The organism is Aureimonas pseudogalii (assembly GCF_014196835.1).
GTDB lineage: Bacteria > Pseudomonadota > Alphaproteobacteria > Rhizobiales > Rhizobiaceae > Aureimonas > Aureimonas pseudogalii.
On the sequence record NZ_JACIEK010000001.1, the window covers coordinates 560,021 to 617,691 of the forward strand.

Sequence of the window (57,671 nt, forward strand, 5' to 3'; positions counted from 1 at the left end):
TCCTCCTCGTGCGCCGCACCGCGCTCGGCCTTCTCATCGAGGCCACCGGCATCAACCGGCGCGCCTCGGCGCTGGCGGGCATCGATGCCAAGGCCATGCTGATCGCCGCCTACGTGACCTCGGGCCTCTGCGCCTCGGTGGCGGGCGTCATCGCGGCCGCCGACATCCGCGGCGCCGACGCCAACAATGCCGGCCTCTGGCTGGAGCTCGACGCCATCCTCGCCGTCGTCATCGGCGGCACCTCGCTGATGGGCGGGCGCTTCTCGATCCTCCTGTCGCTCGTCGGCGCCCTCATCATCCAGGCGATGAACACCGGGATTCTCCTCTCGGGCTTCCCGCCGGAAATGAACCTCATCCTCAAGGCCGTGTTGATCGCGGCGATCCTCGTGCTGCAGTCGCCGGCCTTCGCCCAGCTCGCGAGCGCCTTCCGCTCCGCCCCGCCGCCGCCGGGCCGGCCCGCGCCGCCGCTCGTTCCCACCGCCCGCGGCGAGGTTTCCGGCCGATGAACGCCCGCTTCCTGCCGCTTGCCGTCACCGTCGGCGTCTTCGCGCTCGCCTTCGCGCTGTCCTCGATCCAGTTCCCGGCGATCCTCACCACCCGCGTCGCCGCCAATCTCCTCACCGACAACGCCTTTCTCGGCGTCATCGCGGTCGGCATGACCTTCGTGATCCTGTCCGGCGGCATCGATCTCTCCGTCGGCTCCGTCGTCGCCTTCACCGGCGTCTTCCTCGCCGTCACCATCCGCGACGGCGCGCACCCCTATCTGATGATCCCGGCGATCCTCGCCATCGCGGCCGTCTTCGGCGCCGGCATGGGCGCGATGATCCACTATCTGCAGACCCCGCCCTTCATCGTCACGCTCGCCGGCATGTTCCTGGCACGCGGCGGCTGCTACCTGCTCACCACCGAATCCGTGCCGATCGACCATCCCGCCTTCGACGCCCTCAAGCAGCTCTACTGGGTGATCCCCTCCGGCGGGCGCCTCACCTTCGTGGCCATGGTGATGCTCGCCGTCTTCGCCCTCGGCATGATCGTCGCCCACAAGACGCGGTTCGGCACCTATGTCTACGCGCTCGGCGGCGACCGCACCTCGGCCGAGCTGATGGGCGTGCCCGTCGCCCGCGTCACGATCGGCATCTACGCCCTGTCGAGCCTGCTGGCCGGCGTCGCGGGCGTCGTCTTCGCCCTCTACACCTCGTCGGGCTATTCGCTCGCCACCGTCGGCGTCGAGCTCGACGCCATCGCCGCCGTGGTCATCGGCGGCACCCTCCTCACCGGCGGCGTCGGCTTCGTCGCGGGCACATTCGTCGGCGTCCTCATCTCCGGCCTCATCCAGACCTACATCGTCTTCGACGGCACCCTCTCCTCCTGGTGGACGAAGATCGCCATCGGCCTCCTCCTCTTCGCCTTCATCACCCTGCAGCGCGGCCTGACCAAACGCACCAGCCTCGCCGCCTCGGCCTGAGGCCGTTCTTGCGCGTCACCGCCTTGGCGCGTGCCGTGCGATGGGCACTGAAGGCTCGGCACGGCGGTCGAATCCACGAGTCGGCTACTGGTCCGGCAATATCGGAGCGAGATCGAACGGCTGGGGAAATTCGCGGGTTCGATCCCCGAAGGGGTGATCTCGGAGGCGTTCCAGGATCTCCTGAAGTCCTGGTCGCGCCAGAACGGCCTGCATTTCATCAGCCAGTACGAATTCGCCCCGCCGCAGAAGAATCACATCCGTTCGGACGGCACGATCCTGCACGATCTGCGCGTGCCGCTGGCAAATGGCAGACCAAGGACAGGGGCGACGATCTCGACGTCGAGATCAAGAAGAAGCTGGCCAAGGCCACCCGCAGGACGACATCGTCTTCGAGAACTCGGTGACGGCCGTTCTCATCCAGAACCGCAGCGTCCGGCGTCGTCGCGCCGCGCGCTGGCGCATCCCGGTCTTGCGCATCCGCCGGACTGGCTCGTGCGAACCCACGATGCAGGTGGCGCCCGCGAGAGGCGCGGCTTCGCCGTAGCGCCCGATCCCGAGGCCTTCATGATCCGGCGGACCGGCACCGCGTATCGGACAGCCGATGGATGGCCGCTCAGTCAGGCCGTTCGTCCTCAGCCGAGCGCCTGCGTCGCGACCGCGTAGGTTCGCGGGATCCCCGGTTTCGGCGCGCCGATCCCGTTGCCGCCGAGCGCCATGGTGGTGACCGTGTCGTAGACCGAGAGACCGCATTCGGCGAGGAAGGCGAAGAAGGCGCCGTCGCGCTCGCGCGTGTCGAGGCGCAGGAACCGGCCGGCCTTGTCGACGGCATGCGGCCGCACGACGGCGATCGCATCCGCGTCGGTTGACGCGACGACCGGACCGATCACGTGGCCTCGTCCGAACCGTCGGCAGAGCGCGAAGGCCTCGATCCGTCCGTCCCGGACGAGGGCGACGCCCTTGGACACGTCCAGGAGCTTGGCCAGAAGCGCCGCGCGGCCGGCGCCGAACGCCTGCGCGTCGAGGTCGGCGAGCGCCGGGAAATCGCTCGCCTCGATGCTCCGCAGCGCAGCGCCCGGCGGCAGGGGCCCGTCCGGCGGGCGCTGCGCCACGGCATGGCACTGATAGAGGGTCGCCTCGGGCTGGAATCCGAGGGACAGGTAGAGCCGGCGCGCGGCGCTCGTCGCGTTCAGGCCGAAGACGCGGGGGCCGGCGTCCTGCATCACATGGTCCATCATCCAGCGGGCGGTGCCGAAGGTCTGCAGGCGCGGCGAGGTGATGACCATGCCGATCGTGGCGAAGTCGCGCTCGTAGGGGAACCACATGGCCGAGCCGACGGGCCGGCCGATCTCGTCCTGCAGGACGATGCCGCGCCCGACCTTCAACAGGAACTGCCAGTCCTCCGCCCGGTGCGGCCAGCGAACGCCGATCGAATGGGCGTGAAGCACCTCGATCGGCACCTCGGCGATATCGGTCGCGGTCAGCTCGAAACTGTCAAGATGAAGGATGGTCGGCTTCGTCACGATCTCCCCTTCCATGGGGCTCTTCCTTGCCGCAGGGCAGCGCGCCTCCAACGCAGCCGGCGATAGAGTGCCGCATCGCACGCCATAGAGTCTGCTCAAGATGGCGGTCTTTCGAAACTTTCCACCGCCGCTCGCCCAGACTTCGGCAATCGCGAACGCCGTGCACCGCTAGTCTGTGGCGCAGGGGCGACACTGCGCCGCCGACCGTGGCCGGCCAGCGCGACGATGGGGAGCGCCATGACACCGGAAGAGATCCTCGCCCGCCTCGTCGGGTTTCCCTCGGTGGTCGGGCGTGCGAACGGCGAGATCGTCGCCTTCGTGCGCGACGTCTGCGAGGTGGCGGGCGCGAGCGTCGCCGTGTTGCCGGGGCCGGAAGGCGACCGCGCCAATCTCTTCGCCACGATCGGCCCGCGCGACGTGCCGGGCGTCGTGCTGTCCGGTCACATGGACGTCGTGCCCGCCGGGGAACCCGGCTGGTCCAGCGATCCCTTCACGCTCCGGCGGGAGGGCGAGCGGCTCTACGGGCGCGGCACCAGCGACATGAAGGGCTTTCTCGCCGCCGTTCTGGCGGCCCTTCCCCGGCTCGCCGCGGTGAAGCTGGCCAAGCCGATCCATCTCGCCTTCTCCTATGACGAGGAAGCGGGTTGTCGAGGTGCGCCCCATCTCATCGCCGCGCTGCCCAGCCTCTGTGCCACGCCCGAAGCCTGCATCGTCGGCGAGCCGAGCGGGCTCCGGGCGATCCGCGCCCACAAGGGCAAGGCCGCGGCGCGGATCGGGATTGGCGGGCGTTCGGGTCATTCCTCCCGGCCCGATCTCGGCCTCAACGCCATCCATGCCATGGCCGAGGTGCTGACGGCGGCGCAGGAGCAGGCGGACCTCCTGTCGAAGGGCCCCTTCGATCCACGGTTCGCGCCGCCCTACTCCTCCCTTCAGGTTGGAACGCTCCGGGGCGGTCAGGCCCTCAACATCATTCCCGACGCCTGCACGGCCGAGATCGAGGCTCGCGCCGTCGCGGGCGTCGATCCGCTCGGTCTTCTCCAGCCCGTGCGCGCCGCGGCCATGGCGCTGGTCGAACGCGGCTTCTCGGTGGATTGGGACGTGCTCAGCCACTACCCTGCTCTGTCGCTCGACGAGGACGCACCGCTCGCCCGCCTGCTGGAAGACCTCACGGGCAAGGTTCCGCTCGCCGCCGTCAGCTACGGCACGGAGGCCGGGCTCTATCAGGCGGCGGGCATTGCCTCGATCATCTGTGGGCCGGGCGACATCGCACGGGCGCACAAGGCCGACGAATATATCGAGGCGGGAGAACTCGCGGCGGCCGTCGCCCTCGTCGAGGCGTTCGGCGAACGGCTCTGCGCATGACCTTTCTCTTCAACTCCGACGCCGCGCGCGGCGCGATCTTCGCCGACGAGTTCGCCGTCGCGCTGCCGGATCTTCCCTTCGCGCAAGGGGCAGCCGGCGTCGATCCGGAGACGGTGCGCTACCTCATCACCTGGAAGGCGCCGGAGGACATCGCGCGCTACCGGAACCTCGAAATCCTCTTCTCCATCGGGGCCGGCATCGAACAGTTCAGCGGTGCGCTCCTGCCACCCGGCGTGAAGCTCGTGCGCATGGTCGAGGACGGGATCGTGCGCATGATGCAGGAATATGCGACGCTCGGCGTGCTCGCCCTCCACCGGGATCTGCCGGCCTATCTTCGCCAGCAGAACCGCGCCGAATGGGCGGCCCGTCCCGCCCGTCAGGCGGGAGAGCGCCGCGTCGGCCTGCTCGGTCTCGGCCAGCTCGGGCTGGCCGTCATCGAGCGGCTGAAGCCCTTCGGCTTTCCGCTGGCCGGCTGGAGCCGGACGCCGCGCGAGATCGCGGGTGTCGAATGCTTCGCCGGTCCGGCCGGCCTGCCCGGCTTCCTCGCGCGGACCGACATTCTCGTCTGCCTTCTGCCGTTGACGCCGGAAACGCGCGGCATTCTGGGCGCCGACCTCTTCGCCGCGCTGCCCGAGGGCGCAGGCCTCGTCCATGCCGGGCGTGGCGGCCATCTCGACACCCCGGCGCTTCTCGCCGCGCTCAACGGGGGACGGCTTTCCGCCGCCATGCTCGACGTCACCGACCCCGAGCCGCTGCCGGCCGGGCATCCGCTCTGGCGCCATCCCTGCGTGATCCTGACGCCGCATGTGGCGAGCGTCACGCAGCCCGTCACGGCGGCCCGGGCCGTCATCGACAACATCCGCCGCCACGAGGCCGGGCTCGACCCGATCGGCCTCGTCGATCCCGTCCGCTTCTATTGAAGCCGAGCCTTCGAAGGATCCGTTCCATGTCGCTTCTCCTCACCATCGATACCGATCCGACGACCGCGCCTCGGGAATCGAAGGCCATGCCGGAACGGCTGATCTCCGGCGATCCCAGCTTCAGGACCTGGGCGCAGGACGTCTCGCAGGGCGAGCGCACGCACACCGGCGTCTGGCAGGCGACGCCGGGCGAGACGCGCTCGATCAAGGGCGAGAGCTTCGAATATTGCCACATCCTGGAGGGCGTCATCGAGCTCGTCGAGGACGGCCACGAGCCCCGCCGCTTCCAGGCGGGCGATATGTTCGTGATGAAGCCCGGCTTCACCGGCATCTGGCGCACGATCGAGACGGTCAAGAAGATCTACGTCACCGTCTACTGAGCGGCCGGACGCGACACAATCCACCGCGCGACTTCAGGCAAACGAGGCGAAACCCTCGTGTCCCCTCGCCGAAGAGCGGAAGCTGCGCCGGGGCGGGCGCTATCCTCGATGCCGAACCCGTCCGCAGGATCGTCCATGACACTCTCCTTCGACCCCGACAGCATCGCTCTGCCGCATGGCCATTTCATCGGCGGGCGGCTCGTGCCGGCCGAGGGCGTCATTCCCATGCACCGCCCCTCGGACGGCGTCGCCTATGCCGCCTGCCCCGTCGCGGACGGCGCGCTGGTGGACGAGGCGGTGGCGGCCGGCGAGAAGGCGCTTCGCGACAGCGGCTGGGACGAGGTTCGTCCGCGCGAGCGCACGCGCGCGCTCCAGCGCTGGGCCGATCTGATCGAGGTGAACGCCGAGCCGCTCGCGCAGCTGGAAGCGCTGTCCTCCACGCGGCCGGTCGGCCAACTCGTCGCCGGCGACATCGCGGTGACGGCCGAGCAGATCCGCTTCTTCGCCGAATTCGCCGACAAGGAATGCGACGCGCTGGTGCCGACCGACGAGAACAGCCTCGGCATGGTCATGAGCGAACCCTACGGCGTCGTCGGCGCAATCACGCCCTGGAACTTCCCGCTGTCCATGGCGGGCTGGAAGCTCGGGCCGGCGCTCGCCGCCGGCAATGCCGTGGTGCTGAAGCCCTCGGAAATGACGCCCTTCTCGACGCTGCGGCTGGCCGAGCTGTCGGTGGAGGCGGGCCTTCCCCCCGGCCTCGTCAACATCGTCCTCGGCGACGGACCGACCACGGGCAGCGCCATCACCGGCCATGCCGGCATCGGCAAGGTCAGTTTCACCGGCTCTACGGCGGCAGGCTCGGCGATCATGGCGAACGTCGCGCGCACCGGCGTCAAGCCGATGACGCTGGAGCTCGGCGGCAAGAGCCCGCAGGTCGTCTTCGCCGATGCCGACCTCGCCAAGGCCGCTCAGGCGGTGGCGGGGGGCGTCCTCTCCAACGCCGGACAGGCCTGCGTCGCCGGCACGCGGCTGATCGTGGAGGAGAGCGTCGCCGAGGCGCTGGTCGCCGAGATCCGGCGGCATATGGCGGCGATCCGGCCGGGTCCGACCTGGGACGCGCGCACGCAGTATTCGCCGATCATCTCGGAGCGGCAGATCGCACGGATCGAAGCCCTCGTGGACGCCTCCGTCGCGGCCGGCGCCCAGTCCCTCTGCGGCGGAACGCGCCTCGAGCGCGAAGGCTACTTCTACGCCCCGACGCTGCTCGGCGGGCTGGAGGCGACATCGCCCGCGCTGACCGAGGAGATCTTCGGCCCGGTCCTGACGCTCCAGACCTTCCGCACCGAGGAGGAGGCGTTGGCGCTGGCCGATCATCCGACCTACGGCCTCGCCGCCGGTCTCTTCACCCGCGACCTCTCGCGCGCCCTGCGCCTCACGCGAAAGCTGCAGGCCGGCACGGTCTGGGTCAACCGCTTCGGCCGCTCGCGGGATCACATCCTGCCGACGGGCGGCTACAAGCAGAGCGGCATCGGCAAGGATCTCGGCCGCGAGGCCTATCATGCCAACCGGCGCTCCAAGAGCGTCCTGATCGGCCTGTGAGGAGCACCCCATGAAGACCCACCGCATCGCGCGCATTCCCGGCGACGGCATCGGCACGGCGGTGCTGGATGCCGCCTCGGCCGTTCTCGACAAGGCCGCCGCGTCGTCCGGCTTCGCGCTGGAAAGCCAGACCTTTCCCTGGTCCTGCGCCTTCTACAAGGAGACCGGCGCGATGATGCCGGCCGACGGCATCGAGACGTTGCGCGGCTTCGACGCGATCCTGCTCGGCGCGGTCGGCTGGCCCGCCGAGGTGCCCGACTCCGTCTCGCTCCACGGCCTCCTCCTGCCCATCCGCAAGGCCTTCGTGCAATACGCGAACGTGCGGCCGCATCGCCTCCTTCCCGGCGTCGAAGGCCCTTTGCGCGAGGGCGGCTTCGACCTTCTCTGCATCCGCGAGAACACCGAAGGCGAATATTCGGGCGCCGGCGGGCGCGTCCACCAGGGAACGGCGGACGAGGTGGCGGTCGAGACCTCGATCTTCACGCGCACCGGCGTCGAGCGCATCCTGCGCTTCGCCTTCGAGCGGGCCACGGAGCGGCGCGGCAAGCTCGCCTCCGTCACCAAGTCCAACGCGCAGAAGCACTCGATGGTGTTCTGGGACGAGATCACCGCCCAGCTTTCGGGCGAGTACCCGGCCGTTGAGGTCACGAGCTACCACATCGACGCCATGGCCGCGCGCATGGTCATGGCGCCGCAGACGCTGGACGTGGTCGTCGCCTCCAACCTCTTCGGCGACATCCTCACCGATCTCGGCGCGGCCATCCAGGGCGGCCTCGGTTTCGCGGCTTCCGCCAACATCGACCCGACGCGCAAGAGCCCCTCGATGTTCGAGCCCGTCCACGGCTCGGCGCCCGACATCGCGCATCTCGGCATCGCCAATCCGATGGCGACCATCTGGTCGGGCGCGATGATGCTGGAGCATCTCGGCGAACGAGACGCCGCCGCGCGCGTCATGACGGCGCTCGAAGCCACGACCGCACGCGGCATCGGCACCGTGCCCGGCCGTGACCGGACGGACGCCATCACGGCTGCGGTGCTCGAAGCGCTGGACTGACCTTTCAGGAGAGAACCACCATGGACGGACTCGGCCGCAAGGACCTCTTCCGCCAAGCCCAACTCATCGGCGGCGACTGGAGCGCAGCCTCGGACGGCGCGACGATCGAGGTCGCGGACCCCGCGACGGGCCGTGCCATCGGCACCGTGCCGGATGCGGGCGCGGCCGACACGCGCCGCGCGATCGAGGCCGCGGACGCCGCCTTCCGGCCCTGGCGGGCCCGCACCCATGCCGAGCGCGCGGGCCTGCTGGAGCGCTGGCACGACCTGATGCTGGAGCATCTGGAGGATCTCGCGCTGATCCTCACCACCGAGCAGGGCAAGCCGCTCTCCGAGGCGCGCGGCGAGATCCGCTACGGCGCGGCCTTCGTGAAGTGGTTCGCGCAAGACGCGCGGCGCATCGGCGGCGCGACCATCCCCTCGCCGACCGCCGACCGGCGCATCCTCGTCCTGAAGGAGCCGGTGGGCGTCTGCGCCATCATAACGCCGTGGAACTTTCCGACCGCGATGATCACCCGCAAGGTCGCGCCCGCGCTCGCGGCCGGCTGCACCGTCGTCATCAAGCCGTCCGACTTCACGCCCTATTCCGCGCTCGCGCTCGGCGTGCTGGCGGAGCGCGCGGGGCTTCCGGCCGGCGTCGTCAACATCGTCACCGGCATGCCCGCCGCCATCGGGGCGGAGCTGACGGCCAGCCCGACCGTGCGCAAGCTGTCCTTCACCGGCTCGACCAAGGTCGGCGCGCTGCTCATGCGCCAGTCGGCGGACACGATCAAGCGGCTCAGCCTGGAGCTCGGCGGCAACGCGGCCTTCATCGTCTTCGACGACGCCGATCTCGACCTCGCGGTGGAGGGCGCCATCGTCTCGAAGTTCCGTAACGGCGGCCAGACCTGCGTCTGCGCCAATCGCATCCTCGTGCAGTCCGGCATCTACGACGCCTTCGCCGAGAAGCTGTCCGCGCGCGTGTCGGCCATGAAGGTCGGCCCCGGCACGGTGGAGGGCGTCGATATCGGGCCGATGATCAACCCGGCCGCGCTGCAGAAGATCGAGCGCCACGTCGCGGACGCCCTCGCCAAGGGCGCGCGCGTCCTGTCGCAGCGCCCGGCCGGCATGCCGGAGGGCGGGCAGTATGTCGCGCCGATCGTTCTGGGCGGTGCGACGGCCGAGATGGACCTGGCCGACGAGGAAACGTTCGGGCCGGTCGCCCCGCTCTTCCGCTTCGAGACCGAGGCCGAGGCCATCGCGCTCGCCAACGGCACGCCCTTCGGCCTCGCCGCCTATTTCTACACCGAGAGCCTCAAGCGCTCCTGGCGCGTGGCGGAGGCGCTGGAGGTCGGCATGGTGGGCTTGAACACCGGCGCGATCTCCAACCGAGGTCGCACCCTTCGGCGGCGTCAAGCAGTCCGGCCTCGGGCGCGAGGGCGCGGAATGCGGCATCGAGGAGTATCTGGAAACCAAGAGCTTCCACATCGGCGGGCTCGGCTGACCGCAACGAAAAAAGGACGGCGCGCCCTTCGGCGCCCGCCCCTCTCGACATGGGTCTTCCCCGCCTTACTGAAACCGGTCCAGCATCTTGTAGTAGAAGCCCACCATCGGCAGGAACCAGGGCTTGCCGCCATGGCCGGGGATCGCGGGCCATTCGAGGCCGGAGACGGGGTTGCGGTCGGCGCGGCCGAGCATCACGTCGGCCATGACCTCGCCCATATGGACCGACATCTGCGTGCCGTGCCCCGAATAGCCCATGGCGAAGAAGACGCCGTCCGCCTCGCCCGCGCGGGGAAAGCGGTCCTTGGTCATGTCGACCATGCCGCCCCAGCAATAGTCGATCGCCGCGCCCGCCAGATGCGGGAACATCTCGGCGAGGCGGCTGTTCAGGATCGCGCCGCTCGTTTCGTCGGCTTTGGGATCGGATCGCGCGGAGAAGCGCGCTCGGCCGCCGAAGATCAGGCGATCGTCCGGCGCGAGGCGGAAATAGTTGCCGAGGTTGAGCGAGGTCACGTAGGTCCTGTTCCCCGGAACGGTCGCGGCGATCTCCGGCTTCGTCAGGGGCCGGGTCGCCAGGATGTAGCTGCCGACCGGCACGATGCGGCGCCGAAAATGATCGAAGGGGCCTTGCGTATAGGCGCCCGTCGCCACCAGAACCGCATCCGCCGTGACCCTGCCCTTCGGCGTCGCGAGGTCGTGCCGCCCGTTCGTGCGCGAGCGCGCCGTGACGGGCGCGTTCTCGAAGATCGCCGCGCCATGGCGGCTTGCGGCATCGGCGAGGCCCGCGACGAAGCGGCCCATATGCATCATGGCGCTCTTCCTCGAGAGCATGGCGCCGTGAAAATCGGACGAGCCGATCTCGCCGGAAAGTTCGCCCGCCGTCAGCAGCGCCGTGTCGGGATCGACCTCGGCATGAAGCGCGTCGAAGTTGCGGGCGAGCGCCTCGAAATGCCCCGGCTTGGAGGCGAGCTTCAGCTTGCCCGATCGGCGAAAGGCGCAGTCGATCCCTTCCTCCGCGGTGATGCGCTCCACCGTGTCCACCGCCGCATCGAAGGCGCGATAGAGCATCTTGGCACGCTCGGGGCCGAGATCGACCTTGGCGGCGAGATAGGAATGGGCGAGGCCGTTGTTGACCTGCCCGCCGTTGCGCCCGGACGCGCCCGCGCCGATCGTCTTCGCCTCGAACACGACGACGCGCGAGCCTTCCATCGCCAGTCGGCGCGCGGCGGCAAGCCCGGTGAAGCCGCCGCCGACGACGGCGACGTCGTAGTGGCCCTCCGCCGGTCCTGTCGCAGCGCCCGCGAAAGGCGTCGCGGTCTCGTGCCAGTAGGATGCAAGGCGCACGGGACGGTCCCTCAGAGCCCGACGACGCCGGGCAGACCGGAAATGTCGGGGATCTCGACATAGCCGTAGGAGGGGTTCGCCGGCTCGTGGCCGCGATTGACCCAGACCTTGTTCGTGATGCGCAGGTCGTGCGCCGACATGAGGTCGTAGCGGAAGGACGAGGAGCAGTGGAGAATGTCCTCCGGCCCGCAGCCCAGCATGTCGAACATGTATTCGAAGGCCTGGAAGCGCGGCTTGTAAGCGTTGGCCTGCTCGGCCGTGTAGACGGCGTGGAAGGGCGCGCCGAGCTTCTCCACGTTGGCGTGGATCTGGCTGTCCATGGCGTTCGAGAGGATCACCAGCGGGATCTCCTTGGCGACCTTGGCGAGCCCGGCCGGCACGTCGGGATGCGGTCCCCAGGTCGGCACGCTCTCGTAGATCGCGCGGGCGTCCTCCGGCCGAAAGGCGAGGCCGTGGCGCTTGCAGGTGCGCTCGACCGCGTTGTGGACCACCTCGGCATAGGGCTTCCAGGCGCCGAGGATCTCGTCGAGGCGGAAGGCCGCGAAGCTCCGGATGACGTCCAGCGTCGTCGGCTCGTCGAGACCGGCACAGAACGTCATGCGCGCGCCCTCGGCCATCTGGAAATGGGTGAGCGTGCCGTAGCAGTCGAAGGTGATGAACTTCGGACGAAAGTGGGTCATGGCTCTCTCGCGGCGCTGCCCCTCGTCGCCGGGGCTTGGATGATGCGTCGAGCTTAAGGCCGCGCGATCAGCGCCAATCACCGCAATCGGGGCTGCCGAAGCAGATTGTTGTGTATCGCGGGATGCCCGCCGCAGAGTTTGCGGCGGTGGGCGGTGGGCGGTGGGCGGTGGGCCCGATGCAGGACGGTGAGCGTCCCGTGGCAACCCTCATCCCCACCCCGGCATAAGATGCGGTGCGTCGCGACCGGTACAGCGCAAGATTGCGCGCCTGCCAGAAGCTCGGCGGTTTCCGCTCGGTGCGCCGGGCTAGTCTTTCCTCGACCGAACCAACAGCGAGGACCGGGCGCATGCAGGCGACCGAGATCGAACTCATCGACTTCCAGGACGAGCATCTCGATGCGGCCGTGGACCTGTCGCGGGCCGAAGGCTGGCCGCATCGGCGGGAGGACTGGGCGCTCGTCCTGTCCTTGAGCCGGGGCATCGTCGCGCGCGTCGGCGAGCGCATCGTCGGCACCGCGCTCGCCACGCCCTTCGGGGACACGGGCGCGGCGGTGAACATGGTGATCGTCGACAAGGCGATGCGCGGCCGGGGTCTCGGCCGGCGGCTGATGAACGGTGCGATCACGGCGGCAGGCACGCGCCCCTGCCGGCTGACCGCGACGCAGGACGGACGCCCGCTCTACGAAAAGCTCGGCTTCGCCGCGATCGGCGAGATCGGCCAGCATCAGGGCATCGTCATCGCGCCCGCCGCCGATCCCTCCGCGGACATCGCCTTCGCCGGCGCCGACATGGAGGACACTCTCGCCACGCTCGATGCCGAGGCGACGGGGCTCGATCGCCGCGCGCTCTTCTCCCACCTCGCGCGCGACGGCCGCTTCGCCGTCCTGAGGCGCGAGGGGCGCATCGAGGGCTTCGCCGCGCTGCGCCCCTTCGGCCGCGGCGAGGTCGCGGGGCCGGTCGTCGCGCGATCGGCCGCGGATGCCAAAGCGCTGCTCGGCTTCCTCTTCGCCGAGCGCGCGGGCGCGTTTCTCCGGGTGGACACGCCCGTGGAACGAGGCCTTGCGCCTTTCCTCGCCGAACATGGCCTTCCCCCCGTCGGCGGCGGCATCGTCATGCAACGCGGCGGCACGGCCTCGCCCGGGCTGCGCGACGTCCGGACCTTCGCCCTTGCCAGCCAAGCCCTCGGTTGATTTCGGAGTCCATGATGCTGAACAATTCTCTCGTGGCGCTCGACCGCGCCCATCTCGTCCATCCCGTCGCCTCCTATCGCCAGCACGAGAGGAACGGCGTGCGCGTCATCACCTCCGCCAAGGGCGCGACCGTCTTCGACGCGGCCGGGCGTCCGCTGATCGACGGCTTCGCCGGCCTCTGGTGCGTCAATGCCGGCTACGGGCACGAGAGCATCGTCGAGGCCGCCGCCAGGCAGATGCGCGAGCTGCCCTATGCCACCGCCTATTTCGGCCTCGGCTCGGAGTCCGCCATCCGGCTGGCCGCCGAGCTCGCCGAGCGCGCGCCGGGCGATCTCAACCACGTCTACTTCACGCTCGGCGGCTCCGACGCGGTGGACACGACGGTTCGCCTCATCCGCTACTATCAGACGGTGCGCGGCAAGCCGGAGAAGGACCAGTTCATCTCGATCGAGCAGGGCTATCACGGCTCCTCGACGGTCGGCGCCGGCCTCACCGCGATCCCGATCTTCCATGCCCATTTCGGCGCGCCCTTCGACTGGCAGCACAAGATCCCCTCCGCCTATCCCTATCGCAACCCGGTCGGCACCGACGACGCCGCGATCATCGCGGCGTCGCTGCAGGCGCTGAAGGCCAAGGTCGAGGCGGTCGGCGGGCCCGAGCGCGTGGCGGCCTTCTATGCCGAGCCGATCCAGGGGTCCGGCGGCGTCATCGTGCCGCCGAGAGGCTGGATGAAGGCGATGCGCGATCTCTGCGCCGCGCTCGACATTCTCTTCGTCGCCGACGAGGTCATCACCGGCTTCGGCCGCACCGGACCGCTCTTCGCCTCGACCGAGGACGACATCGTGCCGGACCTCATGACGGTCGCCAAGGGCCTGACCTCCGGCTACGTGCCGATGGGTGCGGTGTTTCTCTCCGACAAGGTCTACGACACGATCGCGGACGGGGCCGGAAACGCGGCCGTCGGCCACGGCACGACCTATTCCGCCCACCCCGTCAGCGCGGCCGTCGGCCTCGAAGTGCTGCGGCTCTACGAGGACGGGCTTCTCGACAACGGCCGTCGCGCGGGCGCGCGGTTGATGAAGGGCTTGAACGGTCTTGGCGACCATCCCCTCGTCGGCGAGGTTCGCGGGCGCGGCATGCTGGCCGCCGTCGAGCTCGTGACCGACAAGGCGGCGAAGACACCGCTCCCTGCGGCCGCCGACACCGCGCGCCGCATCTTCGACCGCGCCTGGAACCAAGGCCTCGTGATCCGCGCCTTCGGCAACGGCATCCTCGGCTATGCCCCGCCGCTCTGCTGCACGGACGAGGAGATCGACGCGATCGTCGAGCGCACGCGCCTCGTGCTCGACGAGACCCTGGACGACCCGGACGTGCGCGCCGCCATGGCGTGACGCCACGATCAGGCTGGCTTGACAAGTCTGCTCAAGACTTCGGCAGGTGTCGCCCTGCCCTCGCAATTCGCAATTTTCTGCTGCGGGATGCCCGTTCTTCCAACTTTCAGGCGGCGGCAGTCTGCCACACTCCTTGTCAAACGAGGCGTCTGCACGGGACGGCGCCTCGGAAAACGCCACCGGTCCGGTTCTCCGCAAGGCGCGGGCCGAACCGTCGCATCACCAACGTCAACGCAAGGGGAACGAGATGACCGACGGCCGCTTCACCAACTGGACCCGGGGCGACGACGCCATGGTCGAGAACGCCATCAAGCGCGGCGCCAACCGCCGCGAACTCCTGCAGATGATGATGCTCGGCGGCATCGGCATCGCGGCCGGCGGTCTGATCCTCGGGCGCGCCGAGACCGCGCTCGCGGCGACCCCCGTTTCGGGCGGCTCGATCAAGGCGGCCGGCTTCTCGGCCTCCACGGCCGACACGCTCGATCCGGCCAAAGCCTCGCTTTCCACCGACTACGTGCGCTGTTGCGCCTTCTACAACCGCCTGACCTTCCTCGCCGACGGCGACGTCCTGCAGATGGAACTGGCCGAAAGCATCGAGAGCGCCGACGCCAAGGTCTGGACCGTCAAGCTGCGCAAGGGCGTCACCTTCCACAACGGCAAGACGCTGGAGGCCGCCGACGTCGTCTACTCGCTGAACCGCCATCTCGACCCGGCCGTCGGCTCCAAGGTGAACACGATCGCCAAGCAGATGACCGGCATCAAGGCGGTGGATTCCGGCACGGTCGAGATCACGCTCGCCGCGCCGAACGCCGACCTTCCCACCATCCTCGCCATGAACCATTTCATGATCATCGCGGACGGCACGACCGATTTCGCCAAGGCCAACGGCACCGGCGCCTTCGTCTGCGAGGTCTTCGAGCCGGGCGTGCGCTCGGTCGCGGTCAGGAACGCCAACTACTGGAAGGAGACCGGCCCCTATCTCGACAGCTTCGAGTATTTCGCGATTCCCGACGACACAGCCCGTGTCAACGCGCTGCTCTCGGGCGACATCCAGTTCGCCGCCTCGATCAATCCGCGCTCGATGCGTCTCGTCGAAAGCCAGTCGGGCGTCGCCCTGTCGAAGACGACCTCGGGCAACTACACCAACTTGAACATGCGCCTCGACATGAGCCCCGGCGAGAAGGCGGGCTTCATCGAGGGCATGAAGTATCTCGTCAATCGCGAGCAGATCCAGAGGTCGGTCATGCGCGGCCTCGCCGAAATCGGCAACGACCAGCCGATCTCGCCGGCCTCGGCCTTCTACAATCCCGAGGTCAAGGCGAAGGCCTTCGATCCCGAGCGCGCCAAGTCGCTCTTCGAGAAGGCCGGCCTTCTTGGATCGTCCATCCCGATCGTCGCCTCGGAAGCCGCCAATTCCTCGATCGACATGGCGATGATCGTCCAGGCCGCCGGTGCCGAGGTCGGCATGAAGCTCGACGTCCAGCGCGTGCCCTCCGACGGCTACTGGTCGAACTACTGGCTGAAGGCGCCGGTCCACTTCGGCAACATCAACCCCCGCCCGACGCCGGACATCCTCTTCTCGCTCCTCTACGCGTCCGACGCGCCGTGGAACGAGAGCAAGTACGCCTCGCCGAAGTTCGACAAGATGCTGCTCGAAGCGCGCGGCTCGCTCGACCAGGCCAAGCGCAAACAGATGTACGGCGAGATGCAGGGCATGATCGCCAACGAGGCCGGCACGATCATCCCGGCCTTCCTGTCCAACGTCGACGCGCTGTCTGCCAAGCTGAAGGGCCTGCAGCCGAACCCGCTCGGCGGCCAGATGGGCTACGCCTTTGCCGAACACGTCTGGCTCGAAGCCTGAGCCGAGACCGAGATCCATGGCGGCCGGGGGCAAGATCCTCCCCCGGCCGTCCGATCGAGGATGCAGCGATCAGCGATTGTAACGAAGGAGCCCGAGCATGACGTCCAGACTTCTGCCGCTCATGCTCGGCCGGCTCGGCATCGCGCTGGTCACGCTTCTCGTGGTCGCCTTCACCATCTTCTTCGCCACCGAACTCCTGCCCGGAGACGTCGCGGAGATCCTGCTCGGGCAGTCCGCGACGCCGGAAGCCGTCGCGGGCCTTCGCACCGCCATGCATCTCGAGGATCCCGCCATCCTGCGCTTCGGGCGCTGGCTGCTCGGGCTTCTGTCCGGCGATCTCGGCATGTCCTATTCCTCGAACATGCCCGTCGCCCAGCTCATCGGCGGTCGCCTCGCCAACACGTTGAAGCTCGCCGCCGTCACCAGCCTCGTGTCCGTTCCCATCGCGCTCGCGCTCGGCATCACGACGGCGGTTCTCAAGGGCTCGCTCTACGACCGGATCGTGACGACGCTCGTCGTCGGACTGATCTCGATCCCGGAATTCATGGTGGCGACCTCCGCCGTCCTCGTCTTCGCGGTCTACCTGAAATGGCTGCCGGCGCTCGCCTTCGCCAACGAGGTCCGCTCCTTCGGCGAGTTGCTGCGGGTCTTCGCCATGCCCGTGATCACGCTCGCCTTCGTCATCTCGGCCCAGATGATCCGCATGACGCGCGCCGCCGTCATCGAGACGCTGAAGGCGCCCTACGTGGAGATGGCGCTGCTGAAGGGCGCCTCCCGCTCGCGCATGGTGCTGCGCCATGCCCTGCCGAACGCGCTCGGGCCCGTCGTCAACGCGGTGGCGCTGTCGCTGTCCTATCTTCTCGGCGGCGTCATCATCGTCGAGACGATCTTCAACTATCCCGGCATCGCCAAGCTGATGGTGGACGCGGTGGCCACGCGCGACCTGCCGCTGATCCAGACCTGCGCGATGATCTTCTGCCTCGGCTATCTCACGCTCATCACGACGGCCGATCTCGTCGCCATCGCCGCCAACCCGAGGCTCCGCCGATGACCGTCGTCACCGCCGCCCCGCAGCGCCGCAAAGGCCCCGGCCACCATTTCCCGGTCGTCGGCATGATCGGCCTCGCCGTCATCCTCGTCTGGGCGCTCGTCGCCATCCTCGCGCCCCTCCTCGTGCCCTATCCCGCAGGCGAGATCGTCGATTTCGACTATTTCGGCCCGATGAGCGAGGCCTTCCGGCTCGGCACCGACTATCTTGGCCGCGACATGCTCTCGCGCATCCTGATGGGGGCGCGCTACACGGTCGGCATCTCGCTCGCCGCCGTCGCCCTCGCCTGCTTCACCGGCGTCGCGCTCGGCATGGCGGCGGCGGTCACGGGCGGATGGTTCGACACCTGTCTCAGCCGTTTTCTCGATGCGCTGAACTCGATCCCGAGCAAGCTCTTCGGCCTCGTTGTGGTGTCCGGCATCGGTTCCTCGATTCCCGTCCTCGTCGGAACGCTCGCCGTCATCTACACGCCCGGCGCCTACCGCTTCGCGCGGGCGCTGGCGGTCAACGTCAACGCGATGGACTTCGTCACCGTCGCCAAGGCGCGGGGCGAGCGCACGCTCTACCTCATCGGCGCGGAGATCCTGCCCAACATCGTCGGCCCGGTTCTCGCCGATCTCGGCCTGCGCTTCGTCTTCGTCGTGCTGCTCCTGTCGGGCCTCTCGTTTCTGGGCCTCGGCGTGCAGCCGCCCTATGCGGACTGGGGCGCGCTGGTACGCGAGAACATCGGCGGCCTGCCCTTCGGCGCACCGGCCGTGATCGTCCCGTCGCTCGCGATCGCGAGCCTCACGATCAGCGTCAACCTTCTGATCGACAACCTTCCCCGCAAGATCCGCGATCGGAGCGCATGATGGCGAACCTCGTCGAGATCCGCGGCCTCACCGTCGAAGCCAAGACCGACAGCGGCCGAACCGTGGAGATCATCCGCGGCATCGACCTCGACGTCGCCGACGGCGAGATCGTCGCTCTGATCGGCGAGAGCGGATCGGGCAAGACGACGATCGCGCTGACGCTGATGGGCTATGCGCGTCCCGGCTGCCGCATCTCCGGCGGTGCCGTCAGCGTCGGCGGAACCGACATGGCCGCGATCTGCGAGCGCGCCCGGGCGCGGATGCGGGGGCGCGATGTCGCCTACATCCCCCAAAGCGCCGCGGCGGCCTTCAATCCGGCCCGCACCGTCATGGACCAGGTGGTCGAGGTCGCACGCATCCACGATCTCATGCCGGATGCGCAGGCCCGCCGGAAGGCGGTGGATCTCTTTCGCGCCCTCGCCCTGCCGAACCCCGAGACGATCGGCGCGCGCTACCCGCACGAAGTATCCGGCGGCCAGCTGCAGCGGCTCGCGGCCGCCATGGCGCTGATCGGCGATCCCAGGCTCGTCATCTTCGACGAACCGACGACGGCGCTCGACGTGACGACGCAGATCGAGGTGCTGCGGGTCTTCAAGTCCGTGATGAAGGCCAAGGGCATGGCCGGCGTCTATGTCAGCCACGACCTCGCCGTGGTCGCGCAGATCGCCGACCGCATCGTCGTGCTGCGCGACGGCATGGTGCAGGAAAGCGGCACGACGACGGGGATCATCGAGGCGCCGGCCCATGCTTATACGCGCGAGCTTCTGGCGGCGTTCGAGCACGCGCCGCGCACGGAGCGGGCTGTCGAACCGCTGGGCGATCAGACGGACATTCTCGACGTCCGCAATCTCTCCGCAGGCTTCGGCCCGATCCAGCCGAACGGACAGCCTCGGATCGTGGCGTTGCGCTCGGTGAACATGACCATCGCGCGCGGCACGAATTTCGGCATCGTCGGCGAATCGGGCTGCGGCAAGTCCACGCTCGCCCGCGTCATCGCCGGCATCATCCCGCCCTTTGCCGGCAGCGTTGTCATGAACGGACGCCCGCTCGGCCGCGACCTTGCCGCCCGCTCGCGCGAGGACATGCGCCGGCTCCAGATCGTGTTCCAGCTGGCCGACACCGCGCTGAACCCGGCCAAGTCGATCGGCGACATTCTCGGCCGGCCGCTGGCCTTCTACCACGGCCTGCGCGGCCGGGCGCGCGAAGCGCGGCTCGACGAGCTTCTCGACATGGTGCGCCTGCCCCGCGCCTTGAAACACCGGCTGCCGGCCGAACTCTCCGGCGGCCAGAAGCAGCGGGTCAACCTTGCGCGCGCCTTGGCTGCCGAGCCCGATCTCATCATCTGCGACGAGATCACTTCGGCGCTCGACACCGTGGTCGCCGCCGCGATCATGGAGCTCCTCAAGCAGCTGCAGCGCGATCTCGGCCTGTCCTACATCTTCATCAGCCACGATCTGTCGATGGTGCGCTCGATCTGCGACCGGATCGCGGTGATGTATGCCGGCGAGAAGATCGAGGAGCTGGGGCCGGACGCCTTCGGTGCGCGCGAGGGCCATCCGTACTCGCGCCTCCTGCACCAATCGACGCCTAGGCTCGACCCGACCTGGCTCGACCGCCTCCATCTCGACCCCGAAGCCGCGAGCTTCCTCGGCAAGACGAAGTCCTGACCCGAACGGCGCCGCCCCCTCCCCTGCGGGGAAGTCACATCGGGAACAGGCTCGTCAAAGGCATGTACGTCTTGGCGATCGGGGTCTTGAGGACGACGAAGCTGAAATACTTGTCGATCCCGATCTCCATGTCGATCAGGCGCTCCATCGTCTCCTGATATTCGGTGATGCCGCTCGCCACGAACTTGATGAGATAGTCGTAGCCGCCGGAGACGAGGTGGCACTCCATCACCGAATCCTCCTTCTGCGCGACGGCGAGGAAGCGGGCGAAGTCGATCTGCCGATGGTTCTTGAGGGTGACCTCGGTGAAGACCGTGAAGGTCTGTCCGAGCTTGGCGACGTTGATCTGCGCGGAATAGCCGGCGATGAACCCGGCCTCCTGCAGCTTCTTCACGCGCATCAGGCAGGGGCTCGGCGAGAGGCTGACCAGATCGGCCAGCTCCACGTTGGTGATGCGGCCGTTCTTCTGCAGTTCGTAGAGGATCTTCACGTCGATGCGGTCGAGCTTCATCGGGGACCTCGTCGAACACGGGCCGATCCCGTTCGGCCGATATCTTATGCCGAATTCCAGCTCTTCGCAAAGTTCCGGGACGGCCTGACCTGCAACGACCGCAAGAGAGGAAACGACGCGGATCGGATGCGGATCGATCGTCGGTCCGGCAGATTATGCCGTCGCCGCGTGCATTGCAGCAGGTGCCTCTCCGCCGAGATCCCTAGAATGGACGCGTCAGCCGGAGAACGCCATGCCTGCGCCCCTTCTCGCCATCCAGACCGCCTCCGCATTGCCGGACGCCTCGGACGTCGTCGTCATCGGCGGCGGGATCGTCGGCGTGTCCACCGCCTATTATCTCGCGCGTCGGGGCATCTCGGTCACGCTTCTGGAAAAGGGCCGCATCGGCGCCGAACAGTCCAGCCGCAACTGGGGCTGGTGCCGCCAGCAGAACCGCGACGCGCGCGAACTCCCGCTCGCCACGCGCAGCCTCGATCTCTGGGACAGGCTGTCGGAGGAGATCGGCGAAGACGCGGGCTTTCGCCGTTGCGGCCTGCTCTATCTCAGCCAGAACGAGGCGGAGATCGCGGCCTGGGCGAAGTGGCGTGATTTCGCCCGCGGCGTCGGCGTCGAGACCCATATGCTGAATGCGCAAGAAGCCGCTCGGCGCGGGGCGGCGACCGGCCGCGACTGGAAGGGCGGCGTCTTCTCGCCCCATGACGGCGTCGCCGATCCCTCGCGCGCCGCCCCCGTCATCGCGCTCGGCCTCGTGAAGGCCGGGGGAACCGTTCTGCAAGACTGCGCCGCGCGCGGGCTGGAGACGAGCGGCGGCCGCGTGTCCGGCGTCGTCACCGAACGCGGGACGATCCGCACTCAGGCCGTCGTCATGGCGGGCGGCGCCTGGGCCTCCTCCTTCTGCCGCCAGCTCGGCATCCGCTTTCCGCAATCGGCGGTGCGTTCCTCCATCCTCAGCGTTTCGCCGGGCATCGACGGCCTTCCCGACGCGCTGCACACCGCGGACATCTCGGTGACGCGGCGTGGGGCGAACGGCGGGCACACGCTGGCGATCAGTGGCCGGGCAAGCGTCGATCCGAGCCCGCAGAAGATCCTCTTCTCCCGCGAGTTCGTGCCGATGTTCGCGCGCCGCTGGCGCTCGCTTCGGCCGGGCGGCGCGGCGGCCTGGCGCGCCGGTTTCGAGACGACGGCGCGTTGGCGCCTGGACGCGCAGACGCCGATGGAGCGCTGCCGCATCCTCGACCCTCGACCCGACGCGCGTCTGGTGGCGGAGACGCACCGGCGCGCGCAAGCGCTTCTTCCCGCCCTTCGCGGGACGCGGATCGAGGCGAGTTGGGCGGGTTTCATCGACTCCACACCCGACGGCGTGCCCGCGATCGGCGCGATCGAAGCACTGCCCGGCTTCGTTCTCGCCGCCGGCTTCAGCGGCCACGGCTTCGGCATCGGCACGGGCGCAGGCCATCTCGCCGCCGATCTCGTGACGGGCGACACGCCGATCGTCGATCCCCGCCCCTACGACCCCGCGCGACTGACGGCCGCCGCCTGGGGCCAGGTCTCCGAGTTCTGAGCGAGCTGAAGAGCATGCGGGGCCGGGTCTAGAAAGAGACTTTCGCGATCCCGTCCGGCCCAAGGGGCCCATTCCACCGCTTCCAGATCGCCAAGGCTCACTGCGATCGCGATTTTGTGGCGGAACGCCCCTTCAAGGCGGGCATCGAAGATGCCGATCGTGGTGGTCCCTCGCCGCGGGACCGAAGGAACCGTTCCACGGAAAAGATCATCACCATCTGTCTGAACCGGGCCAGATCGGTTCTCCGGGTTCACGCCATCATGCAAGACGGCCACGTCATCGTCCGAAGGGCGCTGCGGCTATCGCAGGTGCTGGACTTCTTTCGCGGGCTCCGTTGCCTGTGTGGGACGGCCCGGTTTGCGAGGCGATCGCCCCGTCAATCGCCGTCAATCGCCGTCGGACGGTGCCGTCATCTGTCCGGCCTGTGAGCGCGGTCCTGGACCGCTGGCCAGGATGAGATCCACCATGTCGATCGCCTGAATCAAAGTCACGCGCTCATCGGCGCATCGCAACGGACGGTCTGATCGACATCGAGGTGTCGCCCCTCCGCCTCGTCGCGCAGGATGGCGATCGGCTTGTCGATGCTGGCCATGCCCGTCGCGGCGGTGATGCCGGGCTCGGCCCTGCGCGCGCGCATCGCGTTCGATGTCCGGGTTCGCTGACGCACGAACAGCTCTCGGATCTTCAGAACCATGCAGGCGGCCTGCTTGTTCGGCGTCTTGATCGGCAAGAAGCGCATGGTAGGGCGCGTCACCGCCTCGCAGATCGCCTCTGCATCGGCTGCGTCGGCCTTGTCGCGCTTCCCATAGGCTTGACGTAGGCCGCCGGCATCATCCGCACCGTAGGACCGAACTGGCCGATCGCGTTGGCCCCGTGATGGGCACTGGCAGAGCCCTCGAGTCCGACGAGACAGGGCGGGAGAGCGCGAAAGAAGTCCAGCACCTGAGACCGCCGCAGCGTCTTCCAAACACCGACGCGGCCCTCCTGCGTGATGGCGTGAACCTGGAAGACCGACCTGGCAAGGTCCAGACCGATGGTGGTGATCGTCTCCATGGAGCGGGTTCTTCTGTCTCGCGGCGAGAGGATCGCCGAGATAGGCACCTTCGATGCCGCCTCGAAGGGCCGTTCCACACCATCGAAGTTTCATGCCAACGCGAGCTGATCAGGACCGATGCGCCCGATCGCGCATACCGATCAAGATGATTTTCCAAGGCGGCTCGACGAGCTTGTTCCAGGCCTCGCAGCAGTGGGCGACGATGTCGTCGTCGTCGGTGAAGACGCGGTGGGAGAGCCAGTTGTCGCGCAGGAACTGCCAGACGCTCTCGACCGGGTTCGGTTCGGGCGCTCGCGGCGGCAGGAAGAGAGGGTGACGTTGGCGGGCACGACGAGCTTCGGCGTCATGTGCCAGCCGACGCGATCGAGGATCAGAACGGCATGGCCGCCGGGATCGGCAGCGAACGATCTCCGCCAAGGTGCTGGTTCATGGATGCGGTGCCGCAGCAGCGCAGAACAAGGCCGGCACCCTTGCTCTTCATGGGGCAGACGGCGCCAGAGACATACGCCCACATGATGCGCGGGTCGTGCGGGGCCGAGGGCTTCGTGCCGCGCCGTGCCCAGCGGCGGGTGATCTTGCTTTCCGGCCCAAGCGGGCCTCGTCAACCCGCCACAGCTCGATCCCGGTGCCGTGCGGGCGCTTGGCCCGGGTGGCCGCCAACTCGGCTGGGAAGTCGTTTCGAAAGCCGAGGAACACCGTCAGCCAGCCTCGCCCGCCGCGGCGGGCGGCATGCCGATCCTGCGGCGCAGCGCCGCGAGAAAGCCGGTGAGCAGCCGTTGCGCGTCGGCCGGGCCGAACCGATCCGTTCGCAGATACCAGTGCAGCTCGCGCCGCTCGCCCGATTGCAGGACCATCAGGAGGACGTGTTCTTCGCGATGCGCCTCGGCGTGTCGGGGTCCGTGACGGAAGGATACGTCGCCCTCGCCGCCCTTGTCGCTCTTCTCGCCGACCTGCCGATGGTTGAAGATGTAGCGGAAGGGCGAAGCAGCGGCCGGATGGGCCGCCTCCAGCATCTCCTGCAGGAGGACATGCGGCACCGGCTCCTGGTCGAGGGCCTCGAGAAGCGTCGCGCCGACGCCATCGAGGGCATCGCCCGCTGCCGGCTCGCGAAGGCGCAGCGGCAGCAGCCGCGCGAAGGTGCCGATCATGCTCTGCGTTCCCGCAAGATGTCGCGACGTCGTCGCCGACGCCACCCAGACGTCGTCGGTCCCGTCCAGCTCGCGCAGGAACGCGGCGAACTCGGCAAGCAGCACCACGTGCGGCGTCGTGCGCCGCGCGGCGGCGAAGGCGTCGAGCGCCCGGCCGGTCCCGGCCCCGATCTCCTGCTCGTAGAGGCGGGCGGGGCCGATGCCCTCGCGCCCGTCCGCCCAGGCCCCGGGCGGGCCGCCGGCGAGGCGCTCGTGCCACCACGCGAGCGCCGAGCCGAAGCGGGCCCCGCGCAGAAGCCGATCCTGCGCGGCCGCGTAATCGGCATAGTCGAGCGCCGGCCGCGGCGGTTCGGACGCCGCGCCGCCTCGTTCGGCCGCGTAGAGCGCGCGCAGCTCCGCGTCGATCAGGTGCAGCGTCTCGCCATCGGCGACGAGGCTGCAGAAGCACAGGAGGAGGACACCGCGCCCGCCGCGGCTGATCAGTTCGGCCCTCCAGAGCGGTCCGGTCACGGCATCGAAGGGTTGGGCGAGCATCGTCTCGTATCGCCGGCGCACCCAGCCCTCGGCGCCCGTCACGGCCGCCATGAGCGGCAGCGTCGTGAGTTCCAGCGGCGCGGGCGCATCGGGGTCGAGCCGCTGCACGAGGCGTCCGTTCTCCTCCCGGATCGTCATGTGCAGAACGTCGTGCCGGCGGGCGAGCGCCGCCACGGCCCGACGGACGGCATCGACGTCCACGTCGTCGAAGACGATCGGCGGCGCGGCGATCGTCCAGGCCACGCGCCCGCCGTACCGCGTCTGCTGGCGCAAAATGAAGGCCTGTTCGAGAGACACCGGCACCGGCGCGTTGCGATCTGTGGGCATGAGCGCCGGCTCGTCCGCCCCCGCGCCGTCCCTCAGGCGCCGGGCGAGCAGCCTGGCGAGCACGGCGTCGCGAAGCTCGCGCGGCAGATCGCTCCACGCCGTGGGGAGGGATCCTGCCGTCATCGCCTCGTCTCCCCGGAGAGCTCTCGCCGAGCCTCTTCGATCAGCCGCTCCAGTTCCGCCGGGGACACCGAGGCGAGGAGGTCCTCCTCGAGCCGCGCGGCGACGGTGCGCAGGCTGGAGGCGTCGTAGAACCGTCGCAGGCGGAGCTTGATGCCCGTCAACAGCGCGATGTCCGCCACCGCGCGCGCCGCGGCCAGCGAATGGCCGCCGAGCGCGAAGAAGTCCTCGGTGGCGGGCACGGAAGACTCGGGCCGGTCGAGCACCGCCGCCCAGACCGGCAGGAGCAGGCCTTCGAGATAGCCGGCGGGCCGCGCATCGGCGTCGGCGTCGCGATCCGCGAGGCGCGTCCTCTCGGGATCGGGCAAGGCGTGTCGGTCGATCTTGCCGTTGGGCAGGAGCGGCAGCGCGCCCAGCCTCGTCCAGTGCTGCGGCACCATGTGCCCCGCGAGCGTGGCGCGCAGGCCCTCGACCAGCGCCGACGGCTCGGCCGGGCCGCACCAATAGGCCGCGAGCGCCAGCCCGCCGCCGGGCGCCGGCACGGGCCGCACGGCCGCGTCGCCCGCCCCCGGCTGGCTGCGCAGCACCGCCTCGACCTCGCCGATCTCGACCCGCATGCCGCGGATCTTGATCTGCCCGTCCTGCCGGCCGAGGAATTCGATCTCGCCCGAGCCGTTCCAGCGCGCCCAGTCCTTCGTGCGGAACATCCGCCCCGCGCCGAACGGGTTCGCCAGGAAGGCCTCCGCGTCGAGGCCCGGCCGGGCGTGATAGCCGTCCGCGAGATTGTCGCCGGTGACGTAGAGTTCGCCCGGCAGCCCTTGCGGCACCAGCCGTCGGCGGCGGTCGAGCACGTAGGTGCCGGAGCGGTCGATCGGCTGGCCGATGGGCACCGGCGCGCGCGCGTCCTCGACCGCCATGCCGGCGGTGTCGAAGGCGGTGACGTCGCCGGCGACCTCCGAAGAGCCGTAGAAGTTGACGAGCCGGGCACCGGGCAGCTCGGCCCGGAACCGCGCCACCAGCTCGGCCGTGCAAGCCTCGCCGCTGACGATCCAGGTGCGCAGGGCGCCGAGCCGGCGCGCCGCGCCGCCGGGCAGGTCGAGGATGGCGCGCAGCAGCGACGGCACCAGCACGATCCAGGTCACGCGGCGCATCGCGAGAGTGTCGATGAGGCGTCCGGTGTCGGCGACGTCGTCGTTCGCCACCACCACGGCCGGCACGCCGGCGAGTAGCGGCCCGAAGATCTCGGCGACCGAGTCGACGAAGGGCAGTGCCGTCTTGAAGACGGCCACCTCGTCGGCGCCGTAGGGCAGCGCGCGCCAGCTCCATTCGAGGCGGTTGAGAAGCCCGCGATGCAGCGCCCGAACGCCCTTCGGACGGCCGGTCGAGCCGGAGGTGTAGATGAGATAGGCGAGATCGTCCGGCGTGAGCGCCGAGGTCACGCGTTCCGCCGGGCCACCCGCGGCCAGCACCGCACCGGCGTCGAGCACGGCGCAGACCGGCGCGGCGGCGAGCGCGCCGCCGTCGGTGAGGACGAGCACGGCGCCGCTATCCTCGATCATGAAGGCGAGCCGGTCGGCCGGGTAGGCGGGATCGAGCGGCAGCCAGGCCGCGCCCGCCTTGACGACTGCCAGGAGCGAGGCGACGGTCAGGGGCGAGCGCTCCATGTGCACCGCGACGACCGCCCCGCGGCCGATGCCACGCGCCCGCAGCGCCGCGGCAAGGACGTTCGCGTCGGCTTCGATCTCGGCATAGGTCGCGACCCCGTCGCCGTGGATCAGCGCCGGGGCGCCGGGCGCGGCGTCGGCGCGGGCCTCGAACAGCGCCAGCACGGAGCCGGCCGCCGATGCCGGCCGGTCCGGCCCGAGGCTGGCGGCGAGGATCGCGGCCTCCGCCTCCGGTCGCAGAATGTCGACCTCGCCGAGCGTGCGTGCGGCGCCGAGCTCCTCGACGAGCGTCGCGAAATGGTCGGCGAGCGCCGCGATCTCGCCCGCCGCGAAGCGCCCGGCATCGTAGACGAATTCGACGGCGAGACCCTCGCCCTCCGGCACGACGAAGAGCGTGAGCGCGTAGCTCGTGGTCTGGTGTCCGTCGATCCCGCGGATGAGGTCCACGAGCCCCGCCCCTTCCGGGACCGACGCGCCGGGAGCGACAAGCCGCGCCGCGAGCCCGCCGTCGAGCGGGAAGTTCTGGAAGACCAGCAGGCTGTCGCAGAGCCGCTCGCCGGCGGGAAGGCCGCTGAGGGCCTGGATGTCGGCGAAGGTCAGGTGGTTGAAGCGGTCGTTGCCCGCATGGGTCTCCTGCACCGCGCCGAGGTATGACGGGACGCCCTCGGCGTCGACGGTCCGCACGCGAAGCGGCAGCACGTTGACGAAGGGGCCGACCGCGTCCTCGATGCCGGGCAGGTCGGCGGGGCGGCCCGAGACGGTGACGCCGAAGACCTGGTCCTCGCCCTGGTTGTAGCGCGCGAGGAGGAGAGCCCAGGCGCCCTGAATGGCGGTGCCGAGGGTGATCCCCTCGCTCCGGGCGCGGTGTGCCAGCGGCGCGAGCGCGGCCGGGTCGAGCGTCACGCGGTGGCTGGCGAAGACGCCGATCTCGGCGGCGGTGCCGCGACCGATCACGAGGTCGGTGCCCGCCGTCAGCCCGGCGAAGCCGTCCCGCCAGTGCGCCCGCGCCGCCTCGCGGTCCTGCGCGGCGATCCAGCCGACATGCGTCGCGAAGTCGGGCGCCGGGGCGAGCGCGGCGACGGGCAGGCCGACGAGGCCGTCATAGAGCACGGCGAGATCGCGCAGCAACAGCGGCAGCGACCAGCCGTCGACCACCGCGTGATGGACGGCGAGGAGCAGCGCGCTGCCGCCGTCCGGCGCCAGCGCCAGCGTCGCGCGCATGGCGGGCGCACCCGACAGGTCGATGGGCCTTGCCCGGTCGGCCGCCACGAGAGCGGCGAGCGCCGCGTCGTGGTCGTCCGCCGAACGGCCGCGCCAGTCGAGGCGTTCGAGCGGCAACCGTACGTGGCGGTGGACGATCTGGAGCGGCCGGTCGGATAGCGACCAGTCGAAGCTGGTGCGCAGGATCGCGTGGCGCGCGACGAGCGCGCCCAGCGCCCCCTGCAGCGCCTCGACGTCGAGGCCGGCACCCAGCCTCAGGGTCGTGTGGATGCCGTAGACCGCGCTGTCGGGGTCGGCGAGGGCGTGGAAGACCATGCCGGTCTGGCCGGGCGTCGCGGCATGGACCGTCTCGAAATCGGGATGACCGGCGGCGAGCGCATCCAGCCCACCGGGGCGGAAGGTCGCCAGCGGAAAATCGCCATCCAGCCAGACGGCCGGGTCGGGCCGTGCGGCGAGCGCGGCGAGCGCGCGCAGGGCGTCCGCCAGCGCATCGGGCAGCACGGAGAGCGCCGCCGGCACCTCGTTGCAGCCATGCAGGCCGAGCCGCAGCGATCCCCCGGCGAGGGCGAGTTCCAGATGCGGCGGGGCCTCGAAGGCCAGAGGCAGCACCGGCGTCTCGACCGCGCAGACGGCGAAGGCCGCATCGCCCCCGACGAGCCGCACCGTGAGACCGAACGTCTCGGCCGCAGCCCTCGCAGGCGCTCCGAGGGCCGTCTTGGCGGCGCGAAGGTCTGCCGCGAGGTCGCCGGTCGAGGTCGGCAACGCCACCAGGCGCTCGCGCGCCGTGGCGAGACCCGCCGTGCCGGACGGGCGATCCGCGACGACCAACCCGACCGGGCCGGGCAGGCCGGACACGGATGCCATGAGTGCGGCGGCGATGAGCGCGTCGGCACCGCTGCGCAGATGACGCGCCGCCAAAGCCGGAAGCTCGGCGAGGTCGAGGTCGAGGTCGAGATTTGGCGACAGGCGTCTCGACGCCGAGGCGTCGAGCGCGGCCTCGATCGGGACCGGCGGCAGAAGGGCGAGCCGGGGCGCGGTGCCGGCGGGCGGGCGGCTGGCGATCAACGCGACGAGATCCGACAGGACGATCCGCCAGCCCGCGGCGTCGAGCAGCAGCGGATGGGCGCGCAGCACGATCGCCGCGACGCCGCCCCCCGCGTCGTCGAACGCCACCGCGAGCGCCGCCGGCGCCTCGATGTCGGCGCTCTCGCCGAAGGCCAGCACCGGGCCCGTCGCCCGGCTTTCGATCCGACCGCGCAGGATGTCGTGCCGGGCAGCGAGCGCGGCGAGGACGCGGCGCGCCTCTCCGTCCGCGATCGGGGTGTCGAGGGTGAGACGCACCGAGCGCCAGGCCTCCACCGGCAGCATCGGGAAGCCCGCGCCGAGAGTGACGTCACGGAGCGCGGGAGCGGCGGCGTCCGCGCGCACGGCGAGATCGGCGAGCGTCGCGGTCTCGAAGAGATCGCGCACGCCGACCGCGAGGCCCGCGGCGGCGGCGCGCGTCGCGACCCGGATCGCCGAGATCGAGTCGCCGCCGAGGTGGAAGTAGTTGTGGGTGCGGCCGATGTCCTGCGGCCGGCGCGCCAGCACCTCGGCCCAGATTGCGGCGAGCGCGGTTTCCGTGGCGGTCTGTGGCGGCACCACGGGTCCGGCCGTGGACGCACTCTCGTCGTCCGGCGTCGGCAGGGCGCGCAGGTCGACCTTGCCGTTCGGCAGAAGCGGGATGTCGGCGAGCGCCACCAGCGCGGCCGGCACCATGTGGCGCGGCAGGATCGCTTCGAGGGTAAGGCGCAGATCGGCAGGATCGAGGCCACCGGTGTAGTAGGCGACGAGCCGCGCCCGGCCGTCGGTGCCCGGACGGTTGAGGACGACGGCGGCGGCGACCGCGTCGACGCCGCGCAGCGCCGCCTCGACCTCGGCGAGATCGACCCGCATGCCGCGGATCTTCACCTGTCCGTCCTGTCGTCCGAGGAAGGTGATCGTGCCGTCGGGCTCGCGCCGGCCCCAGTCGCGGCTGCGGAACAACTGGCCCTCGCCGAAGGGATTGGGCACGAAGGCCTCTGCGGAAAGGCCGGGCTGGCCGTGATAGCCCGCGGCGAGATGGGCACCGCCGATCCAGAGTTCGCCCGGCATGCCGTCCGGCACGGCACGGCGCGCGGCGTCGAGGAGGTAGACCGACGAATTGTCGAGCGGGCGGCCGAGCGAGGCCGGCCGCATGGCGCCCGGCGCCATCTCGGCGGTGTCGAACCAGGTGACGTCGCCGGCGACCTCCGAGGAGCCGTAGAGGTTGACGAGCCGTCCGGCCGGCACCGCGCGGCGGAAGTCGGCGACGAGGTCGGCGGACAGCGCCTCGCCCGACGAGATCCAGTGCATGAGCTTCGGCAGCCGGCTCCCGAGGTCGGGATGGAGGTCGAGCAGGGCGCGCAGCAACGTCGGCACGAGCACGAGACGCGAGACGCCGTGTGCGGCGAGGCGGTCGGCGAGGCCCGGCACGTCGCGGGCGTCGGCATCGCCCAGCACCAGCGAGGGCACGCCCGCGAGGAGCGGCCCGAAGATCTCCCACACGCAGTCGACGAAGGAGAGCGCCGTCTTCTGCACCGCGACCTCGCCCGCCGCGAAGGGCATCTCGCGCCACATCCAGCCGAAGCGGTTGAGCGCGCCGCGATGCAGCGCCCGCACGCCCTTCGGCTGGCCGGTCGAGCCGGACGTGTAGATGAGGTAGGCGAGGCTGTCGGGGGCGAGCACGGCCGCGCCGGGGGTCTCGCCGCGGCCGGCCTCCGGCGTCTCCAGAGCGGCCGCGAGCGCGAGGCGGCGAGGCGCCGCTGCGTCGAGACCGGGCGGCAGGTCGCCCGCATGGAGGAGGATCGCGGCGCCGGAATCCTCCAGGACGTGGGCGAGGCGCGCGGCGGGGTAGCTCGGGTCGAGCGCAAGGAACGCGGCGCCCGCCTTCATGATGGCGAGAAGCGCAGCCGTGGCGTCGAGCGAGCGCTCGGTGAGGAGCGCCACCACGTCGCCGGGAACGACGCCAGCGTCGGCGAGCGCGAAGGCGATGCGGCGCGCGCGCCGGTCGAGCTCGGCATAGGAGAGGCGGTCGCGTCCGTCGAACAGCGCGACCCCGTCCGGCGTGCGCGCCGCCTGCCGCTCGAAGAGCGCGATCAGCGAGGGCGCGTCGGGCAGCGGCGCCAGCGGGCCGGCGGAGCGGGCGAGAACGCCGGCCTCCTCGTCGGCGTCCATCAGACGGAGATCGCCGAGCGTCGCCGCCTCGGCCATGCCGAGAAGCAGGCGGGCGAACCGCTCCGTCAGCACCGCCATCTCGGGCGCGTCGAAGCGGCCGGCATCGTACTGGACGCGCAGCGCGAGCCCGCCCGCCTCGCCTTCCGCGAACAGCGTGACGGGGGCGCTGGTCTTCTGGAGGCCGGTCATGCCGGCGACGAGGCCGCCGAGCCCTTCCGCGCCTCTGCCGGACGCCGCCGCGCCGAGCGGCGTGTTCTGAACGATCACCAGCGTCTCGGCGAGCCGCTGACCGGCGGGAACGCCGGAGAAGCGCTGGATGTCGGCGAGACCGAGATGGCCCAACGCGTCGTTGGCGGCCTGCCGCTCCTGCAGCGCGCGCAGCCAGGACCACAGCGCCTCGCCGTCGTCCGCGTCGGCGCGCAGCGGCAGCGCGTTGAGGAACATGCCGACGATGTCCTCGGCGCCGGGAAGATCGTGCGGCCGGCCGGAGACGGTGACGTTGGCGAGCACCTCGCGCGAACCCGAATAGCGCGACAGGAGCAGCGCCCAGGCGCCCATCACGAGGGTCGCGAGCGTCACCCGCTCGGCCCGCGCCGCCGCGGCCAGCGGGGCGAAGGCGTCCGGGTCGATCCGGCGCGCCGCGAGGCCGACCGCGCCGGTCTCGGCCGCCGCGTCCCGGCCGATGCCGAGTTCGGTCGGCGCGTCGAAGCCGGAGAGCTCCAGCGACCAATAGGCTTCGGCCGCCGCGCGGTTGCGGGTGGAGAGCCAGCGAACGTAACGCTCGAAGCCGGGCGCGGGGTCGAGGTCGAGGGGGTGTCCCGCCATGCGAGCCCCATAGAAGGCGACGAGGTCGTCGTAGAGGAGCCCCATGCTCCAGCCGTCGACGATCGCGTGGTGCTTCAGCCAGACGAGCGTATGGCCGCCGCGCCGGCGCGCCAGCGTCAGCCGCATCAGCGGCGCGTGGGCGAGATCGAGCGGGCGCGCGAGGTCGGCCGCCGCCAGATCGTCGAGCGCCCCGGCCTCGTCGGCGGCGTCGGTGAGGTCGACCTCGCTCCAGGGCAGCGCCACCGAGCGATGCACGAGTTGCAGCGGATGGGCCCGGTCCTCCCAGAGGAAGCCCGTGCGCAGCACCGGATGGCGGGCGGTGAGATCGCCGATCGCCGCCTTCAGCGCCGCGACGTCGAGGCCTTGCGTGAAATCGATGCGGGTCTGCAGCAGGAAGGCGCCGCTCTCGGGGGCGAGCAGCGAATGGAACAGCATGCCCTCCTGCCCGAACGTGGCGTCGTGCACCGCCTCGACGCCGGGCCGCTCCGCCAGCAGGCGGTCGCGCTCCTCGGACGTCATCCCGGCCGGCAGAGCGGCCTCGGCGGACGGATCGTCGGCGTCGGTTTCGTCGGCGCTGGCCGCTGCCGCGGCCAGCGCCGCGAGCGTCTGGTGGCGGAAGACCGCGCGCACGTCGAAGCGCAGGCCGGCCCGCCGGGCGCGGGCGGCGAGTTGCAGGCTGAGGATGGAATCCCCGCCGAGCTCGAAGAAATTGTCGTGCCGCCCGACGCTCTCGCGCGCCAGCATCTCGCGCCAGATGGCGGCAAGCACGGCCTCGGCGCCCTCGCGCGGCGCCTCGAAGGCGAGGGACGCCGCCGGCCCCTCCGGCACGGGCGGCAGCGCCCGGCGGTCGATCTTGCCGTTCGGCAGCAGCGGAAAGGCGGGAAGATGCATCATCGCCGCCGGCACCATGTGCTCGGGCAGGACCGTTTCGAGATGCGCCCTCAGCGAGGCGATCAGGACATCCGCCTCGACTCCGCCGAACTCGCCAGTCGCCGGCACGACATGGGCGACGAGGCGCGAGCGCCGGTCCGCCGTCTTCTGTGCCGAGACGAGCGCGGCTGCGACGCCGCGATGGGCGAGCAGCGCGGCCTCGATCTCGGCAGGCTCGATGCGAAAGCCGCGGATCTTGATCTGCGCGTCGCGCCGCCCGTGGAACTCGAACGTGCCGCGCGGCGTGGCGCGGCCGTAGTCGCCGGTTCGGTAGACGCGGCCGAGGCCCGCCCGCTCCACGAAGGCGCCGGCGGTGCGCTCGTCGTCGTCGAGATAGCCGATCGCGACCCCCGGCCCGCCGATGGCGATCTCGCCGATCGTGCCGGGCGCGGCGGGAGCGCCGAACAGGTCGAGAATGTGGACGGCGACGTTCGGCAGGGGCCGGCCGATCTCGGGCGAGACGTCGCCCATTGCGGCCATGGCGCGGCTGTCGCTGAGATAGGCCGTGGCGGTGATCGAGGCCTCGGTCGGGCCGTAGGAGGAGAGGAACGTCACCTCGCGGTCGCAGAGCGCGGCCCAGCGGCGCATCGTGCGCCCCGACAGGGCCTCGCCGCCGGTGAGGAAGATCCGGATGGTGGGCGCCATGCGCAGGCCCTCCTCTGTCATCGTGTCCACCCACTGGCGCCAGAGCGCCGCCGGCAGGTCGAGCATGGTGAGGCCGTGGCGCTCGGCGAGGTCCATGAAGTCGCGCGCGCCGAGGCCGTTCGGCCGGTGGTGAAGGACCGAGCGCCCGCCCGCCAGCAGCGGCACGAAGATCTGCAGCGCCGAGGCGTCGAAGTTGAGCGGCGCGAACTGCAGGAGGCTGTCGCCCGGACCGACGCCGAGCCGCCGGCCCATGCCGAGCGCCATGTTGGCGACGCCGCGATGGGGCACCACGACACCCTTCGGCGTGCCCGTCGTTCCCGAGGTGAAGATGACGTAGAGCGGCAGCCCGGCGTCGTGCGCGGGGCGGACGAGGCCCCGGCCGGCCGGAAGCGGGTTCTCCAGCAGGTGATACGGCACGCCGGGCCGGCCGTCGGCGTCCGCGAAGAGCGCCAGCAGCGGCGCCTCGGTCAGGAGGAAGCAGGCGCGCGACGCGGCGAGCAGGCCGCGCTGGCGCTCGGTCGGCGCCGCCGGGTCGAGCGGCACGTAGGCCGCGCCCGCCTTCATCGCTCCGTAGATCGCGACGAGCAGCGCCGGCGAGCGCTCGGCGGCGATCGCCACCCGGTCGCCGTGGCCGACGCCGCGATCCTGGAGGAAGGCCGCCATGGCGGCCGACGCGGCCTCGAACTCGGCCCAGGTCAGTTGCGTGGCCCGCCCGTCCGCGGCCTCATGCACCACGGCGACGGCGTGCGGACGATCCTGCGCATGGGCGTCAAGGATCGCGTCGAGGCGCAGGTCCGCGATGTCCGGCATCGCCGCCGCGGCGACGACGACCGGCCCGTCGTGGAAGGCGAGCGCGCCCACGGCCGCTTCGGGAGCGTCGAGAGCCGAGGCGAGAAGCCGGCAAAACCGGATGGCCAGGTCCTCGATCGTCGCGGGCTCGAAGAGCTCGGTGCGATATTCCAGCATCGCCTCGATGCCGTCCCGGGTCTGCGTCATGTCGAGCACGAGGTCGAACTGCGTCGCGCCCTTGTCGAGCCGCACCGCGCGGATCGCGAGGCCGGCGACCTCCTGCGGGGGCGCGGGCGTGTTCTGCCAGACGAAGAGCGTCTGGAAGATCGGCGAATGGCCCTCGCTGCGCTCCGTGACGAGATCCTCGACGATCGCCTCGAAGGGCAGCGCCGCATGCGCCATGGCGTCGAGGAGTTCGCCCTGCGCGCGACGGCAGAGCGCGTCGAAGCCGGGCTCGTCGGCGACGTCGAAGCGCAGCGCCAGCGTGTCGGCGAAGAAGCCGACGACCTCTTCCGAGCCCGGCAGCGTGCGGTTGGCGGTGACGGTGCCGATGGCGAAGGCACCCTGCCCGCTCAGGCGCGCCAGCAGCAGGCCCCAGGCCGAGAAGAGCACGGCGAAGGGCGTGACGCCGAGGCGCCGGGCGGTCTCTCCCAGGCGCCCGGCCTCCTCGCGTGGCAGGGCGAAGCGATGGACGCGCCCCTCGCCGTTCGGAACGTCGGGCCGCGGATGGTCGGCGGGAAGCTCCAGCACCTCGGGAAGATCGCCGAGCCGTCCGTGCCAGAAGGCGCGCAGCGGCTCGGCGTCGAGCGCCAGCCGCGCGCCGGCCGAGGCCGCCGCGAAATCGGCGTAGTCGAGCGCGGGAAGCCCGAGACCGCGCAACGGGCCGCTGTCGGCCGCCGCGCCATAGGCGAGCGCGAAGTCGCGGCCGAGGATCGCCATCGACCAGCCGTCGGTGACGATGTGATGGGCGGCGAGAACGAGCACGTGCGCCGTCGCCGAGCGCCGGAACAGCGCGGCGCGCACGAGCGGTCCGGCCTCGAGATCGAAGGGCGCGGAGGCGGCGGCCAGCGCCGCGCGCTCCACGGCGGCGGCGGCGTCGTCCCGGTCGGACAGATCGACGATCTCGAAGGGCAGCACCCCCGCCTCGTCGATCACCGCCAGGGGCTCGCCGTCCCGGTCCACGAAGCGGCAGCGCAGGCTCTCGTGCCGGGCAGCGAGCGCGCCCAGCGCGGCGCGCACGCGCTCGGGATCGAGCGGGCCGGAGAGTTCGATCCGCGAGGGCAGATTGTAGGTGCCGCGCGCGGGATCGAGCTGATGCAGGAACCAGAGCCGGCGCTGCGAGGGCGACAGCGGCAGCGGTTGCCCCCGTACCTGCCGCGCGATCGCGACCGGCGCCGGCGCCGCGTCGTCGGGAGCGGAACCGAGAAGGCGCGCGAGATCGCCGAGCCGCGAGGCGCGGAAGAGGTCGCGTGCCGACAGCGCGGCCGAGCCCGCCGCGCCGAGCCGCGTCAGGACGCGCATCGCGAGGAGCGAGTCGCCGCCCACGGCGAAGAAGTCGCTGCCCGGCGACAGCGCGGCGGGATCGACACCCAGCACCTCGGCCCAGATCGCGGCGACGACGCGCTCGCTTGCGTTCAGCGGCGCGCCCTCGCCGCCCGCCGCGCCCCCGTTCACCCCGCTTGCGAGTTCGCCCGGCCAGTCCACCGCCGGCAGCGCCCGGCGATCCACCTTGCCGTTGGCATTCAGCGGCAGGCGCGCGAGAGGCAGGATCGCTTGCGGCACCATGTAGTCCGGCAGCCGGCGCAGGAGCTCGGCCCGAAGCGCCGCGCGGTCGAACGAGGTGCCAAGGCGCGGCACCACGTAGGACGCGAGGCGGGTCGTCCCGCCGACGTCGTGCGGGACGACGACCGCGCCCGCGACGGCGGGCAGCCGCTCCAGCGCCTTCTCGATCTCGCCGATCTCGACGCGGAAGCCCCGCAGCTTGATCTGGTCGTCGGCGCGTCCTCGATAGTCGAGCAGCCCGTCCGGCCGCCAGCGCACGAGATCGCCGGTGCGGTAGAAGCGCTCGTCCCGACCGGGCACCGCGACGAAGGCGGCGTCGGTGAGGTCGGGCCGGCCGTGATAGCCGCGCGCCAGCGTGCCCGCGACGTAGAGCGTACCGACCGCGCCCGGCGGCAGCGGCTGCAGCGCCGCGTCGAGCACGAGCGCCACGGCGTTGGCGACCGGCGTTCCGATCGGCACCGGGCCCTCGCCGGGATCGACGGGCGCTCGCCCGTCGCCGGGATCGACGAGGTCGCCCCCGACATCGAGGCGCGCGGCGGTGCAGACGATGGTGGTCTCGGTCGGGCCGTAGGTGTTCCAGAGACCGATTGCCGGAGGAGCCCGTTCGCGCCAGCGCGCCACCGCCGCGGGCTTGGCCGCCTCGCCGCCGAGCACGACGTGCCGCAGGCCGGCGGGAATGCGGGCGAGCGCAGCGGGCTCGCCCATCAGCTCGTGCCAGAAGGCGGTGGGCAGGTCGAGGACGGTGATGGCCTTGGCGGCGACGTCGTCCCAGAAGGCGCACGCGCCCGCCGGCAGATCCTCGTCGCGAAGGGTCAGGCCGGCGCCATGGGCGAGCGCGCCGTAGATCTCCTCCAGGCTGGCGTCGAAGCCGAGCGCGGCGAACTGGAGGATCCGGTCCACCGGCGTCAATCCCAGCCTCCGGCCGAGCCAGGCGACGTAGTTGGCGACCGGGCCGTGCTCGATCGTCACGCCCTTCGGCTCGCCGGTCGAGCCCGACGTGAAGATCACGGTCATCAGCGCGCCGACCCCGACCGGACGCGCGGGATCGGTGCGCGCGAACTCCGCTCCCGCCTCCGCCGGGACGAAGAGCGCGCCGGTGCCGCCGAGATCGCCTTGCGGCCCGACGATCAGGCCGAGGCCTGCCTGCGCGGCGATCCGTCGCCGCCGCTCCGCCGGCTGGCGCCGGTCGAGCACGACGAAGGCGCCGCCCGCCTTGGAGATCGCCAGCTGCGCCACCACGAGGTCGATGCCGCGCGGCAGATGGATGCCGACGAGCGCCTCGGGCTCGACCGCGGCGGCGAGGAGGCGATGGGCCAACGCGTTCGCTCGCGCGTTCAAGGCGCCGTAGGTCAGCGCGTCGTCGCCGCGGCGCAGCGCGACCGCGTCCGGCGTCTCGGCGGCGATCCGCTCGATCCGCCGGAAGACGGGCTCGACCGGCGCCGGCCAGACCTCGCCGCGGCCGAGCCCGTCGAGGCGCTGCGCGGCCGACGGCGTCAGAAGCGGCAGCGTGCCGAGCGGTCCGCGCGCGCCCGATGCCACGGCCCGCACGAGCGCCGCATACGCCTCCAGCATCGCGCGCGCCGTGCCGGCGGCGTAGAGCCCGGTGTCGTAGTTCAGCTCGAGCGCAAGCCCGCCCCCGACCTCCACGGCGTTCAGCGTCAGCTCGCCGTCGAGATAGCGCAGCGGCCGGGGCCGGAACCCGACCGACAATCCCTCGAAGACCGCAGCCGCATAGGCGTTCTGATAATTGAAGACGACCTGAAGCGGCAGTTCGGCGCCGGTTCCGCGCAGATCCTCCGCAATCCAGGCGAAGGAATGGTCGGCATGGGCCATGTCCTGAAGGAGCTGGCTCCGCGCCCGCAGGCAATGGTCCGCGAGCGCGACGTCCGTCTCGATCGTGCAGAGCGAGAAGATGAGGTCCGAGCAGTAGCCGACGACGTCGCGCCCCGGTCCCTCCGGCCGTCCGGCGGTCGGGGTCGCGATGGCGACCGTGCGCTGCCCGGCGAGTCGGGAGAGCACCACGGCGAGAAGCGTGTGCAGGAGCATGAAGGGCGTCAGGCCGAGCGAGCGCGCCGCCCCCTTCAGCCGCTCGGTCTCGGCGGCATCCAGGATCTTGAGCACGCTGTCGCCGCGCCAGCCCTTGGCGGCGCCGCGCGTCCCGTCGGTGGCGAGATCGAGCGCCGGCGCGCCCGCGCCGAGGCGGGCGAGCCAGTAGGCCCGGTCCGCCTCGGCGCCCGGCCTCGTCCGCGCCGCCGCCCGCTCGTTCAGGAAGGCGCGGTAGGACGGGGCCGGCGCCAGCACGGCGGTCTCGCCCCGCCGCTCCGCGTTGCACAGCGCGGCGAGTTCGCCGACGAGGACGTTCATCGACAGGCCATCGGAGACGAGGTGATGGGCCTCGATCGACAGGACCCACGCCTCCTCGCCCACCTGCAGCAGCCGGGCGCGGATCAGCGGATCGGCGGCGAGATCGAACGCCCGGTCCCCGAGCGTGGCGATCCAGACCTCCCGCCCATCCTCGGGCCAGTTCCGCCCGTCGACCGTCTCGAAATCGGGCCGGACGTCCGCGACGTCGCGCACGACCATGACGCCATGCGAGGGAAAGCACGCCCGCAGCGCCTCGTGCCGGGCCATCAGCGTCCCGAAGGCCGCTTCGACGGCGGCGGGATCGAGCGGTCCGGCGATGTCGAGGAGGACGGGAAGGTGATAGGCGCGCGAGGCGTCGTCGCTCTTCTGCGCCAGGAGCCAGATCAGGTCCGCGGCCGGACGCATCGGCGCCGGTCCTGTCGGATGGGACTCGGGCACGAGGGCGACCGCCGTTTCGGCAGCGAGCGGCGGCGACGGCTCGGGAACCTGGACCCGCGAGACGTCGGTGCCGGCATCCTCCGCGGCGCCATCGCGCATGCGAACGCCGGGCGGCGGCGGGGCCCCGCCGATCGCCTCCAACTGGCTGGCGATCGTGCGGCGCACGAGTTCCAGCTGGTCGGCGAAGAGGTCGTGGAGGTCGTCCTCCCCCGCCTCGCCCGTTGTCGGCAGGCGCGCGGCCATCGACGCCGGCGCGAGCTTCGGCAATGGCTCGTCCCGGCTGACCGGCGCCGCCGCGTCGCGCGCCGGTTCCATCCAGTGGACCGTGCGGTCGAACGGGTAGAGCGGCAGCGCCGAGCCCGGCAGGGTGCCGCTGCCGAGAACGTCGCGGCCGAGGTCCAGCCCGAGCGCGACGATCGCGGCGACCGCGTCCTCGATCGCCTCCGCGCCGTCGCCGGTCCGGCGCAGCGTCGGCACGAAGCGGCCGGCCTCCAGCGTTCCCGTCGCGCGACCGAGCGTCGTCAGCGTCGTCCCCGCGCCGATCTCGACGACGATCGTGGTCGGATCGCGCGCCAGCGTCTCCATCGAGCGCTGGAACTGCACGGGCTCGCGGGCATGGCGCATCCAGTGCTCGGGCGCGAGCATCGTGCCCGCCGCCCTCGATGCGCCGTCGAGATTGGAGACGAGCGGTATGTCGAGCGGCCGCAAGCCCGTCGCCTCGCAGAGCCGGCCGAGGTCGGGCAGCGCCGCCTCCATCAGCGGCGAATGGAAGGCGTGCGACACCGGCACGGGCCGAGCGGCGAAGCCGGCCGCCTCGGCGCGCCTGCGCAGCGCCTCGACGGCGTCTGCGGCGCCTGCCACGACCACGGCCCCTTCCGACAAGACCGCGGCGAGAGACAGCACCGCATCGCGGCCGCGCAGTTCGGCATCGATGAAATCCGCGGGGGCCCGGAGCGAGAGCATCGAGCCGGCCTCGGGCAGCGACTGGACCAATGCTCCGCGGCGCGCGATCAGCGCCAGCATCTGCGCCTCCGGCAGGGCGCCCGCCACCGAGGCGGCGACATATTCACCGAGGCTGTAGCCCATGACGGCGTCGGGCCGCACGCCGCGATGGCGCAGCTCCTGCGTCAACGCGAACTGCAGGGCGGCGATCGCCGGCTGCGCGTGGACGGTGTCGCGCAGCACGTCGGCGTCGGTCTCGAACATCAGCTCGCGCAGGGGAATGGCGAGATGGGCGGCGAGCACGCCGGCGCAGCGGTCGAGCGCGGCGCGGAAGACGGGGCTGTCTCGGTAGAGCGCCGCGCCCATGCCGGGCGCCTGCGATCCCTGACCGCCGAAGGCGAAGACGATGCGCGGCCGCCGGCTGCCGAGGCGCTGCCCCGATCGGGCACGCCCGGCCGACCCGGCGGCAAAGGCGGCGAGCGCCGGGCCGACCGCGCCCGGCGCGTCGCGGCGCACCGGCAGGGCGAGCCGGTGCGCATGGCTCGTGCGCCGCGCGGCCAGACTCGCGGCGAGATCGCAGGGGTCGGCGGGCGGCTCTGCCGCCACCCGCCCGGCGAGCGCGCGCAATGCCGGCTCGCTCTTGGCCGTCAGCACGAGGATGGCGGTGTCGGGACCGTCGGCGACGGCGGACGACGGCGCCTCCGCCCGATAGCGCTCGAGCACGACATGCGCGTTCGTGCCGCCGAAGCCGAAGGCGGAGACGCCGGCGTGCTCGCGCCCCTCCGGCCAGGGCGTGCGCACCCGGACCGGCGCCGCCACCGCTTCGGCCGCCTCGCGCAGATGTGGGTTGAGCGCGGCGAGATGCGGCTGCGCCGGGATCTGCCCCGCCTGCATCGCCAGCACCGTCTTGATCAGGCCCGCGATGCCGGCCGCCGCCTCGGTGTGGCCGATGGCGGCCTTCACGGCGCCGACGAGCACGGGCGCGCCCTCGCGGCCGGCCATGACCCTGGCGAGGGCGTTCAGCTCGATCGGGTCGCCGAGCGGCGTGCCGGTGCCGTGCGCCTCGACATAGGCCACGGCCTCCACGCCGATGCCGGCATCCTTGTGCGCGGCGCGGATCACCGCCTGCTGCGCAGGACCGTTCGGCGCGGTCAACCCGTTGCCGCGGCCGTCCTGGTTGACGGCCGATCCCGCGACGACGGCACGGATCGCGTCGCCGTCGCGCATCGCGTCCTTGAGGCGCTTGAGGATCACGACCCCGACGCCCTCGGAGCGGACATAGCCGTCGGCGGCCGCGTCGAAGGTGCGGCAGCGGCCGGTCGGCGACATCATGCCGGCCTGCGAGAAGGCGATGGAGACGTCGGGATTGAGAAGGACGTTGACGCCGCCGACCACGGCGAGGCCGCTCTCGCCGAGGCGAAGGCTGCGCACGGCCTGGTGCACGGCGACGAGCGAGGACGAGCAGGCCGTGTCGACCGCGAGGCTCGGCCCTTTGAGGTCGAGGACGTAGGACAGGCGGTTGGCGGCGATGCTGAGCGCGTTGCCCGTGCCCGCCCAGGCCTCGCGCGCCGCCGGGCCGCCGGCCTGGAGGAAGCCGTAGTCGTTGGAGGAGATGGCGACGAAGACGCCGGTGTCGGTGCCCGAGAGGCTGGCGGGAACGAGACCGGCATCCTCCAGCGCATGCCAGGCGGTTTCGAGCAGCAGCCGCTGCTGCGGGTCGACGTAATCCGCCTCGCGGCCGGAAATGCCGAAGAAGGCGGCGTCGAAGCTCCGGATGTCGTCGAGGAAGCCGCCATCGGCGGTGCGCATGCGGCCGGGTTGGGGCGCGGACCCCCGCGCCACCAGCGCCTCGGCGTCCCAGCGCCCGTCGCGCAGCGGGCCGACGCCATCGACGCCGGCAAGGAGGTTCGCCCAGAACGTCGCCGCATCCGGCGCGCCGGGCAGGCGACAGGCGAGACCGATGATGGCGATCGGCTCGCGCACGCCCGCTTCCAGCGCCTCGATCCGCTTGCGCGCCCGCAGGAGCAGATCGTGCAGCTCGTGTTCGGTCAATCTCGCCATCGCCTCGTTCCCCTGCCCCGCCGCGCCCCGATCTCCCGATCGCGACGTCAGCCGTCGAGGAGCGCCCGCAGCGCCGCAGCCTCGCGGTCGACGTCGCGATCGGTCGGCGTCGCGTCGTCGGTCTCGTTCGCCGGTGGCGGGGCCGCTTGCTCGCAGGCGTCGAACATGTGGTCGAGCAGCCGCTGGATCGTCGGATAGTCGTAGAGGTCCACGGGCTGGACGCGGCGCGCGCCGAGGTCGAGCGCGTTGATCGCGGCGATCGTCTCGATCGCGGTGACGCTGTCGAGCCCGTAGCTCGCGAAGGGTTCGTCGAGATCGACCTGGTGCGGCGCCTGCCCGGAATGGCTGGCCAGACGCTCGACGAGCCAGGCTTCGAGCTCGCCGCGCGTCGCGATGGCCGGCGGCACCGCGTTCGGGTCGGCGACGGCCGGATCCGGACGGATCCAGCGATGCACGAGATGGGGCTCGAACCCCGTCTCGCGCCATTCCGCCCGCGCCGCTCCGTGCTGGATCTTGCCGCTGGAGGTGCGCGGGATGCGGCCGGGCTTGACGATGCAGATCTCGGCGGGCGTGATCTGCAAGCCTTCGCCCAGCCGCTTCGTCACGCGGGCCACGAGCGAAGCGGCGGCATCCCCGTCCTTGAGCGCGGCGACGCCGCCCCGCGTCGCCTCGGCCAGAAGCACGACCTCCTCGCCCCGGCCGCGGTCCACCGCGAAGGCGGCCGCCGCGCCGGTCGAGAGATCCGGCAGGTCGCGCGTCGCGGCCTCCTCGATGTCCTGCGGGTAGAGATTGCGACCGCGCACGATGATGAGGTTCTTGAGCCGCCCCGTGACGAAGAGATCGTCGCCGAGGAGAAAACCGAGATCGCCCGTCCGGTAGAAGGGACCAGCCTCCGGCTCGTCCTCGAGCCGCGCTCCGAACGCCGCCGCCGAGACCTCCGGCCGACCCCAGTAACCCCTGGCGACGCTGGCCCCCGTCAGCAAGATCTCGCCGATCTCGCCCTCTCCGAGGGCGCGGTCGGTCTCGACGTCGGCGATGCGCACGCGCCCCTCCGGCGCGCCGTTGCCGACGAGGCGCTGTGCGGCGGCCCCCTCGACGGCGGGCACCGCCCGGTTGGCACCGAGCGCTTCCGTCTCGAAGCCGCGGATCGTCGGGCCGGCGCGGTCGCGCAGGTTTCCGGTGACGAGCAGCGTCGATTCGGCGAGGCCGTAGGACGCCAGAAGCGCATCCGCCCGGAAGCCGCAGGGCGCGAAGGTGCGGGCGAAGCGCTCGATCGTGTTGGGATTGACCGGTTCCGATCCGGTCAGGAGGCAGGTGATGGTCGAAAGGTCGAGGCCGGCGACGACTTCCGGGGTCGCCATGTCGCAGCAGCGCTCCAGCGCGAAGTTCGGGGCTACGGCGGTCGTCGCCCCGACGGCGGACAGCTTGCGCAGCCACGTCGCCGGCGACTGCACGAAGGCCTGCGGCGACATGAGATCGGCGGTCCCGCCGACCACCATCGGCGTGATCACCGCGCCGACGAGCCCCATGTCGTGGTAGAAGGGCAGCCAGAGGACGCCGCGCGAGGACGGGCCGAGGCGCAGTTTCTCGATGATCAGATTCGCATTGGCGACGAAGTTCCCATGGGAGATCATCACCCCCTTGGGATCGCCGGTGCTGCCCGACGTGTACTGGACGATCGCGATGTCGTCCGCGTCGATCGTCTCGCGGCGGAAGGCGGCGGGATCGCCCGCCAGGTCCTCGAGCGTGGCGACGATCGGCGCCGCCTGCCCCGTCGCTTCCGCATGGGCCGCCGCGACCTCGCGCAGCCACGGCGCGGTGGCGGGCTCGGCGATCACCAGCGCGGGGCCGGCATCGGCGAGGACGGAGGCGAAGCGCGGATCGCTCTTGCCGGCGCGCTGCCCCGGCACCGGCACGGCGAGCGCGCCTGCCGAAAGACATGCGTAGAAGGCGAGAAGGAATTCCGGTGCGTGCGGCAGCGCCAGGACGACGCGCTCGCCCTTCAGCCGGCGGGCCTGCAGGGCGGCGCCGATCGAGCGGACGCTGCGCTCGATCGCGGCCATCGAGAGATCGACGGTCTCCTCGGATCGCGACGCGTGGAAGCGGTAGGCGATGGCGTCCGGCTCGCGCGCGGCACGGCGGAACAAAATTTCGTCGAGGGTGGCGGACGGTGTCATGCGGGCGTGACCTCGGTTTCCTGGATCGCGGTGGCTCCGGCCGGCCGGCGCGGTGCGCCGCGCTGTCCGGCGGGTCCTGCCGCTTGCGGTGGTTCCGGCGTGGGCTGCGCCTCGATGCGACCGCGCAGGGTCGCGGCCAGGCGGTTCTGAGCCTCGATCACCTCGGCCACCATGGCGAGCTGCGCGCGCATCAGCCGGATGTCGGCCGACCCGGCGCCGGCGAGCGCTGCGCCCGGCCTCTGTAGGATGCTCTCACGAGCGACCGGCGGCGGTGCGCCCGAGTCGCTCCACGTCGAGGCTTCGGCTCCCGTTTCGGCGAGGAAGGCGGCGATCGCGTCGATCGTGTTCAGCTCCTCGAAGAACTGCCGGATCTCGATGCGCCGGCCGTAGCGCGATTCGATCCAGCCGCGGGCCTCCAGCAGCATGATGGAATCGGCGCCCAGATCGAGGACGTTCGCCGACGTCGAGATGGCGCCGCGCGAGACCCGCAGCAGGGTCGCGAAATACTCGGCGAGATCGTCGCGAGGATGGGGCGGCATGGTCGGGATGGATCTTCCAAGATCGCCCGTCGATCCTCACGTGTCGGCGGCCCCTCGGCCCCTCGACTCATGACGACCGGGGCGCGGCTCCACGGCAAATAATCGCTGGTCTTCGTTGAAGCATCATGGGCTCCGATCCGTAAAGAACCCTTGAAGCGCGCCTCGCCTTCCGCTCTCGTGGTCGATCTCCGAACAAGATCTCCGTCGGTTGCAGGCATCCGACGCAGGTTTTATTCGCATCCCTTCCTATTTCACTCGGTCCGCCGGAAGCGGCCAGGATCCGTTGCGGCCGCCCCGCTGCCAGCGAAAGGCCTGCCGAAGCGCGGGAAACGGCGCCGATCCGTGCGTCGCGAGGGGGATCGCTCCCCTACGGCCGTCCGAAGAAGGCTCGTCCTCATCGCCTCTTAACTACTCTCGTCTACTCTTCGGCATCGAACCCCGATGCAGTCGTCCGTGCGGGACGCTGCGGCGGAGACCTCGAAGCGGCGGCCTCGCGCCCTCGCCGCGAGGCGGAACGTCTCGGCCCTGCGGCCGGGCGCCGAACTGTCCTGACGGGATCCTGCATGACGACCCTGATCGCATGGCGCAACCTTCGGCACGACCCGATCCGCTTCGCCGCGACGGTGGTCGGCATCGTGTTCGCCGTGGTCCTGATCTCGATGCAGACCGGCATGCTGATCGGCTTCATCCGCGCCTCGGCCGGCCTCGTCGAGAATGCCGGCGCCGATGTCTGGGTCGCCGCGCGCGGCACGAGCAACGTCGACCAGTCGGGCATCCTGCGCCAACCCGCCTTCTACCGCGCGCGGGCCGTGCCGGGCGTGGCCGAGGTCAGCCGGACGATCATCCAGTTCACCGGCTGGCGCAAGCCTGCCGGCGGCACCGAGTCCGTGATCATCGTCGGCTTCGATCCGCAGACCGGCTTCGCCGCGCCGTGGAACCTGGTGGAAGGATCGGTGGAGGCGCTCGCCGCGCCGAACGCGGTGATGATCGACAGGCTCTACGCCGAGAAGCTCGGCGTCACCGCCGTCGGCGACCGGGTCGAGATCGCCGAGCGGCGCGCCGTCGTCGTCGGCTTCACGCAAGGGGTGCGCACCTTCACCCAGTCGCCCTACGTCTTCACCTCCTACGCCAACGCCCTGCGCTACACCAACATCGAGGACGGCGACGCCAGCTACATGCTGGTGAAGGCCGCACCCGGCGTCGAGCCGGCGACGCTCGCCGCCGATCTCGGCGCCGTCCTCGGCAAGGAGGAGGTCCTGACCACGCAGGCTTTCGCAGCCCGCACCCGTGACTACTGGATCCTCACCACGGGCGCGGGATCGGCGCTCGTCCTCGGCGCGGCGCTCGGCGGCCTCGTCGGCATCATCATCGTGGCGCAGACGCTCTATGCGGCGACGGTGGAGCGCCTCGCCGAATACGCCACGCTCAGCGCCATCGGCGCGGGCAGCGGCTATCTCAACGCCATCGTCCTGAAGCAGGCGATGATCGCCGGCACGATCGGCTTCGTCATCGCGGGAACGATCGCCTGGGCCATGGCGGCCTCCTCGACCTCCTCGCCGGCCGCGATCCTCCTCTCGCCCCTCGCGCTGGCGCTGATCGGCGTGCTCACCCTCGCCATGTGCGCCGTCTCCTCGATGCTCGCGGTTCGCAAGCTCTACCGCATCGACCCCACGAGCGTGTTCCGATGAGCGCGAACGATCAGGCTCTCGTGGTCGAGGACGCCGCCCTCACCTATGGAAGCGGCGAGGCCGCGACGCCTGCCCTGCGGGGCGTCTCGCTGACGGCGCGTCCCGGCGAAGTGCTGCTGATCCGCGGCCCCTCGGGCAGCGGCAAGACGACGCTGCTGCAGCTCATGGGCGCCCTGAAGACGCCCGACCGCGGCCGCGTGTCGATCTGCGGCACGTCCACGACGGGCCTCGGCCAGCGCCAGCTGCAGGCGATCCGGCTGCGGCGGATCGGCTTCGTGTTCCAGTTCTTCAACCTCTTCCCCACCCTGTCGGCCTGGGAGAACGTCGCGCTGCCGCTCGATCTCGTCGGGCGCGACCGACGGTCCGCCGAACGGCGCGCCCGCGCGCTCCTGGCCGATCTCGGCCTCGCCGATCGCGCCGACCACCGGCCGGGCGAGCTCTCCGGCGGCCAGCGCCAGCGCGTGGCCGTCGCCCGCGCCCTGGCGCACGATCCCCAGGTGATCCTCGCCGACGAACCGACGGCCGCGCTCGACGGCGCCAGCGGCCTCGTCGTGGTGGAGACGCTTCGAAGCCTCGCCCATCGCGAGGGCCGCATCGTGGTGCTGGTCTCCCACGACGCGCGCCTCGCCGACAAGGCCGATCGCGAGATCACCGTCGAGGACGGGCGGATCGTGGCGGAGCAACGGAAGCGAGCGTCGATGCCGGCCGGAGACATCGCATGAGAACGTCGCTCAAGATCGTCGCGGTCGGGCTTCTGGCCGGGGCCGCCTATCTCGGCTTCTGGCCCGGCGAGGGACCGCAGGACACGGCATCGGGCGACGCACCCGGCGCGCCGAGGGCGGCGGCGGCGGTCGAGGCGCGCCCCTCCACGATCATCGCCGGTCTCGGCGTCGTCGAGCCGAACGGGGGCACGATCGAGCTGGCGTCCGAACTGCCGGGCGTGATCACCGTCCTGCACGTCGCGGAAGGCGACCGCGTGAAGAGCGGCGACATCGTCGCCGAGCTCGGGAACGGCGAATTGCGCGCCAAGGTCGCGCAGGCGGAGGCGCAGCTGGCGATCCGGCGCGCCGATCTCCAGCGGATCGAGAACGGCTCGCGCCTGCAGGACGTCGCGCAGGGCGAGAGCCGCGTGGCGGAGCTGCGGGCCGGGCTCGAACTGGCGGAGGCCGATCTCCAGCGGGCCGTCCAGTTGCAGAAGAACGGCACCGTCTCGAAGCGCGCGCTCCAGGCCGCGACCAACGTGCGGACCGTCGCGCTGAAGCAGCTCGACGCCGCCGAGGAGGCGCTCTCTCTCCTGCGGGAAGGCTCCCGGGCCGAGGAAACGCTCGCCGCCCGTGCCGAGGTCGCGCTCGCGCAGGAGCAGCTCGCGGAGGCGGAGGCCTATGTCGCCAAGTCCGTGATCCGGGCGAGCCGCGACGGCACGGTGCTGCGCCTGCTCCGGGAGGCCGGCGAGGCGGTGTCCACCCAGCCCGCCACGGCGCTGGCCGAGATCGGCGACACCTCCCGGCTGGTGGTTCGCGCGCAGATCGACGAGGCCGACATCGCCGACCTCCTGGTCGGGCAGCGCGCCGAGATCGCCGCGCCCGCGCTCGGCGGTCGGCGGCTGACCGGCCGCATCGAGCGCATCAGCCCGCGCATCGGCGCCAAGATCGTCAATGCCGACACCGCCGACGAGAAGCGCGACGCGCGCGTTCTCGACGTGATCGTGGCGCTCGAACCGGGCACCGAGCTTCCCGTCAACCTACGCGTCGACGTCTTCATCGACACGGGCGAGCGCGTCGCGATCCTCGACGAAACGCCGGCGTCGGCGATGCCGGACTGGGTCATCCGGCGGTAGCGCCGGCGCGCGGGAGCGCGCGTCAGGCCTTGCCGGCCGGACGGGCCGAGCGCGGGCCGTGGTCGAAGAGGAGCTCGGCCGACCCCTCGATGATTCGCGCGCGGATGAGCGAGCGCTGGATCTTGCCGCTCGGCGTCTTCGGCACGCCGCCGGCCGCCAGCAGGATCACCCGCCGCGGGCCGACCCCGTGCGCGGCCGAAACCGCCGCGGCGACGGCGCGGGCGACGGCCGCCATGTCGGCTTCGCCGAGCGGGGCGATCTCGCAGGCGAGTGCGAAGCCCGGATCGTCCTCGTCCTCGGTCATGAAGGCGGCCGAGGCGCCCCGGCGAACGCTCGCATGCGCCTCCTCGGCCGTCGCCTCGATGTCGTGCGGATAATGGTTGCGGCCGCGCAGCACGATCAGGTCCCGCTCGCGTCCGGTGACGAAGAGTTCGCCGTCGAGACGGAAGCCGAGATCGCCGGTCCGCAGGAAAGGCCCCTCGCCCGAGGCGAGACGCGCGGCGAAGATGCCGTCCTCCTCCGCCCGCGGCGCGAAATAGCCCGACGCGACGCTCGGCCCCTGCAGCCAGATCTCGCCGACCCGGCCTTCACCCAGCGCGACACCCGCGGCGGGATCGACGATCTCCAGCCGCTGCCCCCCCGCGACCCGGCCGCAGCCAATGAGCGTCGCCGTCGAGCCCGCCGCGGCATCCGGCGCGGCCCGCACCGGGCGCCCGGCCTCGAGGCTCGCCTTGTCGATCGTTGCCGCCGTCGTCGGCGCGCCCGGCTGTCCGCCGGTGACGAAGAGCGTCGCCTCGGCGAGCCCGTAACAGGGATAGAATGCCTGCGGGCGGAAGCCGGCGGGCGCCGCGAAGGCGGCGAACCGGTCGAGCACCGACTGACGCACGGGCTCGGCGCCGTTGAAGGCGTGCGTCCAGCGCGAGAGGTCGAGCCCTTCGAGCCCGGAGGGCGCGATCCGGCGGGCGCAGACGTCGTAGGCGAAGTTCGGCCCGCCCGAGATGGTCGCCCCGAACCCGGAGATCGCCTTCAGCCAGCGCTCGGGCCGCCGCAGGAACCGCGCGGGCGAGAACATGACGCAGCGCCCGCCGACCTGCAGCGCCATCAGCACCGCGCCGATCAGCCCCATGTCGTGGGAGAGCGGAAGCCAGGAGACGCCGACGTCGCCGGTCCGGTAGCCGAAGCTCTCGGCCTGCGTCGCGAGATTGTGCAGGACGTTGCGATGCGTCAGCGCGACGCCGCGCGGCATCCGCGTCGAGCCCGACGTGTACTGGATCAGCGCGAGGTCGCCATTGCCGCGGACGAGGCCCGGCAGCGCCCCGCCCTCGCCAGAGCGCGGCGCCATCGGCCGGTCGCTGGCGAGCCAGCGCAGGCCGAGCTCGTCCACCGCGTCCTCGTCGATGCCCTGCATCTCCGACAGGACCGCATGCGGGCCGAGCACCGCCTTCGCGCCGCAGTCGCGCACGATGCCAGTGAAGCGGTCGAAGGCCTTCAGCGCGCCGGCATGGACGCCCGACACCGGAACGGCGCCGGCATAGAGACAGCCCAGAAGCCCGATCACCGTGTCCGGCCCGTCGCCGTAGAGCAGCATCACCCGCTCGCCCGGCTTCACGAACCGGGCGACGCTCGCGCCGACGATGCGGGCCTCCTCGCACAGACCCGCGAAGGTGATGTCGCGCGAGACGGTCTCGCCGTCCTCCATCCAGGAATAGACGACGGCGTCCGGCCGATCCCGCGCCCAGGCCTCGGCCACCGAGAGCAGCGTGCCGGTGTGCCAGTCGACGGGCGCCGCGGACCGGGCGGTGTCGAAGCGGACCTGTTCGTTCACGGGTGCGCCTCCTGGCGGACGGGGCGCGCGCCGTCGCGGCCGCGGCGGTGAGCGGCGTCGAGGCCGCGAAACAGCGCCGAGCAGGCTTCGGCGACGACGGCGCCGGGCTGGTCCTTCAGATAGAAATGGCCGCCGGGAAAGAGCCGGAGGCGGAAGCCGCCGTCCGCGAGGTCGGCCCAGGATTCGAGCGCCGAACGCGGCACGCCGCGGTCGTCCGCCCCGCCGAGCGCCAGGATGGCGGCGGGCACGCGCAGATCTCCGGGCGGGTGCCAGGTCTCGAGCGCGGCGAAATCGGCCCGCGCGACGCGCATCGTCATCGCCATCATCTCGCTCGAGCGGCGAATGGCGTCGGGCAGGCCGCCGAGCGCGGCCAACGCCTCGGCGAAGCGTTCGTCGGGAAGTTCGTGCAGATCGGGGGCGAGCGGGGGATGGTGCGGCGCCCGGCTGGCGGAGACGATCAGGGCCGCGGGCGCCGGCAGGCCGCGCGCGGCGAGCGTCGCCGCCGTCGCGCACGCGAGACGCGCGCCCATCGAGTGCCCGAACAGCGCATAGGGCAGGTCGAGCCGAGGCTCCATCGCGTCGGCGAGACGCGCGGCCAGAGCCCCCATGTCGGTGACGGGCGCCTCGGCCATGCGGCTTTCGCGCCCCGGAAGCTGCACCGCGCAGATGTCGATCTCGGCCGGGGCCAGCGCGGCCCAGCCGGCGAAGGACGACGCGCCGCCGCCGGCGTGATGAAGGCAGAAGAGGCGCGCCGTCGCCTCCGGGCGTGCCGGACCGTGCCGGAACCAGGATGTCATCGCGTCCGCCTCCTCAGGCCGCCAGCCGGTCGCCCGCGGCGCCGGGATCGAGATCGAGGTCGAGGTCGAAGCGCTTGAGCACCGAGCGGGCGAGATCGGTGACGCTCGCTCCCTTGGACAGCTGGAGCAGCGAGATCTGCACGCCGTAGCGCTGGCCCAGCGCCGACTGGAGCTCGACGCCGATCAGGCTGTCGATGCCGAGATCGGAGAGCGGACGATCCGCGGGAATGCGGGCGGCCGGCATCTTCATCGCCCCCGCGACGACGCCCGTGATGCCCTCGACGACGGCCGGCAGGCGATCCGCCGGATCGAGCGCCGCGAGCGTCGCGGCGGCGCCCGAGCGCTCGCAGCCCGGCGCGTCTTCGGCCATCAGGGCGCTGAAACGCGGGATCTCGCGAGCCTGCGGGAACAGGCCGCTCCAGGTGGCGACGTCGATGTCCATCACGGCGAGCGCCCCGCCGGGGAGATCGGCCGCGAGCACGGCGTCGAGCGCGGCGATGGCCCTTTTCACCGGGATCCGGCGCACGCCGGCGAGTTCCAGCTGCCGGGCGGCCGGACCGTCGTCGGCGAGCATGCCCGCGCCCCCGATCGCGCCCCAGGCCACCGCCGTCGCCGGCAGGCCCTCGGCCCGGCGGCGACGCGCCAGGGCGTCGAGCACCGCGTTGGCCGCGACATAGCTCGCCTGGCCGGGATTGCCGATCAGCGCGGTCGCCGACGAGAACAGCATGAAGACGTCGAGCGGGCGACCGAGCGTCGCCTCGTGCAGCGTCAGCGCGCCGAGCGCCTTCGGCCGCATCACCCGCGCGATGCGCGCCGGGTCGAGATGATCGACGAGGCCGTCGTCGAGGACGGCCGCCGCGTGATAGACGCCCGCCAGGGGAACGCCCGCGGCATCGAGTTCGCCGAGCAGCGCGTCGACCGCCGTTCGGTCGGCGACGTCGAGGCGGCCCTCGATCACGTGGACGCCAAGGCTTGCGAACTCGGCGAGCGCGGCCCTGGCCGCCTCGCTCGCGGCGCCCGAGCGGCCAGCCATCACCAGATGGCGGCAGCCGCGCGCAACGAGCGACCGGCAGAGCTCCAGCCCGAAGCCGCCGAAGGCGCCGGTGACGAGGGAGGCCGCGTCCGGGCGCACGGCCGCCGCGCTCCGGCGCCGCGGCACGAGCGACAGGTCGGCGCGATCCTCGAAATCGACCACGATCTTGCCGATGTGGCGGGCCTGCGCCATGTGACGCAGCGCGTCGGGAAGATCGGCGACCTTGAAGCGCGTGACCGGCAGCGGGGTCACAACGCCCTCGCGCATCAGCCGGGCGACGTCGGCCAGGAGCGCGGCGACGACGGCCGGGCGCTCCGCCATCAGACGGTCGAGATCGACGGAGGAGAAGCTGAGGTTCTCGTTGAAGAGCCCCATCGGGATCCGCCCGTTCTCCATGATGTCGCGCTTGCCGATCTCGACGAAGCGGCCGAAGGGCGCGAGGAGCGGGAGCGTCGCCTGGAAGACGTCGCCCGAGAGCGAGTTGAGGACGACGTCGACGCCCCGCCCGCCGGTCGCCGTGCGGATCTCCTCGGCGAAGGCGAGGCTGCGGCTGTCGTAGATCCCGGCGACGCCGAGCGCGCGCAGGTGCTCGCGCTTTTCGGGATTGCCGGCGGTGGCGTGGATCTCGGCGCCCAGCCGCTGCGCGATCTGGATGGCGGCAAGGCCGACGCCGCCCGTCGCGGCATGGATCAGCACCCGCTCGCCGGGCTTCAGGCGCGCCAGTTCGTGGAGCGCATACCAGGCGGTCATGAAGGCCACGGGAATGGTCGCGCTCTCGGGCCCCGAGGCGCCGGCCGGCAGGTCGAGGGCGAAGAGGCGATCCTCGGCGATCGTCACGTGCGAGGCGAGGCAGTCCGGCAAGGCCGCCACCACGCGCTGGCCGACGGCAAAGCGCGTCACGCCCGCCCCGACGGCCGTCACCACGGCGGCGGCCTCCATGCCGAGCGTCTCGCCGAAGAACGTGTTCTCGTAGGCCTTCTTCGGCAGGACGCCGAGAACCTTGAGAACGTCCTTGAAATTGAGGGCCGCCGAGAGGACCGCGAGTTCCACCTCGCCGTCGCCGGGCGCGCGGCGCTCGCTCTCGCGGAAGCCGAGCGCCTCGAAGCTGCCCCCGGCCCCGGTGTCGAGGCGGAAGCGGACGTCGTCGGCAAGGGTCGAGACCGCGACGGGCGTTTCGTCGGCGGCGGCGAACCCGGGCATGCGCGCGATGCGCGCGACGAGGCGCTCGGTCCCGCGCAGCACCACTTCGTCCTCCGTGCCATCGGCGACGATCTCGGCACCGAGCCGGCGCAGGGTGGCGGGCGAGAGGTCGGCGTCGAGATCGACGAGCGTCGGCCGCAGGTCCGGGCGCTCCAGCGCGACGACCCGCAGCGTGCCTGCGGCGCCCGCCTGGTCGATCGCCGGCGCCGTGCCGTCCGCCGGCCGATAGCCTCGGGTCACGAGATAGAGACGCGGCGACACCTCGGCGTCGGAGAGCGCCTTCACCAGCGCCGCCAACCCCTCGACATGGTCGATGCCCGCCGGGTCGCCCGCGCCGTCGGCCTCGGCCGGTCGCAGGTCGATCACCGCGTCGAGATCGGCCGGACCGATCGCGGCGAGGCCGCCGGCCGAGACCTCGGCGCCGGTCAGCACCAGGATCTCGCGCGCGCCCTGGCGGTCGAGCGTCGCCGACAGGCGGTCGGCGAGCGCGCCGCCGTCGCTGACGAGAAGCCAGCGGCCGTCGCGGGCGAAGGCGGCGACGGGCTCGGCGGGAACCCAGGTTTCGCTGAAGAGCCAGCGGTCGAGCGAGGGGGCGGCGTCCCGCGCGGTGGCGACGGCGCGGCAGGCGAAGCCGAAGATGTCGGCGACGATCGAGCCGTCGGCCGCGACGAGGCGGATGTCCCCCTCGATCGCCGTCTCGTCCTGCCGCCGGATCGTGCCCAGCGCCCGCACCGCGGTGCCGGCGGGCCGATGATAGAGCACGCGCCGGATGCCGACGGGCATGAACAGGCGCGACGCGCCGGGGCGATCGGCGCAGGCGGCGATCAGCGCCTGGAAGGCGCCGTCGAGCAGCGTCGGGTGCAGGCGCCCGGCGAGCGCCTCGCTGGCATGGGCCTCGTGGACGGCGAGTTCGGCAAGCACAGAGCCCGCCGTCCGCCGCAGCGCCCGGATGGTTCGGAAGGACGGGCCGTAGTCGAGGCCCCGCGCGGCAAGGCCGGCATAGAGCGCCTCGACGTCGACGATCTCACCATGCGCGACTTCGAGCGCCGGCAGATCGATCGCCGGCGAGGTCCAGGGCCTGGCGGCGAGAACCCGCACCGAGGCGTGGTCGCGCCAGTCGCCGTCGCGGCCCGGCCGGGTCGCCGCCGTGAGGGTGCGCGTCGCCGCCTCGAAGCTCCAGCGCAGCGGGAAGCGGCGGTCGGGATCGACCAGCATCGCCTGCCGGAGATCGAGCCCCTCCAGCACCGCGCCCTCCTCGCCTTCCAGCGCCGCATGGGCGGCGAGCGCGGCCTCCACATAGGCGGCGGCCGGAAACACCACGTCGCCCTCGATCCGGTGGTCCGGGAGCCAGGGCATGTAGTTCACCGAGACGTCGGCCTCGAAGACCGGCGCCGGGCCCTCCAGCGGCGCGCCGAGCAGCGGATGCGCGTCGCGGCCGAGGCGATCGGCGGCCGTGGCGGCGCTCTCGGCCCAGTGGACCTCGCGCTGGAACGGATAGGTCGGCAGGCGCGCGTAGCGGTCGGTGCCGGCGAGGCAGGCCCAGTCCACCGCCGCTCCGGCGGTGATCAGGTCGGCGATCATGCGCCGCACGGCGAGGGTTTCGTCCTCCTGGCGGCGCAGCGTGTAGAGGGATTCCACGGTGCGATCCATCCCGGCCGCGCAGGTGCGCACGGCCGAGGTCAGCACCGGGTTCGGCCCGACCTCCAGGAAGGTGCCGTACCCATCGGCGATCATCGCCTCGACGGCGCGGGCGAAGAGCACGGGCGCGCGCACGTTGCGGAACCAGTAATCCGCATCGTGGCGCTCGTCGGCGCCGAAGCGCGCGCCGGTGACGGTGGAATAGAGGGGAATGCGGGGGCTCGTCGGCCGCAGGCCGTCCAGCGCCTGCGCCAACGGTGCCTTCAGCACGTCCATCTGCGGGCTGTGATAGGGCACCTCGACCCGCAGGAAGCGGTGGAACACGGAGGCGGCTTCGAGCGCCTGCGCGATCTCGTCGAGCGCCGCGCTCTCGCCGGACAGCGTGATCGCCTGCGCGCCGTTGACGGCGCCGATCGAGACGCGCCCGTCATAGGGGGCGATGCGGGCCTGCGCATCCGCCTGCGAAAGGCCGACGGCGAGCATCGTGCCGGTGCCGGCGGTGGTCTGCTGCAGCCGGCTGCGGTGATAGGAGACGAGGACGGCGTCCTCGAGGCTCAGCGCGCCCGAGACGTAGGCGGCCGAGACCTCGCCGACCGAATGCCCGACGATCGCGGCGGGCCGGAACCCGCGCGCCGACAGGAGAGCGGCGAGGCCGATCTGCACGACGAAGTTGGCGGGCTGCGCGATCTGCGTCTCGCCCATGCGCGACGTCGCCTCGTCTCGCGCCATCTCGGCGAGGATCGACCAGCCGGACAGGCCGGCGAACAGGGTGTCTGCGGCTTCCGCAGCGGCGCGGAAGGCGGCGTCCTCGGCCAGCAACCGCCGCCCCATGCCCCACCATTGCGGCCCCATCCCCGAGAACACCCAGGCCGTCGGCGCGTCGGTCCCGCTCGATGGCCGGACCACGACGTCGCCCGCCGCCTCGCCGCTCGACAGCGCATCGAGCGCCGTGATGAACGCCTGCGGATTGTCGCCGAAGACCACGGCGCGATGCTCGAAGTCGGAGCGCTTCGCGCCTGCGCTGTAGCAGAGCGCCGGCAGTTCGCCCGGCGCGGCGGCCGCGATGCGCTCGCGATAGGCTGCGGCGAGCGCGGCGAGCGCGGGCTCGGTGCGCGCCGTCAGCTTGAGGAACTGCGTCCCGGCGGGGGTCGGTCGGGGCGTTGCGGCGAGACCCACATCCGGCGCGGCGAAGGGCTTCAGCAGCGCATGCGCGTTGGTGCCGCCGTAGCCGAAGGAGTTCACCGCGACATGGAAGGTCTCGGGCTCGATCGGCGTCGCCACGCGCGGCAGCGCCAGACCCCAATCCGCGAAGGGGATCGCGGGGTTGGGCTCGCCGAGGCGCGCCTGCGGCGGCACGAGGCGGTTCTGCGCGACGAGGCAGGCCTTGATGAAGCCCGCGACGCCGGCCGCCGCCTCCAGATGCCCGATATTGGCCTTCACCGAGCCGATCACGACGGGATGCCCCGCCGCGCGCACGCTGCCGATCGTCTCGGCCAGCGCCCGCGCCTCCAGCGGATCGCCGACCGGCGTGCCCGTCCCGTGCGCTTCCACATAGGCGATGTCGGCGAGATCGACGCCGCCGGCCGCGGCCACCTCGCGCACCAACCGCGCCTGCGCCTCGGCGCTGGGAACGGTGATGCCGTTGGTGTGGCCGTCCTGGTTGACGCCGGTCGCCACGAGAACCGCCTGGATCGGATCGCCGTCGGCGAGCGCGTCCTCCAGCCGCTTCAGCATCACCAGTCCCGCGCCCTCGCCGCGCGAATAGCCGTCGGCCCGCGCGTCGAAGCTCTTGCAGTGGCCGTCGGGCGCCAGGAAATGGCCCTTGCTCATCACGATCGGATATTGCGGCGAGATCATCATGTTGACGCCGCCGGCCAGCGCCGCGTCGCATTCGCCGGTCTGCAGCGCGCGCGCCGCATAATGGAGCGCGACGAGCGAGGAGGAGCAGGCCGTGTCGATGGCGATGGCGGGCCCGCGGAAGTCGAACGTGTAGGCGATGCGCGCGGCGAGCATCGTCATCGCCGCGGCGGTCGCGGTGTGGTGCGTGTCGACGATCGAGCGGCTGAGCGGCGAGGAGAGCTGGATCAGGTGGTCGAGCGCGAAGCCCCCGACATAGACGCCGACATTGCCGCCGGCCAGCCGCGCGGGGACGAGGCCGGCATCTTCCATGGCCTCGTGCGCGACCTCGAGAAGCAGTCGCTGCTGCGGATCCATGTAGGCCGCCTCGCGCGGCGAGATGCCGAAGAAGAGCGGGTCGAAGGCGCCGAAATCGCCGCCCAGAAAACCGCCGCGGCGCATGATCGCCTTGCCAGGCGTCGCGGGGTCTGCGTCGTGGAAGCGCCGGACGCTCCAGCGGTCTTCGGGAACGTCGCGGATGCCATCGCCGCCGTCGAGAAGGAAGCGCCAGAAGGAGGAAGCGTCGTGGACGTCGCCGGGAAACCGGCAAGCCATTCCGACGACCGCAATCTCAGTCCTATCGTGCTTACTCATGTGACACCTCTGCGACGATCGTGTGTTCTTGAAGCACCTTCAATAGCAGCAACAGCGGCAAAAGACGTTATGAGATACGCTTAACATTGCGTTGTAGTAAACAACGAAGCCAGCATCTCAAAAGGATTGGCTGCCTTATTTAAATAGCGAAGATTTTATGAGAATCACCTCTCGTCGCTTCGATCGAAAACGCGCATGGATTGCATAGAATCCCAAGTGAATTCTAGAGATTCCAATTTTATATATTCACTATCTACTGAGCAAAAGATGGTTAGCGGCATATTAAAATTGTGCTCTGCCGGCTTCCCGATTATGCCTCGCCTTGCATCCTTCAACACCGCATTGACGAGAGCAGACCGGTTGATGGCGACCTCGAACCTATCGCGACGAGAGGCTCGCCACTTGGCCTTCGACGCGCCGTCGTCGCCGGCCTTCGGCCCGCAGACGATCCGGCCGTTACCGAACTCTTCCCCAGCCGGTTCCG

General features: G+C 71.4%; 30 protein-coding genes and 2 pseudogenes (1 of these 32 cut by a window edge). 19 read left to right on the plus strand and 13 right to left on the minus strand.

The window, feature by feature from the left end:
• The 3 genes from GGR04_RS02620 to GGR04_RS02630 all read left to right on the plus strand — a co-directional run.
• Positions 1 to 506 carry the 3' portion of an ABC transporter permease gene (locus GGR04_RS02620; RefSeq protein WP_183197550.1) on the plus strand. Its footprint begins 541 nt before the window's first position, so the window shows 506 of its 1,047 coding nt (coding positions 542-1,047); its start codon lies beyond the left edge, outside the window; it ends in the stop codon at positions 504 to 506.
• Positions 503 to 1,465, plus strand: a complete 963-nt coding sequence (gene yjfF / locus GGR04_RS02625) for a galactofuranose ABC transporter, permease protein YjfF (protein ID WP_183197552.1) — start codon at positions 503 to 505, stop codon at positions 1,463 to 1,465. The genes GGR04_RS02620 and yjfF overlap by 4 nt, the downstream gene beginning before the upstream one ends.
• A gap of 153 nt (positions 1,466 to 1,618) precedes the next feature.
• Positions 1,619 to 2,128 (plus strand): hypothetical protein, encoded by a 510-nt coding sequence (locus tag GGR04_RS02630; protein WP_183197554.1) that lies wholly within the window; start codon positions 1,619 to 1,621, stop codon positions 2,126 to 2,128.
• Here GGR04_RS02630 and GGR04_RS02635 read toward each other — a convergent pair.
• The gene (locus tag GGR04_RS02635) at positions 2,098 to 3,000 is read right to left on the minus strand and encodes a GNAT family N-acetyltransferase (RefSeq protein WP_183197556.1); all 903 of its coding nucleotides are present in this window, start codon (positions 2,998 to 3,000) and stop codon (positions 2,098 to 2,100) included. The genes GGR04_RS02630 and GGR04_RS02635 overlap by 31 nt on opposite strands.
• 222 nt (positions 3,001 to 3,222) lie before the next feature.
• Here GGR04_RS02635 and argE point away from each other — a divergent pair, with 222 nt between their 5' ends.
• From argE to GGR04_RS02665, 6 genes and pseudogenes are all read left to right on the plus strand, one after another.
• Complete coding sequence (gene argE / locus GGR04_RS02640; protein WP_183197558.1) at positions 3,223 to 4,347, plus strand: acetylornithine deacetylase; 1,125 nt, start codon at positions 3,223 to 3,225, stop codon at positions 4,345 to 4,347.
• Positions 4,344 to 5,267: a 2-hydroxyacid dehydrogenase gene (locus GGR04_RS02645; RefSeq protein WP_183197560.1), complete on the plus strand. Its 924-nt coding sequence runs from the start codon at positions 4,344 to 4,346 to the stop codon at positions 5,265 to 5,267. The genes argE and GGR04_RS02645 overlap by 4 nt, the downstream gene beginning before the upstream one ends.
• A gap of 26 nt (positions 5,268 to 5,293) precedes the next feature.
• Complete coding sequence (locus tag GGR04_RS02650) at positions 5,294 to 5,647, plus strand: cupin domain-containing protein (RefSeq protein WP_183197562.1); 354 nt, start codon at positions 5,294 to 5,296, stop codon at positions 5,645 to 5,647.
• A gap of 135 nt (positions 5,648 to 5,782) precedes the next feature.
• Positions 5,783 to 7,246, plus strand: a complete 1,464-nt coding sequence (locus tag GGR04_RS02655) for an aldehyde dehydrogenase family protein (protein WP_183197564.1) — start codon at positions 5,783 to 5,785, stop codon at positions 7,244 to 7,246.
• Positions 7,247 to 7,256: 10 nt separating this feature from the next.
• Positions 7,257 to 8,300 carry a tartrate dehydrogenase gene (locus tag GGR04_RS02660; protein WP_183197566.1) on the plus strand — a complete coding sequence of 348 codons (1,044 nt, stop codon included), beginning with the start codon at positions 7,257 to 7,259 and terminating at the stop codon, positions 8,298 to 8,300.
• A 20-nt stretch (positions 8,301 to 8,320) separates the two neighbouring features.
• Positions 8,321 to 9,782: pseudogene (locus GGR04_RS02665) on the plus strand (NAD-dependent succinate-semialdehyde dehydrogenase).
• Between the two features lie 65 nt (positions 9,783 to 9,847).
• Here the strand turns inward: GGR04_RS02665 and GGR04_RS02670 are convergent.
• Both GGR04_RS02670 and GGR04_RS02675 read right to left on the minus strand, forming a co-directional pair.
• Positions 9,848 to 11,125 (minus strand): NAD(P)/FAD-dependent oxidoreductase, encoded by a 1,278-nt coding sequence (locus GGR04_RS02670; RefSeq protein WP_183197569.1) that lies wholly within the window; start codon positions 11,123 to 11,125, stop codon positions 9,848 to 9,850.
• A gap of 11 nt (positions 11,126 to 11,136) precedes the next feature.
• A complete protein-coding gene (locus tag GGR04_RS02675; protein WP_183197570.1) occupies positions 11,137 to 11,805 on the minus strand; it encodes a haloacid dehalogenase type II in 669 nt (222 codons plus the stop codon).
• 347 nt (positions 11,806 to 12,152) lie between these two features.
• Here GGR04_RS02675 and GGR04_RS02680 point away from each other — a divergent pair, with 347 nt between their 5' ends.
• The 6 genes from GGR04_RS02680 to GGR04_RS02705 all read left to right on the plus strand — a co-directional run bounded on the left by GGR04_RS02680 (position 12,153) and on the right by GGR04_RS02705 (position 19,813).
• Positions 12,153 to 12,995: a GNAT family N-acetyltransferase gene (locus GGR04_RS02680; RefSeq protein WP_183197572.1), complete on the plus strand. Its 843-nt coding sequence runs from the start codon at positions 12,153 to 12,155 to the stop codon at positions 12,993 to 12,995.
• Between the two features lie 14 nt (positions 12,996 to 13,009).
• Complete coding sequence (locus GGR04_RS02685; RefSeq protein WP_183197575.1) at positions 13,010 to 14,386, plus strand: aspartate aminotransferase family protein; 1,377 nt, start codon at positions 13,010 to 13,012, stop codon at positions 14,384 to 14,386.
• 247 nt (positions 14,387 to 14,633) lie between these two features.
• The gene (locus tag GGR04_RS02690; RefSeq protein ID WP_183197576.1) at positions 14,634 to 16,247 is read left to right on the plus strand and encodes an ABC transporter substrate-binding protein; all 1,614 of its coding nucleotides are present in this window, start codon (positions 14,634 to 14,636) and stop codon (positions 16,245 to 16,247) included.
• Positions 16,248 to 16,344: 97 nt separating this feature from the next.
• Positions 16,345 to 17,298 (plus strand): ABC transporter permease, encoded by a 954-nt coding sequence (locus GGR04_RS02695; RefSeq protein WP_183197578.1) that lies wholly within the window; start codon positions 16,345 to 16,347, stop codon positions 17,296 to 17,298.
• Positions 17,295 to 18,146, plus strand: coding sequence for an ABC transporter permease (locus GGR04_RS02700; RefSeq protein ID WP_183197580.1), 852 nt, complete (start codon positions 17,295 to 17,297; stop codon positions 18,144 to 18,146). Before GGR04_RS02695 ends, GGR04_RS02700 begins: the two co-directional genes overlap by 4 nt.
• Positions 18,146 to 19,813, plus strand: a complete 1,668-nt coding sequence (locus GGR04_RS02705; RefSeq protein ID WP_183197582.1) for an ABC transporter ATP-binding protein — start codon at positions 18,146 to 18,148, stop codon at positions 19,811 to 19,813. The genes GGR04_RS02700 and GGR04_RS02705 overlap by 1 nt, the downstream gene beginning before the upstream one ends.
• A gap of 34 nt (positions 19,814 to 19,847) precedes the next feature.
• Here GGR04_RS02705 and GGR04_RS02710 read toward each other — a convergent pair whose 3' ends face one another.
• Positions 19,848 to 20,324, minus strand: coding sequence for an Lrp/AsnC family transcriptional regulator (locus tag GGR04_RS02710; RefSeq protein ID WP_183197584.1), 477 nt, complete (start codon positions 20,322 to 20,324; stop codon positions 19,848 to 19,850).
• A 232-nt stretch (positions 20,325 to 20,556) separates the two neighbouring features.
• On the opposite strand from GGR04_RS02710, the gene GGR04_RS02715 reads away from it, so the two are divergent.
• A complete protein-coding gene (locus GGR04_RS02715) occupies positions 20,557 to 21,885 on the plus strand; it encodes an NAD(P)/FAD-dependent oxidoreductase (RefSeq protein WP_183197586.1) in 1,329 nt (442 codons plus the stop codon).
• 538 nt (positions 21,886 to 22,423) lie between these two features.
• On the opposite strand, the pseudogene GGR04_RS24705 reads toward GGR04_RS02715, so the two are convergent.
• From GGR04_RS24705 to GGR04_RS02745, 6 genes and pseudogenes are all read right to left on the minus strand, one after another.
• Positions 22,424 to 22,938: pseudogene (locus tag GGR04_RS24705) on the minus strand (transposase); the annotation flags it as partial.
• Positions 22,939 to 23,047: 109 nt separating this feature from the next.
• On the minus strand, positions 23,048 to 23,356 hold the full coding sequence (locus GGR04_RS02725) for a transposase (protein WP_183197588.1): 309 nt from the start codon (positions 23,354 to 23,356) through the stop codon (positions 23,048 to 23,050).
• Positions 23,357 to 23,637: 281 nt separating this feature from the next.
• Positions 23,638 to 25,071: a condensation domain-containing protein gene (locus GGR04_RS02730; RefSeq protein ID WP_183197590.1), complete on the minus strand. Its 1,434-nt coding sequence runs from the start codon at positions 25,069 to 25,071 to the stop codon at positions 23,638 to 23,640.
• Positions 25,068 to 41,963, minus strand: a complete 16,896-nt coding sequence (locus GGR04_RS02735; RefSeq protein WP_183197592.1) for a non-ribosomal peptide synthetase/type I polyketide synthase — start codon at positions 41,961 to 41,963, stop codon at positions 25,068 to 25,070. The genes GGR04_RS02730 and GGR04_RS02735 overlap by 4 nt, the downstream gene beginning before the upstream one ends.
• A gap of 47 nt (positions 41,964 to 42,010) precedes the next feature.
• Positions 42,011 to 44,140: an AMP-binding protein gene (locus GGR04_RS02740; RefSeq protein ID WP_183197594.1), complete on the minus strand. Its 2,130-nt coding sequence runs from the start codon at positions 44,138 to 44,140 to the stop codon at positions 42,011 to 42,013.
• Positions 44,137 to 44,679 carry an acyl carrier protein gene (locus GGR04_RS02745; protein WP_183197596.1) on the minus strand — a complete coding sequence of 181 codons (543 nt, stop codon included), beginning with the start codon at positions 44,677 to 44,679 and terminating at the stop codon, positions 44,137 to 44,139. Before GGR04_RS02745 ends, GGR04_RS02740 begins: the two co-directional genes overlap by 4 nt.
• A 563-nt stretch (positions 44,680 to 45,242) precedes the next feature.
• Between GGR04_RS02745 and GGR04_RS02750 the strand changes: the two genes are divergently transcribed.
• From GGR04_RS02750 to GGR04_RS02760, 3 genes are read left to right on the plus strand one after another with little or no spacing between them, the layout of a single operon-like run.
• Positions 45,243 to 46,367, plus strand: a complete 1,125-nt coding sequence (locus GGR04_RS02750; protein ID WP_183197598.1) for an ABC transporter permease — start codon at positions 45,243 to 45,245, stop codon at positions 46,365 to 46,367.
• A complete protein-coding gene (locus GGR04_RS02755; RefSeq protein ID WP_183197600.1) occupies positions 46,364 to 47,089 on the plus strand; it encodes an ABC transporter ATP-binding protein in 726 nt (241 codons plus the stop codon). The genes GGR04_RS02750 and GGR04_RS02755 overlap by 4 nt, the downstream gene beginning before the upstream one ends.
• Positions 47,086 to 48,204: an HlyD family secretion protein gene (locus tag GGR04_RS02760; protein ID WP_183197602.1), complete on the plus strand. Its 1,119-nt coding sequence runs from the start codon at positions 47,086 to 47,088 to the stop codon at positions 48,202 to 48,204. Before GGR04_RS02755 ends, GGR04_RS02760 begins: the two co-directional genes overlap by 4 nt.
• A 22-nt stretch (positions 48,205 to 48,226) precedes the next feature.
• Here GGR04_RS02760 and GGR04_RS02765 read toward each other — a convergent pair whose 3' ends face one another.
• The 3 genes from GGR04_RS02765 to GGR04_RS02775 are packed head-to-tail and all read right to left on the minus strand — an operon-like array spanning position 48,227 to position 57,187.
• Positions 48,227 to 50,029 carry a fatty acyl-AMP ligase gene (locus GGR04_RS02765; protein ID WP_183197604.1) on the minus strand — a complete coding sequence of 601 codons (1,803 nt, stop codon included), beginning with the start codon at positions 50,027 to 50,029 and terminating at the stop codon, positions 48,227 to 48,229.
• Positions 50,026 to 50,826 carry a thioesterase II family protein gene (locus tag GGR04_RS02770; protein WP_183197605.1) on the minus strand — a complete coding sequence of 267 codons (801 nt, stop codon included), beginning with the start codon at positions 50,824 to 50,826 and terminating at the stop codon, positions 50,026 to 50,028. Before GGR04_RS02770 ends, GGR04_RS02765 begins: the two co-directional genes overlap by 4 nt.
• A gap of 13 nt (positions 50,827 to 50,839) precedes the next feature.
• Complete coding sequence (locus GGR04_RS02775; RefSeq protein WP_183197607.1) at positions 50,840 to 57,187, minus strand: type I polyketide synthase; 6,348 nt, start codon at positions 57,185 to 57,187, stop codon at positions 50,840 to 50,842.
• Between the last annotated feature and the right edge of the window lie 484 nt (positions 57,188 to 57,671).

Excerpts from the sequence above, each read along its gene's own strand:
- GGR04_RS02770 (WP_183197605.1), bottom strand. The coding sequence starts at position 50,826 with ATGACATCCTGGTTCCGGCACGGTCCGGCACGCCCGGAGGCGACGGCG.
- GGR04_RS02710 (WP_183197584.1), bottom strand. The coding sequence starts at position 20,324 with ATGAAGCTCGACCGCATCGACGTGAAGATCCTCTACGAACTGCAGAAG.
- argE (WP_183197558.1), top strand. The coding sequence starts at position 3,223 with ATGACACCGGAAGAGATCCTCGCCCGCCTCGTCGGGTTTCCCTCGGTG.
- GGR04_RS02760 (WP_183197602.1), top strand. The coding sequence starts at position 47,086 with ATGAGAACGTCGCTCAAGATCGTCGCGGTCGGGCTTCTGGCCGGGGCC.
- GGR04_RS02650 (WP_183197562.1), top strand. The coding sequence starts at position 5,294 with ATGTCGCTTCTCCTCACCATCGATACCGATCCGACGACCGCGCCTCGG.
- GGR04_RS02680 (WP_183197572.1), top strand. The coding sequence starts at position 12,153 with ATGCAGGCGACCGAGATCGAACTCATCGACTTCCAGGACGAGCATCTC.
- GGR04_RS02715 (WP_183197586.1), top strand. The coding sequence starts at position 20,557 with ATGCCTGCGCCCCTTCTCGCCATCCAGACCGCCTCCGCATTGCCGGAC.
- GGR04_RS02745 (WP_183197596.1), bottom strand. The coding sequence starts at position 44,679 with ATGCCGCCCCATCCTCGCGACGATCTCGCCGAGTATTTCGCGACCCTG.
- GGR04_RS02750 (WP_183197598.1), top strand. The coding sequence starts at position 45,243 with ATGACGACCCTGATCGCATGGCGCAACCTTCGGCACGACCCGATCCGC.
- GGR04_RS02740 (WP_183197594.1), bottom strand. The coding sequence starts at position 44,140 with ATGACACCGTCCGCCACCCTCGACGAAATTTTGTTCCGCCGTGCCGCG.
- GGR04_RS02735 (WP_183197592.1), bottom strand. The coding sequence starts at position 41,963 with ATGGCGAGATTGACCGAACACGAGCTGCACGATCTGCTCCTGCGGGCG.
- GGR04_RS02755 (WP_183197600.1), top strand. The coding sequence starts at position 46,364 with ATGAGCGCGAACGATCAGGCTCTCGTGGTCGAGGACGCCGCCCTCACC.
- GGR04_RS02705 (WP_183197582.1), top strand. The coding sequence starts at position 18,146 with ATGGCGAACCTCGTCGAGATCCGCGGCCTCACCGTCGAAGCCAAGACC.
- GGR04_RS02645 (WP_183197560.1), top strand. The coding sequence starts at position 4,344 with ATGACCTTTCTCTTCAACTCCGACGCCGCGCGCGGCGCGATCTTCGCC.
- GGR04_RS02660 (WP_183197566.1), top strand. The coding sequence starts at position 7,257 with ATGAAGACCCACCGCATCGCGCGCATTCCCGGCGACGGCATCGGCACG.
- yjfF (WP_183197552.1), top strand. The coding sequence starts at position 503 with ATGAACGCCCGCTTCCTGCCGCTTGCCGTCACCGTCGGCGTCTTCGCG.
- GGR04_RS02775 (WP_183197607.1), bottom strand. The coding sequence starts at position 57,187 with ATGAGTAAGCACGATAGGACTGAGATTGCGGTCGTCGGAATGGCTTGC.
- GGR04_RS02700 (WP_183197580.1), top strand. The coding sequence starts at position 17,295 with ATGACCGTCGTCACCGCCGCCCCGCAGCGCCGCAAAGGCCCCGGCCAC.
- GGR04_RS02685 (WP_183197575.1), top strand. The coding sequence starts at position 13,010 with ATGCTGAACAATTCTCTCGTGGCGCTCGACCGCGCCCATCTCGTCCAT.
- GGR04_RS02730 (WP_183197590.1), bottom strand. The coding sequence starts at position 25,071 with ATGACGGCAGGATCCCTCCCCACGGCGTGGAGCGATCTGCCGCGCGAG.
- GGR04_RS02690 (WP_183197576.1), top strand. The coding sequence starts at position 14,634 with ATGACCGACGGCCGCTTCACCAACTGGACCCGGGGCGACGACGCCATG.
- GGR04_RS02635 (WP_183197556.1), bottom strand. The coding sequence starts at position 3,000 with ATGGAAGGGGAGATCGTGACGAAGCCGACCATCCTTCATCTTGACAGT.
- GGR04_RS02655 (WP_183197564.1), top strand. The coding sequence starts at position 5,783 with ATGACACTCTCCTTCGACCCCGACAGCATCGCTCTGCCGCATGGCCAT.
- GGR04_RS02695 (WP_183197578.1), top strand. The coding sequence starts at position 16,345 with ATGACGTCCAGACTTCTGCCGCTCATGCTCGGCCGGCTCGGCATCGCG.
- GGR04_RS02675 (WP_183197570.1), bottom strand. The coding sequence starts at position 11,805 with ATGACCCACTTTCGTCCGAAGTTCATCACCTTCGACTGCTACGGCACG.